Here is a 57,671-nt window from a genome sequence, read left to right on the forward strand (position 1 = left end):
AGCGGTGGGACCATCAAGCATCCACGCAATGACACCGTCTTCACCTTCATAGATAGGTGTGGGGCTGGTCTCGCCGCGCATCGCGCGGTCGACTGCCTCAACAGCCATCTTCCCGGCAAATGCGGGAGCGTGCGCCTTCCACGAGGAGATTTCGCCCTTACGTGACTGACGAGTAGCCGTAGTGGTGTGCAGTGCTTGACCGATGGCTTGATAGATGGTTTCAGTAGGAAGCTTCAGCATTGTTCCGATACCGGCGGCAGCAGAAGGGCCGAGGTGAGCTACGTGGTCAATCTTGTGCTTGTGCAAGCAGATAGCCTTCACGAGGTCGACCTGGATTTCGTAACCGGTTGCAATACCGCGAACAAGGTCTGCGCCTGAGACGCCGACATGCTGGGCGACAGCCAGAATGGGCGGAATGTTGTCACCCGGGTGCGAGTATTCAGCTGCCAGGAAGGTGTCGTGATAGTCGAGTTCACGCACAGCAACACCGTTAGCCCAGGCAGCCCACTCGGGAGATACACGCACATCCTGTGGCTCTCCAAACAGGTTGGCGCCATTGCCGCCGGTGGAAACGGGATGTGCGAGTGCTTGTGAACGTGCAGAAACAACAGGCTTCCGGGTAAGGGAAGCAACAGCAACTGAGGCGTTATCGATAATGCGGTTGATGACCATGTCAGTCACCTCTGCGGTTACTTCTATTGGATCAGAAGCTACCTCCGCGATTTTCCAGGCAAGTTGGTCTTTACGCTCAAGAGTTTCTTCGCTCTTATATACGCGGACTTTGTGCAGCTTCATGAGCTTCCCTTCGGGATGTTGATGCGGTTATGCCACGTCAACTGATTTGAGGTGCCCCTTCACGGAGGCGCGGATATTGGTCAAAGATTTGTGCAGGTGAACGTGGGTGGCATGAGCGGCCAATGCGGCATCACCATCGATGATGGCTTCGATAATCAGCATGGTTTCGATTGCGCTTTCGTGTAAACGTGCTGGATCACCCTTGGCAATGCGTCGAATCCGAGAAAGGTGAACGCGAGCATTTTGCAGCGCTGAAACTAAATAGGTGTTCTGGACGGCCTCGTCGACAGCTTCATCAAATTTTTCGTTGAGCTCGTAGTAGTGACGAACACCTTCAGCTCCTGATTCAATCAGTTCAGATGCATGAGCAAATTCTTCGGCAATCTTGATAAAGACTTTGGGATCACGACGTTGGGCAGCTAAACGAGCAGCTTGCTCCTCCAGCGCTTCACGAACTTCATAAAGTTCGGTGATGTTTTCTAGTGAAACTTCGGTGACAACAACACCACGGCCAGGAGCGGATTCAACCAGTCCGTCTGCCATGAGCCTGGAGAGTGCTTCACGAAGTGGTGTGCGCGATACTCCCAGGCGGGTGGATTGTTCGACCTCCGCCAAGACAGTTCCCGGCGCTAAATCGCCGTCGACAATTTCGTGGAGAAGCGTGCGATATGCCTTGTCGCTTGCTCTCATGTTGTCTCCCTTGACCAGCCCCAACAACTTCATTGTATACAGACTCACTCCCTCTATGTATACACACAGGGGTTTCAACACGCAATAGTTTGCGAAATATTGCACATTTAGACATTTTGTGTATACAGTCATCCCTAGCGTTTATTTCTGAGGTGTTTTTCAGCTTAAGAAATTGGCAGCACAACTCACGGAGTTCTCAACGAGGAGAACCCCAGACTCAAAGGGGAGGCGAGAGATGACTGCAGCACAGAACTACCTATCGGTGTATGAAGCCAGCGCCTCGAACCCTGAGAAGTTCTGGCTCGAGGCAGCCAAGGCCATCGACTGGATTACTCCCCCCACTGAAGCTCTCGATGACTCAGGTGCTCCTGTCTACCGCTGGTTTCCTGCAGCTGAGCTCAACACCTGTTTCAACGCCGTAGATCGACACGTTCTCGAAGGTCGCGGTGATCAAACCGCCGTCATTTATGACTCGGCCATGACCGGAGTCAAAGATCGCTTCACCTACTCTGAACTTCTTGAGGACATCAAAGCATTTGCTGGGGTATTGATTGCCCAGGGAGTCACCAAGGGTGATCGGGTCATTATCTATCTCCCCATGATCCCTCAGGCCATCATTGCGATGCTGGCCTGCGCACGAATCGGCGCTGTCCACTCAGTCGTGTTTGGCGGATTCGCCGCAAACGAATTAGCGGTTCGCATCGACGATGCGAAGCCAAAAGTACTGGTCACTGCCTCAGGTGGTCTTGAGCCTGGGCGAACTGTTGAATACCTACCCATGGTTGCTGAAGCTCTCGAGCTATCACAAGGTTCCATTCACACCGTGATTGTGAAAGAACGCCGCAACGTTCCTGGCACTATCAAGACCTACAACGGGGTCAATGGCGTGACGTGGTTGGACTGGGATGTCGCCACGGCGAAGGCAACGCCCGCTGACTGTGTTCCTGTTTTCGCAACCGACCCACTCTACGTTCTCTACACCTCTGGAACTACCGGAAACCCCAAGGGCATTATGAGAGACAATGGCGGTCACGCTGTTGCCCTGACATGGTCCATGGCCAACATTTACAACATCAAGCCCGGTGAAGTGATGTGGGCAGCATCCGATGTTGGCTGGGTCGTGGGCCACTCGTACATTGTCTACGCTCCCCTGCTAGCAGGGGCAACCACCGTCATTTATGAAGGTAAGCCAGTTGGAACTCCGGATGCGGGAGCTTTCTGGCGCATCGTGGATGAGTACAAGGTCCGTGCACTCTTCACTGCCCCCACTGCACTTCGTGCAATCCGACGAGTAGATCCTGAGCTCAAGGAACTGGCGCGGTACGACGTAAGCTCCATGCACACACTTTTTATGGCTGGAGAACGCCTAGACACAGAAACATTGGAATGGGCGAGTGAAGGCCTGGGCATTCCTGTGGTAGATCACTGGTGGCAGACTGAAACAGGCTGGGCGATAACGGCCAACCCTCGCGGTATTGAAACGCTACCAATCAAGCCTGGGTCCTCGACTGTTCCAGTTCCTGGATACAAAGTTGAAGTTGTTGACGGCAAAGGCAACCACGTAGCTGCCGGCGAAGAAGGAAACATCGTCATCAAGCTCCCCATGCCCCCGGGAACTCTAGCCGGATTATGGGGTCGACCAGACGGCTACCAGAAGGCATACCTGGATGCGTTTGATGGGTATTACGCAACTGGAGACTCCGGCTATATCGATGAAGATGGCTATGTATTCGTCATGGGCCGCACCGATGATGTCATCAACGTTGCCGGACATCGACTTTCAACCGGTCAGCTGGAAGAAGCACTCGCACACCACCCTGATGTTGCTGAATGTGCTGTTATCGGCGTGAAAGATGAACTTAAAGGTCAGCGTGCTAGTGGTTTTGTCACCCTCAAAGCAGGCGTTGACCGTAACCACGACGAGATTTGTTCCGAACTGGTGCAATTGGTCCGCGAGAAGGTAGGCCCCGTAGCTGCCTTCCGTGACGTGCTCGTACTCGAGCGCCTCCCCAAGACCCGTTCAGGAAAGATTCTGCGCAAAACAATGCGTCAGATAGTGGATGGCGAAGATTTCGTCGTCCCACCAACGATTGAGGACATCAGTGTCCTCGAAGATCTCACGGTTGCCCTCGTGGGCAACCCTGAACCGATGAAGCCGGCCTAAATCCGGCAGATTCACTGCACTACCCCAACACATGAGGCAAGGAGGCCGCGTGAGTAACGAAGAGACAGAGAAGGGTCATCACAGGATTGATTATCCTGCCTTCGAAGAAACACCTAAGTACAAGGAACTACGCAAACGTCAGCGTGGATTCGTAATCCCTGTACTCATTGCAGCAATGGCTTGGTACTTCCTATACGTAGTACTCGCTGTTTTTGCATCTAACTGGATGGCAACACCTGTATTTGGTGTTATCAACATTGGTCTGATTTTCGGACTCCTTCAGTTCGTCACGACATTCGGAATTACGATGTGGTACGTCAACTTTGCTAACAAGCGTCTTGACCCACTCGCATCTGAACTTCGTCAAGAGCTCGAAGCTAAGCAGAAGGCAGGTGTCGCATGAGCAACGTTCTGATTCACGCTGCAGAGGCTGTCACCACAACCGCTGCAGATAACAACCCAATCCTCAACATGAGCATCTTTGGTGCTTTTGTTATCGTGACGATGATCATCGTTATTCGCGCTGGTCGTAACAACAAGTCTGCAAACGACTTCTACGCAGGTGGTCGCTCCTTCAGTGGTACCCAAAACGGTATGGCTATCGCAGGTGACTACCTTTCAGCCGCATCCTTCCTCGGAATTACAGGTGCTATTGCACTTGCTGGATACGACGGATTCTTGTATTCCATCGGCTTCCTTGTTGCATGGCTCGTAGCTCTGCTCCTGGTTGCAGAACTTATGCGTAACACAGGTAAGTTCACCATGGCGGACGTACTTTCATTCCGCCTCCACCAGCGTCCAGTGCGCCTGGCTGCAGCAATCTCCACCTTGGTTGTTTGCTTCTTCTACCTTCTCGCACAGATGGCTGGTGCCGGTGGTCTTGTTTCACTGCTCCTCGGAGTTAACGACCAGCTCGGTCAATCACTCGTCGTCGCCGTCGTGGGTATCCTCATGGTTATCTACGTACTCGTCGGTGGTATGAAGGGTACGACCTGGGTTCAGATCATCAAGGCAGCTTTGCTGATTGCTGGTGCTGGAATCATGACCATTTGGGTGCTGGCGCTCAACGGTTTCAACCTGTCAACCCTGCTGGAAAAGGGTGTTGAGGTTTCTCAGGCTCTTGAGGCTCCCTTCGACCCACTTCAGCCTGGTCTGAAGTACGGCAAGAACCCTATTGACTTTATTTCGTTGTCAATGGCTCTCGTACTCGGTACCGCAGGTCTGCCACACGTACTCATGCGTTTCTACACGGTACCTACCGCGAAGGAAGCTCGTAAGTCCGTTGTATGGGCTATTTGGCTCATCGGTGCGTTCTACCTCTTCACTCTGGTTCTCGGCTTCGGCGCTATGGTCCTTGTTGGCCCCGCAACGATTGCTGCAGCTCCAGGTGCTGCTAACTCGGCTGCTCCACTGCTTGCTGCAGCACTCGGTGGCCCAGTTCTGCTAGGTATCGTTTCCGCTATCGCGTTCGCGACGATCTTGGCCGTGGTTGCTGGTTTGACCATCACCGCTGCTACCTCGTTCGCACACGACATCTACGCCAACGTAATCAAGCGTGGTGAGGTTCGCCCCAACGCTGAGGTCAAGATTGCTCGCATTACCATCGTGGTAATCGGTGCTCTCGCAATCCTCGGTGGTATCGGTGTACAAGGTCAGAACATTGCGTTCTTGGTTGCACTGGCATTCGCTGTCGCAGCTTCTGCAAACCTGCCCACCATCATTTACTCGCTCTACTGGCGCCGCTTCAACACTCGTGGTGCACTGTGGTCGATGTACGGTGGTCTGATTTCCTCCGTAGTTCTGATTGCATTCTCCCCTGTGGTTTCCGGAAAGCTTGACCCCAAGACTGGAGAGCTCACCGCCTCCATGATCAAGGGTATTGACTTCCACTGGTTCCCACTGGACAATCCAGGTATCGTTTCGATTCCTCTGGCATTCCTGCTCGGTATCCTCGGAACCTATGCAGGCGGTCGTAAGGAAAACTCCTGGCTTGCCGCAGAGATGGAAGTTCGTTCACTCACCGGTCACGGTGCAGAGAAAGAAGTTCACCACTAAGAACACCACTAGCGAGGGCCCCGGTTGCAATGCCGGGGCCCTCACTCGTTAATGCAATTAGTGAGGAAACAGTAATTCTCCACCAACCCAGAACAGAACAAACGAACTAATTAGACCACCTAGAACATAAAACAAGATGGAACGCTCGCCTCTAAACAACGCGATCACGTTGAGAACAACCCCCGCTATTCCCACCGCAAAAATGGCCATCGACGGAAGCGGGATAGGCACCACAACTTTGAGCACAAACAACACGACAAAAGCCAGGCTGAGGCCAAAGCCCCATTTGCCGCTGGCAGTTTTGGGCAAAAACGTCATCATCACTCCTAATTTCTGGACCAACTAGATTCGGCCACCTCGCCGATGAGGAAAAACAAACACAGGGCTGTGAGGATGGAGGCGAAAATAATCAACAACAATCCTCGGTCTTTGCCCTTGAGGATGGCGATCCATGAAAGAACAAGCGCAACTAGGCTCACAAGAATAAATACCGGCGCCAGAATGCCCAAAACGTTATAGGCCGTTCCGGCTGCAGGATTACTCAAGAAGAGCGCTGTGATCATCGACAGAGCAACAAGTCCTGCCGCTGTAATGATGAGCCCAAAACCCCATCGCCCCAGCTTGGTTGAGGGCATTACCGTCCTGTGAGCCATGATACGTGCCCCCTTCGCTGTGTTCTCACACTAACGCGAGGTAGTTAGAAAAGGTAGAGCTCCTCAGGGACCGTGAAACCAAAGATGGCCAAACCGCTATCCCAGATCACTTGGCACGCAGCTCGAAGAAGATCCAACTTGTCCTCTCCTCTGCTCACGATCACCAAATCCATGCCCTCTTTACGCACCGTGGCTCCACGAACCGTAACTGACCCGTCTTTGTTTGTTACCGGGGTGGGATACGGCAACTGAAGCTCGCGGAGGTCCCCAAGGATATAGGTCGGCCGTGACCCTGCAGGAGCTGCAAGTAATTGCTTGGGTTGATCAATCCCAGTGAGCACAAGAACTGTTTCCATCCCCGCACGATTACCACCCATGACATCAGTGTCGAGACGATCACCGATAAACAACGCAGTCTCTGGTGCTTCGGCAGTGCCGAAGCGACGGGCTGCCTCCTCGAAGATGGGAAGTTCAGGCTTCCCTGCAACCTGCGGTAAACGACCAACTGCGGTATGCACAGCAGAAACCAATGTCCCATTACCGGGGGCAACACCACGTGCAACAGGGATAGTCCAGTCCATGTTTGTGGCAACCCACGGAATGCCCTCGCCCTGTGCATCTGTGACGGTTCCGCCAAAGGCATCAGCACTTGGTCGAGCATTCAATGCAAAAGCTGCCTCTGCAAGATGTTTCCAACCAAGCTCGGGTGAAAACCCCTGAATGACAGCGGCTGGGTTATCTTCTGCCGAGAAAGTAACGGTGTAACCGTTCTTTTCCAGCTCGTAAGTCAAGCCTTCACCGCCGACAACCAAAATGGTCGACCCTGGCTCCACAACCTCAGCAAGCAGGTGCATTGCTGCTTGAGGGGACGTCACTACGTCCTCTTCTGCACAGTCCAAACCAAGCTCACGAAGGTGAAAGGCAACACTTGCTGCTGTGCGTGAGGCATTGTTCGTGATGTAACCAACCCGAGTGTGTTCTGCAACAGAGTTCAGTGACTCAACTGCATAATCAATAGCACCAGGACCTGCATAAACGACGCCATCGAGATCCGCCAGCACGACAGATTTCCCCTCCACAGGGCTTGGACCCAAAATTGGCTGTTTCTTAGAAAACAGACTCACGCCTATTTCCTCTCTTCATCCAGGTGAGCAGTCTCCATCAGGATTTGACGAACATCATCCTCAAGAAGATCATCTGGACCAATACCTTCAGCGATGAGAGCATCCTGTTCTGCGATGCTCAGTTCAGTGTCAGATAGCTCAACTTCAGCGCAGTCTGACTCCTCGAAGGCACCAGAGCTAATGACATCGGCCAGTGCGAGAGTCTCAACGTCAAGAGGTCCTTCGCTGACCAGATCAAACTGGTCTTCTTCTAACTCTTCTTCAAATACGACGATGTCTTGTTCGTCTTCATCTGTCGAAGCAATCAACTGAGCATCGATGAGCGCACGTTCAGCAACTTCAGCACACGTAGTCCACTCGGCAGCCTCTTGGTGACGGCCCAACTCTTCTAACACCTCAGCATATGCATGGAACAACGCTGGGCTGTATGTGAACGCTTTAGAAGGGTCTAGTTGAGGAATTTCTAGTTCAGCTAACGCTAGATCGACCTGATCTAGATCAAGACGTGCACCCGACATTGCTATAGCCAAGGCAACCTGTGTTGGTTCAGACAGTGTCGATTTATCAACTGAACGCCCCAGCTCCAATGCCTTATCGGGACGTCCAACACCACGCTCTGAATCAACCATCAGTGCAATCTGTTCGTTCGAACCAGAAATACGACGGTAAGTGCGCAATTCACGTAACGCCAGCGCAAAATCGCCTATTGCATATGCAGTAATTCCCAGCGTTTCTCGAACAATCGCAATACGTCCAGCACGACGAGCAGCAGAAAGAACGTGCTGGTGCGCCAGCTCAGGATTCTCATCCATCAGTCTCACTGCCATCACCAAATGCTTGGCAACGCGCTCTGCATTCTCTTTGGTGAGAGTTTTCAGCTCATTGCGTGCTGCCTTGTCGAGCATGTCATCAGTGACATCATCATCAATCCAAGGATCGTCGTGGTGGGGGCGAACCATACGAAGCTCGCGCGCCATCCTCTGTTCTTCAGTGAGCTCAGGCTCCTCAAAACGTTGACGACGCTCCTCACGATCACCAAAATTACGCCCTCCAGTGCGAGGAGCACCTGCACGATCTGGGCGACCACCGCGGTCTCCATAGCGAGGACGCTCTGGACGGTCTCCATATGAGCGGTCTTGAGACCGCTGAGGGCGATCACCGTAGGGGCGTTCACTGCGTTGTGGCCTGTCGCCATAGCTGCGCACATTCGACCGTTGTGGTTTATCTCCATAAGAACGCACCGTGCGCTCGGGGCGGGGTCCACGATCTCCGTAAGAGGGGCGGCCACCACGGTCATTACCTGTGCGTTCGCCACGGGGTGCACCTTGTGAACCACCGCGGCTATAACCGCCGCGTTCAGGACGGTCATTACGGTCAGGGCGTCCACCATAGGAAGAACGCTCCCCCGAAGGACGTTGTGGTCGGTCACCACGGGCAGCGCCATCACGATCACCATAGCGGGGACGATCACCACGTGGAGCGCTTTCACGATCGCCATAACGAGGACGCTCTCCCCGATCAGGGCGTGCTCCATAAGCAGGACGGTCACTGCGCTGAGGGCGGTCACCATAGCTTGGACGATCACCTCTGTGGGGGCGATCTCCATAGCGGGGTCGATCTTCACGATCTGGACGCGAGGCACGCTCACCATACGTGGGTCTTTCACCGCGTGACTGCGCTGGGCGACCATCACGCTGTGGACGTGAACCATCACGTGGAACACCGTAGCGGTTGGGGCGCTGTTCACGAGAACTCTCTGGGCGGTTGTTTCTGGGACCCTGGCCGTCTCGGCGGGGTCGATCAGCAAGTTCAGGCGTGCCGAAATCTTTATCTTCTTCGCTCATCAAAGAGTCCTCTGTGTAATTTGAACGCAGTTCACAAGAAATGTTGAGAACTACGTGGTCTAGCTTAACGCAAAAGAGCCACCCGTAAAAACGGGTGGCTCTTTTACAAAGAAGTCCGGCGGTGTCCTACTCTCCCACAGGGTCCCCCCTGCAGTACCATCGGCGCTGAGAGTCTTAGCTTCCGGGTTCGGAATGTAACCGGGCGTTTCCCTCTCGCTATGGCCGCCGAAACACTATTGATGTATATCAAAGTGAAACGTGCACATACGATGTATGCGCAGTTCTCGACCGTACATCGAGAACCACTCAGTGGACGCGAACATCAGGCCACAAAACCTAGCCTTACAACAGGTTATGTGTAGTGATTATCAAATTATTGGCTTATTAGTACCGGTCAGCTCCATGGGTCTTTAGTCCCCACTTCCACATCCGGCCTATCAACGCAGTAGTCTAGCTGCGAGCCTCTCCCCCGAAGGGATGGAAATCTCATCTTGAGGCCGGCTTCCCGCTTAGATGCTTTCAGCGGTTATCCATTCCCAACGTAGCTAATCAGCGGTGCTCCTGGCGGAACAACTGACACACCAGAGGTTGGTCCGTCCCGGTCCTCTCGTACTAAGGACAGATCCTCTCAAATTTCCTGCGCGCGCAGAGGATAGGGACCGAACTGTCTCACGACGTTCTAAACCCAGCTCGCGTACCGCTTTAATGGGCGAACAGCCCAACCCTTGGGACCTACTCCAGCCCCAGGATGCGACGAGCCGACATCGAGGTGCCAAACCATGCCGTCGATATGGACTCTTGGGCAAGATCAGCCTGTTATCCCCGAGGTACCTTTTATCCGTTGAGCGACAGCGCTTCCACAAGCCACTGCCGGATCACTAGTCCCGACTTTCGTCCCTGCTCGACCTGTCAGTCTCACAGTCAAGCTCCCTTGTGCACTTACACTCGCCACCTGATTGCCAACCAGGTTGAGGGAACCTTTGGGCGCCTCCGTTACTTTTTGGGAGGCAACCGCCCCAGTTAAACTACCCACCAGGCACTGTCCCAGAACCGGATTACGGTTCATGGTTAGATGTCCAGAGTGACCAGAGTGGTATTTCAACAATGACTCCACCGACACTAGCGTGCCAGCTTCAAAGTCTCCCACCTATCCTACACAAGTCACACCGAACACCAATACCAAGCTGTAGTAAAGGTCACGGGGTCTTTCCGTCCTTCTGCGCGTAACGAGCATCTTTACTCGTAGTGCAATTTCGCCGAGTTCGCGGTTGAGACAGCTGGGAAGTCGTTACGCCATTCGTGCAGGTCGGAACTTACCCGACAAGGAATTTCGCTACCTTAGGATGGTTATAGTTACCACCGCCGTTTACTGGGGCTTAAATTCGCAGCTTCGCTTACGCTAACCGCTCCTCTTAACCTTCCAGCACCGGGCAGGCGTCAGTCCGTATACATCGTCTTGCGACTTGGCACGGACCTGTGTTTTTAGTAAACAGTCGCTTCCCACTGGTCTCTGCGGCCTTCAAACGCTTCAGGAGTAAATCCCTACACGCCTCAGGCCCCCCTTCTCCCGAAGTTACGGGGGCATTTTGCCGAGTTCCTTAACCACGATTCTCTCGATCTCCTTAGTATTCTCTACCTGACCACCTGAGTCGGTTTGGGGTACGGGTGACTAAAACCTCGCGTCGATGCTTTTCTTGGCAGCATAGGATCATCAATTTCGCTCGTGAGAGCTACCCATCGGTTCTCAGGCTTAATGAGAGACGGATTTGCCTATCTCTCGCCCTACGGCCTTAGACCGGGACAACCATCGCCCGGCTTGACTACCTTCCTGCGTCACACCTGTTAATACGCTAACCGCACCAGCATAGGGTCGTGTGCTAGGCCCGCCCGTCGTTGACCGAAGTCTCAGATCAGGGGGATTCAGACACTTAGCATTACTGGATTAGTTTGGGCGGTTTTTCGTCAGTACGGGAATATCAACCCGTTGTCCATCGACTACGCCTGTCGGCCTCGCCTTAGGTCCCGACTTACCCAGGGAAGATTAGCTTGACCCTGGAACCCTTGGTCTTCCGGAGGGGGAGTTTCTCACTCCCCTTTCGCTACTCATGCCTGCATTCTCACTCGTGTAGCCTCCACGGCTGGTTTCCACCGCCGCTTCGCTGGCCACACGACGCTCTCCTACCCATCAATACGGCTGGACCACGAAGGCCTACCAATATATATCAATGCCACAACTTCGGTGGCGTGCTTGAGCCCCGTTACATTGTCGGCGCGGAATCACTTGACCAGTGAGCTATTACGCACTCTTTCAAGGGTGGCTGCTTCTAAGCCAACCTCCTGGTTGTCACTGCAACTCCACATCCTTTTCCACTTAGCACGCGCTTTGGGACCTTAGTTGGTGGTCTGGGTTGTTTCCCTCTCGACAATGAAGCTTATCCCCCACTGTCTCACTGCTGCGCTCTCACTTACCGGCATTCGGAGTTTGGCTGACGTCAGTAACCCGGTGGGGCCCATCGGCCATCCAGTAGCTCTACCTCCGGCAAGAAACACGCAACGCTGCACCTAAATGCATTTCGGAGAGAACCAGCTATCACGAAGTTTGATTGGCCTTTCACCCCTATCCACAGCTCATCCCCTCAGTTTTCAACCTAAGTGGGTTCGGTCCTCCACGGCGTCTTACCGCCGCTTCAACCTGGCCATGGATAGATCACTTCGCTTCGGGTCTAGAACATGCGACTGAAACGCCCTATTAAGACTCGCTTTCGCTACGGCTTCCCCTCACGGGTTAACCTCGCCACATATCACTAACTCGCAGGCTCATTCTTCAAAAGGCACGCTGTCACACCTACAAGGGTGCTCCAACGGTTTGTAAGCAAACGGTTTCAGGTACTATTTCACTCCCCTCCCGGGGTACTTTTCACCTTTCCCTCACGGTACTTGTCCGCTATCGGTCATCTGGGAGTATTTAGGCTTATCAGGTGGTCCTGACAGATTCACACGGGATTTCTCGGGCCCCGTGCTACTTGGGATACTTCTCGCGCCATTGCTGCATTTCGACTACGGGGTTGGCACCCTCTATGACTGGCCTTTCAAGACCATTCGTCTATACAACGTTGTAACGCTGACTGCTCGGTAGAACAGAATGAAAAGTCCCGCAACCCCGACCATGCAACTCCTACCGGATATCACACATGATCGGTTTAGCCTCTTCCGCGTTCGCTCGCCACTACTTACGGAATCACTTTTGTTTTCTCTTCCTGTGGGTACTGAGATGTTTCACTTCCCCACGTTCCCTCTACCCGCCCTATATATTCAGGCGGGAGTCACTGGGTCACCTTGCGGGCCCAGCGGGGTTTCCCCATTCGGAAATCCTCGGATCAAAGCTCGTTTATCAGCTCCCCGAGGCTTATCGCAGATTACTACGTCCTTCTTCGGCTCCAGATGCCAAGGCATCCACCGTTTGCTCTTAGAAATTTGAAATCACATGAGTTTGAATCGATTTTTCGTTATAGAAAAATTGACCAATGATCTATCGGAACGTAAATAAATTTACGCTCAATATGATCTTTGTGATTCAGAGATAAATCTCTGAATCTAAGATGCTCGCGTCCACTGTGTAGTTCTCAAAGTACGGGCGGTACCTCTCTTGTTTACGAGTGATGTAAACGAAGAAAGGTCCAGAGGTTCGTTTCACCAAGTAAAACCTGGTGTCCCGGTCCCTCAGGACCCAACAGCGTGCGTATTCAGACCCTCCTGGAGCACTGCGTTCCAAGTCCGAAGACCGTACTAACTGTGAACCATCTGGTTCTGAATCAATGTCAATGTTCCACCCATGAGCTAACCTCCTCAGAACATTCGTCTGAGTAGAGGCTCTGGAAGACCGAAGTCTCCAAATGCTCCTTAGAAAGGAGGTGATCCAGCCGCACCTTCCGGTACGGCTACCTTGTTACGACTTAGTCCTAATCACCGATCCCACCTTCGACAGCTCCTTCCTTGCGGTTAGGCCACTGGCTTCGGGTGTTACCGACTTTCATGACTTGACGGGCGGTGTGTACAAGGCCCGGGAACGTATTCACCGCAGCGTTGCTGATCTGCGATTACTAGCGACTCCGACTTCATGAGGTCGAGTTGCAGACCTCAATCCGAACTGAGACCGACTTTTTGGGATTCGCTCCACCTTGCGGTATTGCAGCCCTCTGTATCGGCCATTGTAGCATGCGTGAAGCCCAAGACATAAGGGGCATGATGATTTGACGTCATCCCCACCTTCCTCCGAGTTGACCCCGGCAGTCTCCCATGAGTTCCCACCATTACGTGCTGGCAACATAGGACGAGGGTTGCGCTCGTTGCGGGACTTAACCCAACATCTCACGACACGAGCTGACGACAACCATGCACCACCTGTATACCGACCTTACGGGGAGCGTATTTCTACGCTTTTCCGGTATATGTCAAGCCTTGGTAAGGTTCTTCGCGTTGCATCGAATTAATCCGCATGCTCCGCCGCTTGTGCGGGCCCCCGTCAATTCCTTTGAGTTTTAGCCTTGCGGCCGTACTCCCCAGGCGGGGAACTTAATGCGTTAGCTGCGACACAGAATCCGTGGAATGGACCCTACATCTAGTTCCCAACGTTTACGGCGTGGACTACCAGGGTATCTAATCCTGTTCGCTCCCCACGCTTTCGCTCCTCAGCGTCAGTAATGGCCCAGAGATCTGCCTTCGCCATCGGTGTTCTTCCTGATATCTGCGCATTCCACCGCTACACCAGGAGTTCCAATCTCCCCTACCACACTCTAGTTTGCCCGTACCCACTGCAGGCCCGAGGTTGAGCCTCGGGATTTCACAGCAGACGCGACAAACCGCCTACGAGCTCTTTACGCCCAATAATTCCGGACAACGCTTGCACCCTACGTATTACCGCGGCTGCTGGCACGTAGTTAGCCGGTGCTTTTTCTGCAGGTACCGTCACTTTCGCTTCTTCCCTACTAAAAGAGGTTTACAACCCGAAGGCCGTCATCCCTCACGCGGCGTTGCTGCATCAGGCTTGCGCCCATTGTGCAATATTCCCCACTGCTGCCTCCCGTAGGAGTCTGGGCCGTGTCTCAGTCCCAGTGTGGCCGGTCACCCTCTCAGGCCGGCTACCCGTCGTCGCCTTGGTGAGCCGTTACCTCACCAACTAGCTGATAGGCCGCGAGTCCATCCTTGACCGAAATTCTTTCCACCCCCTGGCGATGCCGCCGAGGGTCGTATCCGGTATTAGCTACAGTTTCCCGCAGTTATCCCAGAGTCAAGGGCAGGTTACTCACGTGTTACTCACCCGTTCGCCACTAATCCACCGGAGCAAGCTCCGGGTTCATCGTTCGACTTGCATGTGTTAAGCACGCCGCCAGCGTTCGTCCTGAGCCAGGATCAAACTCTCCGTAAAAGATTGATAGCCACCGGCTAAAAGCTGGTGGCAAATCTATTTATGTGACATTCCCCGGAATAAGGGCGAATGTCACGAGTTTGAAACTGACAAAACAGAACAGTCATTGCTGACATGTTTTGTTGTCTAATTTTTTTCCAAAGGAATCCGTACATCAACAAAAGTTGATGCCGGGTTTTGGCATTTGACATTGTGCACGCTGTTGAGTTCTCAAGGATCGGGCGCTCCTACTCCAATTCTTTTCAGAACCGGTTTAGGGCAACTGTCCTAACTTACCATCAAAAACGATTTTGTCAAACTCATCACCGGAGAGTCATGGACTCTCAGGCTGCCGTTCGCAACATCGCGTTACATGATGGATTTTCATCCAGATAGTTACCAAGTGTTCGCCGTGGCGTTTTCTCAAAGTAACTGAGATGGTCCCGCTTGAGGTCTGACGCTCTGAGGCAATCAGCACCTTTGGGGTGACAAGTGACAACATTACGGGTTTATTACGATCCCAGCAAATCTCTGTGGCATCCCGGGCGTGTCGCACCTCAAGTGAGCTACAGGGCAGGTTTCAGCTGCTTTCCTGCCGCGACTACTGTGGCACGGGCAAGGGCGACGAGAGCATCCAGTGTGGGGTAATCATGCTCAATCTGACGCTCAGGTACGGAAAGTTCCGTACAGGCCAAAATAAGGGCATCTGCGCCAGAGGCCATTCCCTCAGCAAGCATGTCGCTATACAACGAATGCTCAGTTGGAATACCTGCTTTGACACGGTCAAAGATGACGGTATCCACGAGCTTCTGGCCTTCCTCACTCACATCCACCAGAGTCAGCCCTGCCTTTTCGACAGCGGGGGCATAAACACCAGTTTGAGCGGTTCCTCGTGTTCCCAGAACACAAACATTTCGCGCCTGAGGGTAGCGTTCGCGCAGGCTATCAACAGCCAACTCCAGCATGTTGAGCACAGGAACAGGTGAGGCGGCCTGTAATTCTTCAAAAAAGTAGTGTGCGGTGTTGCACGGAATTGCGATTGCTGTGGCCCCACGCTCCCCCAGTGTCTGTATGTCCTGAATGAGGTCAGGTAGAGGCGAGGGCTGAGAGCGGTCCAAGATGTATGCGGTGCGGTCGGGAATCGAACAATGCATTACACAATCCAGGTCAACATGTTCTTGATCAGTTGAGGCCTGTGTGTTTTCGACCACCATAGACAAGTAGGTAATTGTTGCATCGGGACCCATGCCCCCAAGCACACCAATGAGGTTGGTCATTTCTAAACCCCTTCGGTGTTAGCTGAGCGTGCCGTGAAGTAACGGCGGTAACTCTGAAAATACCGCATGTCCATCCGCAACAGGATCAGCCAGCGCATGAGATTCATATCCTTGGCATATCGCAGCGTTGTTCCCCACTTGCCAGTGCGGATTAACGCTTGTGCACGTTTTTTCTCATCGGCAGATTGCACGTACTTCAAAAACACTCGCTTGGGGATTTGCATCCATAAACTCTCGTGATCTCCATAGACAGTCGTTGATTGTCGACCAAATACTCGATCCTCGACAAGGTAGCGAGCCAGGTTATAGCCAGCCAGGGTAACAAAAAAGCTGCTGCGCCCTTGGCGAGGGTTCAACTCAAATAGCTTGCAGCTTCCATCCCGCGCGTCAAATTTCATGTCGAAGTTCGCGAAACCGACATACCCGATGCCCTGCAGGAACTTCTGAATCTGAGCGTAAACCTCGTGATTGGAGCTACTGCGGATGACGGTGTAGTTTCCCACCATGTCTGGGGCATGATCTTCCAGCAGAGGATTTCCCAAACACATCATGCGCACCGTGGAGGTGGCATCGACATACGCGTTAAGAACACGCATATGAGAATCATCTCCGGGTATGTATTCCTGGAGAACGAGGGTGTCTGAGTATCCGTGCGCATAGATCTCTCGCACAATGTGACGAACTTCATCTGCGCTATCGAGAATGTACGCCTTCTTGCGACCCTCAAACTTCACGTCAAGATAGGACACCGAATCTGACGGCTTGAGAGCAACAGGGAAACTAAACGGAATCTCAAGGGCATCAACATCTCGCGCGTCCTGGGCAGTAATGATGCGCGTGGCTGGGTGGGCAATGCCGTGTGCGGCACACAGCTCATAAAAGCGAGCTTTATTCACCAGTGACTCAAGAAGATCGTGTGGTGGCGTTGCAACGATAAAGAATTCGCTGAGTTCTTTCTGGAAGCGGGAAACCAACTCTGCATAGCTATCCCCGCAGGGAACAAGCACAAGCTTGTCGTGTTTCGTTGAAAGTTCTTTGCCCTGTTCGAGGACGATGGCCAAAAAAGCTTCTTGATCAGCTAGTGATTCATGCACCTGCACGGTGACAATCTTGCTGTAGCGGGTGGGCGCCAAAGGAAAGGACGCCAAGGCAAGAGACTTCACGCCATATTCCTCATGGAAGGAGCGAGCCATACCATATGCATTGATATCGCTGCCGAGGAGCACAGGCAGAAAGGTGTGCTGTTCCATGAGTTAGGCAGCCTTCTGTGCTGCGTGTGCTCCTTCAGCGAAGTACTGGTCAAACCAGAGCACGAAGCAGTAGATGGACCAAATCTTTTGCATGTTGGAAACCTTGCCTGAGACGTGGTCGGCAAGCATCTTCTGCAAGAAATCATTGTTGAAGAAATGACGAGCCGTTGTTGAGTCAAAGACAGCGGAAATCTTCGCTGCATATTCCGGTTGCCGCATCCATTCGAACAGTGGCGACGGGAATCCAATCTTGGGGCGGTTTGAAACTTGTGGTGGCAGCACAGATGCTGCCGCTCTGCGCAGAGCAATTTTGCCTTGGTGGGGAACAACGCGAGTGTTCTCCGGCAGGGTCATGGCTAGTTCCAGCATTTTTTTGTCCAAGAAGGGAACACGCAATTCAAGAGAGTTAGCCATAGACATGCGGTCTGCTTTGAGCAGAATGTCGTAGATCAACCAGGTGTACATATCTACGTATTGCATCTGGGTTACATCATCGAGTTCACTGACGTGATCAAAGAGCGACTTTGACAGCGTTGCAGTATCAAAGTTCAAACTGGGATCGAGAAGCAACTGCGAGCGCTCTGCTTCATTGAAGACATAGTCGATACGGAAGTAACGCTTATACAGTGGCTGCCCGCCGCGAACCAGAAAGCGGCGGCCTTTAACCTTGGGAAACTTTGCCGCGAACTTTGACAGACCTGAGCGTATAAAGAACGGCAGCTTAAGATAAGCGCGCATTGAGCCAGGCTCGTTGTAATGGTTGTAGCCACCAAAGAGTTCATCTGCTCCTTCGCCAGAGAGCACAACCTTGACATCTTTGCTGGCTTCTTTGGCGACGAAATACAGGGGCACAGCACTGGGGTTCGACAGGGGCTCATCCATGAACCACTGAATATCTGCAGCAGCACCAAAGAAGTCCTCAGGACCCATCGTGGAGGCTTTGTTTTTTATCCCTGTTTGCTCAGCAAAGGATGTGGAATAGGGCAGTTCACTCCACTGGGAGTTTTCATACCCCACGGAATAGGTGCGCAAGGGAGTCAACAGGTTGGCCTGATATGCCACGTAGCTGGAGTCCACACCTGAAGATAGGAAGCTTCCCACCTCGACGTCGGCAATCATGTGTGCCTGAACGGATTCGACGAACTGTTCACGAATACGCGTCGTCGCCTGTTCGAGAGTGATGTTCGAATCTATGTTGAAATCGATTTCGTGATACCTGCGAATTGTGAGGTCTCCGTCGGCATAACGGAATGAGTGCCCCGGCAACAGTTTGTAAACGTTGTCAAAGAATGTGCGGTGATCTGGGATGTACTCAAAGCTCAAATACGCCGGAAGAAGCTCAGCATTGAATCGTTTGGTGAAGTCTGGGTGTTTGAGAAATGACTTAATCTCACTTCCAAAGAGGAACGTTGAGCCCTCTTTGAAGTAGTAGAAGGGTTTGATGCCGAAGATATCCCGTGCACCAAAAAGCTCACCGGTGACGTGGTCAAAAATAACGAAAGCAAACATTCCGCGCAGGTGTGTGGGTAGTTCATTACCCCATTCGACGTATCCGTGCAATAACGTCTCGGTGTCAGAGTTGGTGGCAAAAACATAGCCTTTAGCCTCAAGCTCAGCACGTAATTCTTGGTAGTTGTAAATCTCGCCGTTGAAGACGACGGTGTAGTCACTTTGTGCCCTAGTCATGGGCTGGTGACCACCTTCGAGGTCGATAATGGACAGTCGGCGGAATCCGAGTGCAATGCGGTCGTTGACAAAGTAGCCGTCGTCATCTGGTCCGCGGTGCACGATCTGATCAGACATGTCACGGATTACAGCCGCGTTGTCGCGTGTGGTGTTTGTCACCACAAAGCCGTTAAATCCACACATGTTTCAACCCTACCCAGCTACCGTCGGCAGATACCGGAGGCAAACCGAGAATGAAATTACTCAGCAAAGACTCCAGCTAGGGTCTTTTTTCCACGGCGCAATACTGCCATTCCGTTAGGGAGGACGTGTCCTTCCAGCAGTTCATCCTCTGCCTCGATTTTGTTGTTATTGAGGTAGACGCCACCTTCAGAGATGGAGCGACGAGCAGCGCCCAAGCTCTGCGACAAACCTGTGTCAACTAATAACTGTGCAACGGGAGTGTTCTTTGGTGTGGTGGTGTGTGGAAGTTCACGCAGTGCCGCCTCGAGGGTTTGCGCATCAAGTTCGGCTAAATCACCTTGCCCGAACAAAGCTGCAGCAGCAGCAATTGCTGCCTGAGTAGCCTCTTCGCCGTGAACGAGGGTGGTTACTTCTAGAGCAAGACGACGCTGAGCTGCACGCTTGAAAGGCTCTTGCTCAACTTGCTGGGCAAGCTCCTCAATTTCTGCGCGGGTGAGGAAAGTAAAGACCTTGATGCGGTCAATCACATCCGCATCATCGGTGTTCAGCCAGAACTGGTAAAACGCATAGGGCGATGTCATTGACGCATCGAGCCAGACGGCGTTGCCCTCGCTCTTTCCGAACTTCGTTCCATCGCTGTTGGTAATCAGCGGCGTACCAATAGCGTGCACGCTCTTTCCTTCAGCACGGTGAATCAGGTCAGTGCCACTGGTGAGGTTTCCCCACTGGTCACTACCACCGGTCTGCAGAACACAGTCATAGTTTCGGTAGAGCTCAAGGAAATCCATTCCTTGCAAGATCTGGTAACTGAATTCGGTGTAGCTAATGCCTGCTTCAGAATTGAGGCGTGCCGAAACAGCATCCTTCTTGAGCATGGTTCCCACGCGGTAGTACTTACCAATATCACGCAGGAAATCAATTGCAGAAAGTGGTGCTGTCCAGTCGAGGTTGTTCACCATGCGAGCAGCATTTGCTCCCTCAAAACTCAGGAACTTAGAAATCTGCGAGGTGAGATAACCAACCCACTCATTGACGGTTTCTTTGGTGTTGAGTGTGCGCTCTGCCGTAGGGCGTGGATCTCCCACTAAGCCTGTTGAACCGCCAACAAGACCCAGAGGCTTATGTCCGGCTAGCTGAATGCGACGGAGCAGCAACAGTTGCACCAGGTTACCTAAGTGCAGTGATGGCGCAGTGGGATCAAAACCGCAGTAGTAGGTAATGGGAGGACCCTGGAAAAGTTTCTTCAGCTCGTCTGCATCGGTAGAGACGTGAATGAGTCCACGCCACACAAGCTCATCCCAGAGGGTATCGAAGCTGGAATCATTTCTTTGAGTTTCGAGTGACAATTACAGCCCTAACGCCTTGTTGAGATCTTTCACACGCTCGGTAAGCGTCCCCAGCTGGATGGCTACTTGTGCTGGAGCAGTTCCGCCCACGCCGTTACGGCTGTTCACAGAGCCTTCGATGGTCAACACCGAGCGGACTTCAGGAGTGAGATGTGGGCTCACACTCTGGTAGTCAGCATCAGTGGGTTCGTGAAGTTCGAGGCCTCGACTTTCACAAAATTGAACAAGTTCGCCGGAGATTTCATGAGCATCACGGAAAGCAACACCCTGTTTCACGAGCCACTCAGCAACATCTGTTGCCAGCGAGAATCCTTGCGGTGCAAGTTCTGCCATCCGGTCAGTATTGAAGGTGAGGGTTGCCACCATTCCCGTGAAGGCAGGAAGCAACACTTCGAGTGTTTCCACCGAATCAAAAACAGGTTCCTTGTCTTCTTGCAAGTCCCGGTTGTAGGCCAAGGGCAAGCCTTTGAGTGTGGCAAGCAGGCCGGTGAGGTTCCCGATCAATCGGCCTGATTTCCCTCGCGCCAATTCGGCAATGTCCGGGTTCTTCTTCTGAGGCATGATGGACGACCCTGTTGAGTAGCCATCGTGCAGCTTCACAAAGTCGAACTCACGGGTATTCCAGATGATGATCTCTTCGGACAGTCGTGAAAGGTTTATCCCAATCAACGAGGTGATGAAAGCAAACTCAGCAACGACATCACGGCTTGCTGTGGCATCAATCGAGTTTTCAGTTGGACCAGATAACCCCAGTTCAGTGGCCACAAGTTGAGGATCCAGCCCTAATGAACCGCCAGCAAGCGCTCCGGAACCGTAGGGCGATTGTGAAGCGCGTGCGCTCCAATCGGCCAGACGTTCAAGATCACGCACAAGTGGCCAGGCGTGCGCCAGGAGTTGGTGCGCCAACAAAACTGGCTGTGCATGCTGAAGATGAGTGCGACCTGGCATGATGGCCGCAGGATGCGCAGCGGCCTGCCCCGCAATCGCATCTATGAGCTGTGTGAGCTCATGTGCAATCGTGCGTGAGTGATCGAGCAAATACAAACGAACTAGGGTTGCGATTTGGTCATTGCGGCTTCGGCCCGCACGAAGCTTGCCACCGACCTCAATTCCAGCGATGTCAATGAGGCCGCGCTCGAGCGCCGAATGAACATCCTCATCACTTTCCAGTGAGACAAAATCCCCAGATGCAACCTCAGCACGAAGCTGTTCGAGAGAGTCAATCATGACCCGAAGTTCATCAGCGGTGAGGTAGCCCGCAGCATTAAGCGCTTTTGCGTGTGCAACAGAACCGCTGATGTCGTAATCGGCCAAAGCCCAGTCAAAGTGTGTTGATTTGCTCAACTTTTGTAGTTCAGGTGAGGGACCAGAGGCGAAACGACCACCCCAAAGCGCTCCGGCTTCCCCAGCTCGGTTTGCGGCGTTATGTGAGGCAGTCATGTTCTCAATTCTATGGGAGCGAAACTAGTGCATTGCAGAGACAAGAGTGTGGGTGAGCGCTTCAATCAGAAGTGCAATAGAAATAACCACGACAAAAGCTAAACCAATAAGCACTCGCCACCACCACACGCGACCTCGAGCCCAACCAACGAGATATCCGAGTACGCCAGCAAGAATCTGAATTGCACGTGAAGTCCACTCCACCGCTTGGGTATACGTGATGACTTCAAAGCTGTAAATCAGCGAAGGAATCAGCGCAGGAACAACCCACATTGCCATCCACATCATTGCCTTGAGTTCAGACCGCACCACATACCCGAATGAATGGTCTTTCGCGCTGAGAACATGTTGTCCCAAGAACAGCTCTGCCAGAAAGTGAACAATCAAAATAGTGATCGTTGTAGCAAGAACACTAATGAACATTCCTTCTGGCTCAACCGATTCAGGAAAGACAAGGACTAAGGCGCCAATGAGCACCCAGGCAACAGCGACCCCCGGGACCACCGGAAGCTTAAATCTTTGGTGTGTTTCTGTTTGGGTCATTTGCTGTGTCGAAGTAACCAGGTCAGCAACGCTTTTTGAGCATGTAGGCGGTTTTCTGCCTCATCCCAAATAACACTCTGTGAGCCATCAATAACCTCTGGGGCAACTTCGTAACCTCGGTATGCAGGCAAGCAGTGCAGGAAGATAGCGGAAGCATCCGCCTGCGCCATCAAAGCAGAGTCAACCTGGTACGCACCGAAATCTTTCACGCGCTGAGCTTTTTGATCTTCTTGCCCCATGGACACCCAGGTGTCCGTCACAACAACATCAGCGCCAGAAACGGCGACCTGTGCATCTTCGGTAACCAGAACTGTTGCACCGGTTGTCGCAGCGATAGCTTCCGCGTCTGTAACAACCTGAGCATCAGGCAGGTAACCTTCTGGGGCACCAATGCGAATATGCATTCCTGCGGTTGCGCACGCCAGCAAGTAGGAGTGTGCCATGTTGCTACTTCCATCACCAACGAAAGCAACGGTCAGACCCTGAAGAGCCCCTTTGTGCTCACGAATAGTGAGCAGATCAGCCAATAACTGGCAGGGGTGAAATTCATCACTGAGCGCATTGACCACGGGAACAGTTGTTCCGGCAGCCATTTCTTCTAAACCTTTTTGAGAGAACGTACGCCACACAATTGCAGAAACCATTCGCTCGAGAACGCGAGCAGTGTCAGAAATAGATTCTTTAGCACCAAGCTGGCTCGAACCTGAATCCATGATGAGAGGAACGCCACCTAAGTCGGCAATGCCCACCGCAAAAGAAACCCTGGTGCGCGTCGAGGTCTTATCAAAAATCACTGCCACGGTCTGCGGTCCCTCCAGTGGGCGTTCACTGTAGGGGCTGTGCTTGAGGGCAGCAGCTAGATCAAGAATCTCTGCTTGCTGAGCCGGGGTCACATCATCATCGCGAAGGAAATGTTTGGTCATGAGGCCACTACTTCCGTTCCAGAACCAGTCTGGGTAAAGATTTCGAGCAAAATCGAGTGCGGGTTGCGCCCATCAATGATGGCTGCTTTGGGAACTCCCCCATCAACGGCTTCTAAACAGGCAGCCATCTTAGGAATCATGCCTGATTCAAGCGTTGGTAGAAGAGCTCTTAGCTCATCCGCGGTGATTTCCGACACCAAGGAATCAGTGTTAGGCCAGTCGCTATACAGTCCGGCTACATCGGTCAGAATGACCAATTTTGCGGCACCGAGGGCGACAGCCAGCGATGCAGCGGCCGCGTCAGCATTTACGTTGAGTGACTGACCAGGGGTGTCCTTATCGGGGGCGATGGAAGAAACAACAGGGATACGGCCAGCATCAATGAGCGCATGAACTGCCTCTGGATCCACATCAACCACGTCTCCTACAAGACCGAGGTCAACCATTTCGCCGTCGATTTCAACACCTCGACGCTCGCCGACAAACAGACCCGCATCTTCACCAGAGATTGATGCAGCAAGCGGACCGTGTTCGTTCATGTGGCCAACTAAATCACGCGACACTTGACCAGTAAGCACCATGCGCACAACATCCATTGCTTCAGGACTGGTCACACGATATCCACCACGAAATTCGCTTTCGATGCCCAAACGCTCGAGCATCTTGGTGATCTGGGGGCCGCCACCGTGCACAACGACAGGCTTAATTCCAACGGTGCGCAGGTACACCATGTCTTCGGCAAAAGCCCGTGTGAGCTCTTCACTCACCATGGCGTTGCCACCAAACTTCACGACAATGATTTGATCATTGAACTTCTTGAGCCACGGCAGTGACTCAATGAGCGTGGCAGCTTTGATGGTTGCTGCGGCGTCTTCTTCACGCATTTGGGTCATAACAAAATCCTTGAATTCTTTAGCTCGCGTAGGCGCTGTTTTCGTGCACGTAATCGTGGGTGAGATCATTCGTCCAAATTGTGGCGGTGGCAGGACCACTGTGGAGTTCAATGCGAATATCTACTTCACGAGGTGTGAGATCTACTAATTCACGTGACTGATCAGGCTCACCAGCGGTGCACACCTGCACCCCATTGAAGCTGACATCGATGTTGTAGGGGTCAAAGACTGCCGAGGTAGTTCCCACCGCAGCTAGAACTCGTCCCCAGTTAGGGTCGTTACCGAAAATCGCTGCCTTGAACAGGTTGGAACGGCTGACTGCACGTGCGACATCTACAGCATCCTCTTCCGAGACCGCGCCAGAAACCGTGATGTGAATGTCGTGACTGGCGCCTTCTGCATCGCGTTGGAGTTGTAGGGCCAAATCACGACAGAGTTCGGTCAGACGTGCCGTAAATTCCGAGATTTCAGGTTCAACACCCGATGCTCCCGAAGCAAGCAACGTTACTTGGTCATTGGTGGACATACATCCGTCTGAGTCCAGACGGTCAAAGGTGACACGTGTTGATGCACGCAGTGCAGTGTCGAGTTGTTCGCTAGTCAAGACCGCGTCTGTCGTAATGACCACCAGCATGGTGGCCAAGCCCGGGGCCAACATGCCGGCACCTTTGGCCATACCGCCGATGGTATAGCCCGCACCGGTTGAAACCGAGAGCTTTGGAACAGAATCAGTGGTCATGATGGCTTCGGCAGCATCGATTCCGGCCTGCTCGGTTGTTCCGGCATCTGAGAGCACAGCGAGCCCAGCATCCCAGACCCCGGTCTTGAGCTTGTCAAGATCAAGCTGTTCTCCGATGAGACCGGTAGAACACACGAGAACATCTCCTGCGGAAACTTCCAGCCGTTCAGCGACAGCCTCTGCGGTCTCATGAGTAGTCTGGAAGCCGCGCGCACCGGTGTAGCAGTTCGCCCCGCCAGAGTTCAAGACAATCGCTTCCACTACAGGGTCAGCCATAACCTGCTGGCTCCACAAAATAGGGTTGGCTTTGCAGCGGTTGGAGGTAAACACAGCAGCTGCAGATTTCAGTGGTCCAAGATTGCGCACCATGGCGAAATCTTTCTTCCTGGTGGACTTTAACCCACACACCACACCTGCGGCGCTAAAGCCTGCTGCAGCGGTTACGCTCACGGGGCTACTCCATTCATGGTTAAACCGGTGGTTTCTTCAATACCTAAAGCAATATTTGCCGACTGGATGGCTGCTCCGGCTGTTCCCTTGGTGAGGTTATCCAGGGCACTAATGACGACGACACGGCCCGCATTTTCATCCAGGGCCAGTCCCATCAAACAGGTGTTGGCGCCCAGGGTGTCTGCAGTGCGAGGGAATTCACCCAGAGGGAGAACCTGGACAAATGGTTCATTGGCATACGCTGCACTCCATGCTGCATGCAACTTCTCAAGTGTGACGCCTGGTTTCACACGCGCAGTTGTTGTGGCCAAGATGCCGCGAGCCATAGGGACGAGCACTGGTGTCATGGACACGGATGCTTCAACAGCACCTGCCTTGCGCAGATTTTGTTCAATTTCAGGGGTGTGACGGTGGGTGCCGCCGACGGAATATGCCGACGCCGATCCCATAATTTCGCTGGCAAGCAAGTTCACTTTCAAAGATTTACCTGCACCAGAGGGCCCCACAGACAAGACGGAGACAATGTCCACCGCTTCAATGAGATCTGCCTTCACACCGGGGGCAATAGCCAAGGAGATGGCGGACGCATTACACCCTGGCGCAGCAATGCGCTTGGTTCCTACCAAATAGTCACGCTGTGATCCAGAAGACAGCGGTAGCTCAGGAATGCCATAAGTCCAGGCAGAGTTGAACTCTCCCCCATAAAATGCATCCCAGTCTTCTTTGTCTTCAAGACGGTGATCAGCACCACAGTCAATGACCAGAGTCTCAGCACTGAGCTGTGTGGCCAGGGCACCAGAGGAGCCGTGAGGCAGTGCAAGAAAAACAACATCGTGGCCGGAAAGAATTTCCGCGGTGGTGTCCTGCAAGACGAGATTGCCATAGCTGCGTAGATGAGGCTGCACATCAACCAGACGCTGGCCAGCATTGGAGTGAGCTGTAACCGTGCGCACCTCAAACTCGGGGTGGTCTGCGAGCAAACGTAGTACCTCGCCACCGGCATAACCGCTGGCTCCAGCAATGGCAACCGAGTATGTCATTAGATAACTCTATCTAAAACCTTCAACCAGTTATTGAACTTTGGGCCGAACGGTCCAAGAACTACTCACGAATAGTCGCGCCAAAGCGCGATGCTGCGAGCGCAACACCCGCCTCTTTAGACGAGGTTGCCTCAGCAGCAGTGAGTGTGCGGTCAAGAGCCCTGAAACGCAAGGCAAAGGTCAAGGAGCGCTGCCCTTCAGGAATTCCTGTGCCTTGGTAGACATCCACAAGTGTGGCGCTCTCAAGAAGTTCTCCCGCACCCTCGATAACGGCAGCACGAACATCTGCAGCTGGAATACTCTCGTCGACGACGAGCGACAAGTCTTGAGTAGCAGCAGGCATTGTCTTCACGTCAACAGCCGTGTGTGGTACACCTGCTGCCGCAGAAACTGCATCCAGGTTCAGTTCGAACGCTGCCACAGTCCGAGGAAGATGTGCTTCTTCAGCGATTGAGGGCAGGAGTTCACCGGCATACCCAATAACTTCGCCGCCGAGGAGGAGTTCAGCAGTGCGGCCAGGATGGAAGGCCTTGTGACTTCCTTGGCGGACGGAGATTTGAACACCTGCACCTAGAGCAATTTGTTGAACTGCAGTGAGAGCATCTTGCCAACTGTAGGCAACAGCTTTTTGCCCAACTTGCTTGGTCAGCGCATCTCCAACATAAAGGCCAGAGATGTAGCGAGGTTGTGGTGGAATTCCTGCGTAGAGGGCAGCTTCAACTTCCGGCGCAGGTCGTACGCCTCCGGCAACAACCTCTTGACCGTAGGTTTTTCCAGGTTCGGGTAGGAATACCAAGCCTGTTTCAAACAGAGCTAAATCGTTAAGTCCACGTGAGCGATTGCGGGCTGCAGTAGCGATGAGACCCGGTAACAAGGAGGTCCGCATCCACCCCTGAGTAGCATCCAAAGCGTTTGCCAAACGAACCTGAGGAACACTCGCCTCCACAGCAGAACCAAAGAGGTTATTTGTTTCTTCATCGAAGAATGGGTAGCTCAAAACTTCAGTGTGTCCTGTTGCCGCCAGGGTGTTGGAGACGCGACGACGCACATCCTGGGCAACGGTGTATCCGCGGCCTGGAGGAGCAACAGGAAGTTCAGCAGGAATCAGGTGGTATCCGATTATGCGTGCAACTTCTTCTGCCAGAGTCCACTTATCGGTCAGATCGGGGCGCCAGGTTGGCGGGGTAACAATGAAACCGCTACCTTCCTTGACAACTTCACACCCGATTTCTGTCAACGAGGATTCAATCTGGGCATCGGTGTATTCCAACCCGATGAGGTTGGTGACGAAACCTGCGGGAAGTTCAATAGCAACAGGCGCTGCAAAGTGGTTGAAGTAGGAACCTTCATCCACGATCTCCCCACCGGCAAACTCCACGAGCAGTTGAGCAACTCGTCCAGCTGCCACGGCAGCAATCTCCGGGTCAACACCGCGCTCAAAACGCTTAGATGCCTCCGAAGATAGCTTGTGTCGACGTGCAGATCGAGCGATAGAAACGGGGTCGAAGTTTGCTGCCTCAATCAGGACGTTGGTGGTTTCGTCTGAGATTTCGGTGTTTGCACCACCCATCACGCCAGCAAGACCAACAGGTTTACCACCTGAGGTAATCAGGAGGTCTTCCACATCGAGAGTGCGCTCTGCTTCATCGAGGGTAATGATTTTCTCTCCCGGAGCTGCACGGCGAACAAGGATGTCACCAGAAAGCTTGTCGAGATCGTAGGCATGGTTGGGCTGACCAGTCTCGATCATGACGTAGTTAGAGATATCGACTGGAAGGGAGATGGAACGAATACCGGCAAGTTTCAGACGAGAAACCATCCACGATGGCGTGGGAGCTGTGGCATCGATACCGCGCACAATACGGGTAGCGAAGACATTGCAGCCCACGCGACCACGAATAGGTGCCGTGTCATCGACGGAAACCGGAAATTCGGTTGCAAAAGTCTTGACTTCGGTCACACCGCGAGCAGTGATGACCTCAGTTGCAGGATCGCGGAAAGCAGCACCAGTTGAGTGTGCGTATTCGCGAGCAACACCACGAATTGAGAAAGCATATCCGCGGTCTGGGGTGACATTGATCTCTACGGCAGCTTCTGAGAGGCCCAAGAGCTCAAGAGCATCGGTGCCCACCTCGGGGTCGAGACCCATCTCGGATAAACGAATGATGCCATCGTGACCTTCGCCGAGACCCAGTTCCTTTGCCGAGGCCATCATGCCGTCAGAGACGTGACCATAGGTCTTGCGCGCGGCAATGGGGAATGGCCCAGGGAGAACAGCACCTGGCAGGGTCACAACAACCTTGTCTCCGACAAAGAAATTGCTTGCTCCACAAACAATGCCGTGGATGGCATCGCCGCCATCGGCTGCAAGCTGCCCATCTGGTGCAACACGAACCTGGCACCAGCGAATTGTCTTGCCGTTGTTTTGTTCTTCGGGAGTGAATTCAAGAACTTCACCCACAACGATGGGACCAGAAATGTCTCCGCCGTGAATGTCTTCTTCTTCGAAACCAACCTTGACCAGATCTGCTTGAACCTGCTCAGGTGTGATGTCAGAAGCAAGGTCAACATATTCAGCTAACCAATTCAGTGGGACGCGCATCAGACCACCATTCCAAACTGCTGACTGAAGCGAACATCGCCTTCGACCATGTCATGCATGTCACTGACGTCATTGCGGAACATGAGGGTGCGCTCAACACCAACACCGAAAGCAAAACCGGAATACACCTCAGGATCAATGCCGGCAGAGCGTAATACGTTGGGGTTGACCATACCGCAGCCACCCCACTCGATCCAGCGGGCACCACCAGCAAAAGTGGGGTGCCAAACATCTAGCTCAGCGGAGGGCTCCGTAAAGGGGAAGTAATTGGGGCGCAGGCGAATCTTGGCGCCCTCACCGAACATGATGCGTGCAGCATGCTCCAGGGTCCCACGCAGGTGAGCCATGGTCAAACCCTTATCCACGGCCAATCCTTCAACCTGAGTAAACACAGGAGTGTGGGTGGCATCAAGTTCGTCGGTGCGATAAACACGACCAGGAGCCAGCACATAGATAGGAACTTCGCGCTCGAGCATGGAGCGCACCTGTACTGGAGAGGTGTGGGTGCGCAGGACGAGATGAGAATCAACAGGTTCGACAAAGAAGGTGTCTTGCATTGCACGTGCAGGGTGATCTGCGTCAAAGTTCAAGGCATCAAAGTTGAACCATTCACCTTCAAGCTCAGGGCCTTCGGCGATTTCCCAGCCCATACCCACAAATGCATCACAGATACTTTGCTGCAAAAGCATGAGTGGGTGACGGCCCCCAGCGCTCCATCGTGATGCGGCAGCGGTAACATCGACCTTTTCAGCAGCAAGCTGGGCAGTCTGCTCTTCACGAACAATGGCCTCTTCGCGAGCGGTAAATGCTTGGTTCACTTCAGCACGTGCCTGCCCAACGAGTTTTCCTGCTGCAGCTTTCTGATCAGCTGGAACATCCTTCATCAGGGCATTGAGCTGAGCGAGAGTCGAAGACTCCCCAAGATGTGCAGTGCGGACAGCTTTGAGGGCTGCGGAATCGACGGCAGCACTGATAGCTGTCAGGGCGTCGTTGACCGCAGCCGCGACAGCGGCTTCAGTGATTTCAGTAGGTGCAGACACAGTTCTCAATTTTATGTTGGGAGCGAGCTCTTACTCACTCGACAGGCCTAGGCCTTGTTGTGAGCAAACGCGCTCTCGTAGATCAGCACAGCAGCTGCTGTAGCTAAATTCATGGATTCAGCATCACCGTAGATAGGAACGGTGATGGCTTTTTCTGCCAGGGCAAAGTGTTCGTCGCTCAAACCACGGGCCTCATTGCCAAATAACCACGCAGTGGGAGCATCTAATACCCCGTGTGAGCGAGCAAGGACAAGATCCTCTCCCTTGATGTCGGCAGCAAGAAGTTGCAGGCCGGCTTCACGAACATAAGGAAGCACGTTCTCTAGCTCCACGTCCACCGTGATGGGCAGGTGGAAGAGAGAACCCGTGGTGGAACGCACAACTTTGGGGTTGTACAGGTCCACTGAACGGCCAGTCAAAATCACTCCGTCAGCACCGGCAGCATCTGCCACTCGAATAATGGTGCCCAAGTTACCTGGATCACGAACTTCTTCAAGAATGACGATCAGCTTGGGATCTTCAGCAAAAATGTCTTTCAGCGCTGTGGGGAACTGGTGCACAACCGCAATGAATCCTTGCGGTGTGACTGTATCCGCCATCGTGGCGAGGACCTCTTCAGAGACGAACTCAACGTCAACCCCCGCATCCACAGCAGTTGCTGCGATGTCTTGGTAACGCTCTAACGCGGTGGGCGTGGCATAGAGCTCCACAATCAGTTGCGGGCGGTATGCCAACGCCTCGGCGACGGCTTGCGGGCCTTCCAAGAGGAAGAGCCCGGTCTCGGACCGGGCTCCCCTCGTGGCTAGCTTCGCAACCGCCTTCACGCGAGGAGCGCGGGGGTTGTCGAGCATGATGTTTCCTTAGGCCTTTGCCTTTGGTGCAGAAGTATCTGCAGGAAGTGCCTTGCGTGCTGCTTCAACCAACTTGGTGAAAGTTGCAGGATCAGACACTGCAATCTCCGCAAGCATGCGACGGTCAACCTGGATGTCAGCCAGAGCGAGGCCCTGGATGAAACGGTTGTAGGTCAGTCCGTTTGCACGGCTTGCTGCGTTGATGCGCTGAATCCACAGGCGACGGAAGTCACCCTTGCGGGCACGACGGTCACGGTAGCTGTAAACGAGCGAGTGGATGACCTGCTCTTTAGCCTTGCGGTACAGGCGTGAACGCTGTCCACGGTAACCGGAGGCGCGCTCGAGGATGACGCGACGCTTCTTGTGAGCGTTGACGGCTCTTTTTACTCTTGCCATGTTCTTATCCTTTTAGTTTTCGCTCAGCCGATTACAGACCGAGAAGCTTCTTGATTACCTTGGAGTCAGCTGGAGAAAGAACCTCGTCGTGGTTGAGGCTGCGCTTACGCTTTCCGGACTTAACTTCGAGGTTGTGACGCATGCCGGCCTGCTGCTTCTTGAGCTTGCCGGTACCGGTTACCTTGAAGCGCTTTTTGGACCCGGAGTGGGTCTTCATCTTTGGCATTGGATCTCCTTGGGGGTTTCACTTATCCCAGTTGTGGGAAAGCGGGTCTATTAGTCGTCGAGCTCGTCTGAGACCGACTTGGTGGACTTCTTGGGGGCTGCCTTCGCAGCGGGGGCCTTCTTGGCTGGGGCAAGAACCTCAGCCTCAACGACCTTGACGGCGTTTGCCTTGTCATCTTCAACAGCGAGAACAGATTCACCAGATTTGGCCTCTGAACGCTTGTCAGCACGCTTGTTCGCATCACGCTTCGCGTTCTGCTCTGCTTTGGCTTCTGACTTGCTACGCAGCGGGCCAATAACCATGACCATGTTGCGGCCATCGATGGTTGGGCTAGATTCAACGGTTCCGTATTCGGCAACTTCTTCAGCGAACTTCTGAAGCAAACGAACTCCCTGCTCTGGACGTGACTGCTCACGACCGCGGAAAAGAATCATGGCTTTGACTTTGTCACCGTCGTTGAGGAAGCCAATCGCGCGCTTCTTCTTGGTTTCATAGTCGTGAACGTCGATCTTCAGGCGGAAACGAACCTCTTTGAGGATGGTGTTGGCCTGGTTACGACGGGCTTCCTTGAGCTTCTGCGCAGCTTCGTACTTGAACTTTCCGTAGTCCATGATCTTGGCCACTGGCGGCTTAGCTTCGGGAGCAACCTCAACGAGATCGAGGTCAGCCTCCTGCGCAAGTCGAAGGGCAACATCGATCGCCACGACACCTACCTGCTCGCCGTTGGGACCAACGAGGCGAACTTCTGGGACGCGGATACGGTCGTTTGTACGTGGATCGCTAATGCGGTGCTCCTTGTTATTTCTCAAAACCCTTATTCGGGGAGAAAGAGGAGTCTTACGCGCAAAGCAGATTGACATCCGCATAAACACGACGCAAAGAATGTTCCTTGCGGCACCCTAACCTACTTGCTCAGCGAGCTGAACGAAGCGGAGTGCAAGAACCCAGTAACCTGATGTTGCGGGTTACGGGTGGGAGTTATCTCCTCTTTCAATTTCTTGGCGTGAGCTAAGAAACCTGCATAAGCCTAGCAGAGGAATACATTGTGAGCGAAAGCGACCAGAACGACGCCCTTCGTAAGGCCGTTCTTGACATTGCCGAAGTCCCCGCAATCGAGGTGATTGTGGAGGTTGCCGTCAACCTGATGAGTGCAGCTGCCATCAAGTGCGGCCTGGCCGAAGGTCCAGATGCCAAGTCACTGACTGATCTCGACGAAGCTCGCAAACTCATCAATGCTCTCGCCGGTCTGGTAACTGCAGCGGCTCCTGACATCAGTGATTCTCATGCTCGTCCCCTCCGCGACGGTCTGCGTTCGTTGCAGCTTGCCTTCCGCGAGGCTTCCCCCATCCCTGATGAAATTGGCAAGGGCCCTGGGGAAAAGTGGACCGGGCCCGTTAACTAGCTAGCTAGTTGACTAATCAGGCCAAGCATGCGTTGCATGAACAGCTCATGCGCACGTTCTTGAACCTTGTCTCCGCCTGCCATGATGGCCTCTTGCAGTGACGCCTCATAGGTGTTCATCAGCACGATGGCAAGTTCTACAGACTCTATGGCTGGCGTGATGCCTACCGCGGTAAATGCTGCGGCGATGATGTTTCCAAATTCTTGATCGGCAGCATGCTTTTGCTGGAGAAAAAGCTTCCCTACCTCTGGATCTCGCATCGCGAGCAGTCTCAACTCGGACTGGAAGAGGAACCATAACCGGTTATCCCCCTGCTGTTCCAGGAAGCTTGCCACGATGGGTCCGAGCTCGGTTGCAGTGAGTGATCCAGGATTTTGTTCAAGCAGCGTAGGCATGATGACATCGATGTTTGCCACGCTGGCTCGCAGAAGTTCAAGCCGTTCGTTGTAGCCGCGTTCGGCAAGCGCGAGGAACAGTTCTTCCTTCGTGTCGAAATTGGAGTAAAAAGCTCCGCGGGTGAAATCTGCTCGTTCGGTGATCATTTCGACAGTAGCGGCGTGAATGCCCACTTCTGAGAAGACTTCAAAGGCAGCATCCATCAGGCGTTCGCGCGTTTTTTGTCGCCGCGCAGACTCTGCAGGTTTGTTCTCTGCTTCGGTTGTGGTCCCCATGAAATTAAGGATACACTGATGTATCGGATACACCGGTGTATCGAAGTGTATTTCTTCCGCGCGGCACCGGCTGATCACCGGCAGTCGCCTGACAACAAGGGCAGTCATGTCATCTTTGCTGTATTCGCTGGGACGTTGGGCCTATCGTTCACGCCGCCTCGTTCTCGTTTCCTGGCTGGTCATACTTGTTGCCATTGGTGGTGCCGCCGCGGTCTTCAACAAAGGGCTCGATAACAGCATCAGCATTCCCGGAACCGAGTCACAAGCTGCTTTGGATTCCTTGAGCACCACATTCCCCCAAGTCAGTGGTGCCTCGGCACAAATCATCGTGGTGGCAGCTGACGGGCAGTTCATCACTGACCCAACCTATGAAGACGCACTCAATGCTGCTGCCGACAACATGGCAACTCTCCCCCAGATTGATAACGCAACCTCTCCCTTTAATGAGCGCATCAACGGGGCGATTAGCAACAATGACAAAGCTGGCCTGATCAGCATCCAATTTTCTGGACCCACGGCAGAAATAACCGACGCGTCACTTGCAGAGTTAGAAAAAGCAACTGAGCAACTCAAAGCTGATCTGCCGGAGGGAAGCACCGTTTCTCTCGGTGGTCAGATATACAGCCAGAGTATGCCCACCGTGACAGCCACCGAACTCATTGGGGTGGGCGTGGCCCTGGTTGTCTTGGTATTCACCTTTGGCTCGTTCTTAGCTGCTGGAATGCCCCTGATTACTGCGCTTTTAGGTGTGGGAATCTCTATTGCCCTGATCTTCTTGGCAACCGCCTTCGCTAAGGTCACTTCCACAACCCCCATGCTTGCGCTCATGCTGGGCCTGGCTGTGGGTATCGACTACGCCTTATTCATTATTTCCCGGCATCAAGACGAACTTCGTAAGGGTGACACCCCCGAAGAAGCAGCTGCTCGGGCCACAGGAACTGCTGGCTCAGCGGTGATCTTTGCCGGTTTGACTGTGATGATTGCCCTGGTTGGTCTGGGAATTGCAGGCATACCATTCCTCACCACGATGGGTGTGGCCGCTGCCGTCGGGGTCGGTGTAGCTGTCGTGATTTCCATCACACTTATTCCTGCACTGTTGGGCTTTGCCGGCGAGCGCTTGCGCCCCAAGCCAAAGAAAACGAAAAAGGCCGAAGCCAAGGCCCACACGCCCAACCGCTTCTTCCTGGGCTGGGTTACTGGCGTCACACGTTTCCCTGTTGTGACAATTCTGGCCGTTGTTGCCGTGATTACAGTCGTCGCACTCCCTGCCCTGAATCTTCGCCTAGCTTTACCGGATGCGGGGTCAAATGCCCCCACTGACCGGTCTCGAATCACCTACGACCTTGTTGCCGAAAACTTTGGGGAAGGATACAACGGACCCCTACTCGTCACCGGAACCATCGTTACCAGCACTGACCCACTGGGATTAATGGATGATCTCAAGACAGAACTGGAAAAGATTCCTGGTGTTGCTGCCGTTCCACTTGCAACCCCCAACATGACCGCCGACACAGGCATTATTCAAGTCATCCCCGAGGGGGCTCCTGCTTCTGAAGAGACGAAAGCGCTCGTTCAGGCCATTCGTGACAAACACAATTACTTCCAGGACAAATATGGTGTTGACCTGGCTGTGACAGGCTTCACCGCAAGTGGTATCGATGTGTCGGAACGCCTCGGTAACGCACTGCTCCCATTTGGAATTGTGGTGGTGGGTCTGTCGCTGATTTTGCTCACGATGGTCTTCCGCTCCATCTGGGTGCCCATCAAAGCAGCTGTGGGCTACCTGTTTAGTGTTGTTGCCGCCTTTGGTGTTGTCACGCTTGTGATGCAAGAAGGCGTGGGAGCGAGCCTCATCCATATCGACCGCCCAGGTCCAATTTTGAGCTTTATGCCGATTATTGTGATGGGTATTTTGTTCGGTCTGGCCATGGACTACGAAGTGTTCTTGGTTGCTCGCATGCGTGAGGACTACGTCCACTCAGGTAAAGCTCGCAAGTCGATTGTGACTGGATTCGTGGGCTCCGCAAAGGTTGTCACTGCTGCTGCCGTGATTATGTTTGCTGTCTTTGCCGCCTTCGTCCCCGAGGGAGATGTCAACATGAAAGGCATCTCGTTAGCTCTGGCAGTGGGTATCTTCGTTGATGCCTTTATCGTGCGCATGACGTTTGTTCCTGCCGTGATGCAGCTATTGGGCGATAAAGCCTGGTATATGCCCAAGTGGCTTGATCGCGTGCTCCCCCACTTTGATGTGGAGGGTGAGGGCGTTCAGCACGAACTTGAGCTGGCTAACTGGCCAGGCGATAAGAACCTCGCTATTGCTGCAGAAGATATTGGCCTGACCAATGCAGAAGGTTCCCGCTCCTACTTCCGCAAACTTTCATTTACCCTTCCTGCAGGAACAACCCTGTTTGTGACCGGGAGTGACAAGATTGCCACCTCGGCACTTCTGTTGGCACTCAGCGGACGTTTGGATATCGAAACCGGAAAGCTCAAAGTTGCCAACATGGTCCTGCCAGTTCGTTCTGGAGCAGTGCGTTCGCGCGTTGCACTGATTGATGTATCCACTCACGCCAACCGCAACACCGTCGAAGCCATCGAAGATGCCTCCTCGGAAAAACCACAGATCATCATCTTGGACAACATCGACTTCCTCACCGCTGAAAGCGAACGTTACGCGGTGGCAGATGCTCTCGCAGCCGCTCGCGAAACTGCAGCACAGTCGGGCCGGCCCCTCACAGTCTTGGTTGGCACCACCGATGACATGCCCGTTGAAACTTGGGGTAGCTTCCTCAGTGCTCGCGTAGATGCTCAGGTACTTGATCTCGACAATGCGTCGTCCCCACGCAAGAAAGTGCAGGCATAAACATGGCTTCGTTATTCACCAGACTCAGCGGTCAAACCGAAAGCAAGCCCAAACTTCTTGTCGTGATCGGGTTGATCTTTGTTCCCCTCATTGTCGTTGGTGGGTTGATGTGGGGACTGTGGAACCCCACAGAACGCCTCGACCGAGTCAAGGCAGCCATCGTCAATAACGATGAGCCCGTCACCGTCAATGGCCAGATCACACCACTGGGACGCCTCTTGACTGCGGGGTTGGTTGAAGGAGACGGCTCAGACACCAACTATGACTGGGTCATCACAAATGAATCAGGCGCTAAGAAAGGCCTTGAGAACGGAACCTATGTTGCTGCGGTAACCATCCCCGAGAACTTCTCCAAGGTTGCCACCTCGGCGATGGGTAATGCCACAGATGCCACCCAGGCGTTGATTGAGGTGACAACCAGCAACAAGAGCCGACTCGTAGATGACGCAATCACTACAGCAATTACCTCAACGGCTGTGAACCTCATGAACCAGCAACTCACCTCACTCTATTTGGAGCGTGTATTACTTGGCTTCAGTGACCTGAGCACTGGTTTATCTGAAGCAGCAAATGGTTCAGATGAACTGACCAAGGGAATTTATGCCCTCGCAGATGGTGCAAACCAGTTAGCAACCGGAGCCTCCACTTTCTCATCAGGAATGTGGGCACTGAACGCTCAGACCTCTCAGCTTCCTTCACAAACGCAACAGCTTGCCAACGGAGCAGCAACAACAGATGGCTATGCGCAGCAGTTGTCTGGAGCACTAGGCCAAACCGCCGGGGGTCTGGCTGCACTTTCAGGGAACACCTGTCTTGCTGTTACCAGCAACAATCAGCAATATTGTGGCGGACTAGACACGATTAGTGGAACTCTGTCACAACAGCTAGTTCCTCTAGCTGCGGGCGTTGCTCAAGGAACTTCGGGCCTCTCAACTGGAACCTCGGCACTAGCTGGTGGAATGCCTGCGCTTTCAACAGGCATTAGTGACCTTGCTGCAGGTAGCTCAGGTATCGCTACCGGAGTGAGCGGCATCGCTTCTGGTGCGAGTGCGCTGGGCGATGGTTCTCAGAAGCTTGCAGACGGACTCGATGAGGCTATTTCCAACATCCCGACCTACACCGAGGATCAAGTCAGCACTCTGGCTGATCTTGTTACTGCCCCGGTAGGAATCAAGAACGGTGGCGGGCTCACCTTCGGCGCTAACAGCACTCCCCTGTATGTGGTGTTTTCACTCTGGCTGGGCGCACTTGCCATCTTCATTGTGCTTAGAGCCATTCCGCTGCGTGTACTTGAATCAACTCGATCCTCACTCTCGCTAGCAACCCGTGCCTACGGAATCCCTGCCGTGGCAGCGATTTTGCAAGCGGTTGCGGTAGCAACCGTGATTGCTTTCGCGCAAGGCTACGACGTTGCGGAATGGGTCTCGATCACACTGGTATCAGCGCTCATCAGCCTGGCATTTACAGCAACCAACCAAGCTCTAGTTGCCGTATTGGGCGGTTTTGGCCGCCTGGTCTCACTTGCGGTTGGAATTCTTATCCTAGTCACAGGCGTAATCTCAACGGTGCCACAGATACTCGATAGCATCCTGGGCTATACACCAGCTACAGAAGCGGTAACTGCGTTGCAGGCCATCATCAGTGATGGGCAGGTGTCTGGATTCGCAGGTGCCATCACTGCAATGGTGTTGTGGACACTCGGAGCAATTGCGGTAACGGCTGTTGCGATCTCGCGAAAGCGCCACGTTTCCATCACTACACTTACCAGAGAAACTCAGCCTGTATAGGGCCGGGTTCCTTTGGTAATCATTTAGTTCACTGGAGTGAGCTGAAGCTTCATTGAGTCGACCCGCAATGCAATGGTTTCATCCTGAGCCCAGCGCGTGGACAAAAGCGAAACTACGTCTTGAATCTGCTCAGAACTCAGCAGTGGTGGCAATCCAATCTGAACGATGAGGTCTTCACTCATTCCGCGAGCGTCAGGGTCTCCCGCCAACAACGTGATGGTTTTGACGACGTCTTGTCCCGCTAGAGATGCGTTGAATGCCTGCTGAACTTCAAGATCCAGATATGCAGGTTGCCACGATAAATCCTGAGCGATAGCAGCAATGACCGGTCTGCGCAGAATGAGTTCTGTTGGAGATTGTGGGTCAATGACAATCCACTGCGCACCATCAGCGGCTGCAGCCAATGCGGCACGTCTGGCTTCTACGGGCACAGGTCTAGCTTGAGGATTCCACAGCTGTAAAGCGGCAACGCTCGTAAATACGGGCAATACTCGTTGCCCCTGAGGCCCTTCCACGGTGACAATCGCAAGCTCTTGAGTCTTATCAACTACAAGACCAACAGCGTTGACGCCAACATCTCCAGCCTCAGCAAGCAAAGGGATTAGGAAACGTGTGGAACGGATCGCATCAATAACTCCAATAAGAGCCTCAGCGCGAAGAGGGTCTTCCAAGCCAAGAGAACGAAAAGTGTTCAGCGCTCCAGCTAATTCCTCAGAGATTTCACCATTGTCATCAGCGAAAGGGTTGGCTTCAAATTCACGCCCTTCCCAGGGCTGCCCCGCAGAGTCTGCGTGATCGGTTGAACCGAACATGTGACTGTCGTGGGAATGGGACATCAACTTACCTAGGAGAGCTACTTGTACGCAACAGTGATTGCTTGTTCAAGTGTGAACTTGTGAGCATAAAGCGCTTTACCTACAATCGCACCTTCAACGCCCAGTGGAACCAGTGAACGCAGAGCAACAAGATCATCAAGGCTGGCAATTCCACCAGAGGCCACAACGGGCTTACCCGTCTTCTGCGTGATGGCAGTGAGTAACTCGAGGTTGGGGCCGTTGAGCATGCCATCGCGTGTGACATCGGTAACAACGTAGCGAGCACAGCCGGCGTCTTCTAAGCGGGCAAGAACATCCCAGAGGTTTCCACCTTCTTGAGTCCAGCCACGGGCTGCTAACGTCTCACCGCGAACATCCAAACCCACTGCGATCTGGTCACCATAGCGCGCTATTGCTGAAGCGGCCCATTCTGGGTTTTCCAGTGCTGCAGTTCCGAGGTTGACACGGGTCGCTCCACTTTCAAGGGCAGATTCCAAAGATGCATCATCGCGAATGCCACCGGAGAGTTCAATCTTCACTCCGGGGACTTCGACGATCACACGACGGAGCAAGGCGCGGTTTTCACCACGTCCAAAAGCTGCGTCGAGATCGACGAGGTGAATCCATTCAGCTCCCTGCTGAGCCCAATCGGAGGCAGCATCAACGGGGTCACCAAAGTCCGTTTCGGTTCCCAGCGCACCCTGAGTGAGTCTGACAGCTTTGCCTTCGGCAACATCAACAGCAGGCAGAAGTTCAAGAATTGGCGCAGTCATGAGATGTTCCTTATGTCAGTGTTAGAGAGTTTCGAGCCAGTTGCGCAACAGCTGAATACCTGCTTCGCCGGACTTTTCTGGATGGAATTGGGTTGCAACGAGTGGACCATTTTCAACCGCAGCAATAAAGCGTTGGCCATGCTCGGCCCAGGTGACCGATGGTTGTGGGAAGGGCGGAATGACGTCCAGGTTCCATTCCGTGACACCGTAGGAGTGCACAAAGTAGAAGCGCTCATTCTCGATACCCTTGAAGAGTTTCGAGTTTTGGCCTACCTCAACCGTGTTCCACCCCATGTGGGGAAGAATCGGCGCATCAAGCTTGTGGACTGTCTCATCCCACTCACCGAGGCCAGGCGTATCAACGCCACCTTCAAGACCATTGGCAAACATAATCTGCATACCCACACAGATGCCCATCACTGGACGGCCCCCTGCAAGGCGACGTTCAATGATTTCTCCGCCGTCAACTGTGTTGAGTGCTTCCATCACGGCAGCAAAAGCCCCAACACCGGGAACGAGAAGACCATCTGCCTCAGCACATTTGGTTTTATCGCGCGTCAGTTCGACCTTTGCTCCTGCAAGCTCTACCGCTTTGATTGCGGAGTGAATGTTTCCCGTGCCGTAGTCGAAAACAACGACGGATTTTTGGGTCACAGAGCACCCTTCGTGCTGGGAATTCCCTGCACGAGTGGGTCAAGTGCTTTGGCCTGACGGAATGCACGAGCAAACGCCTTGAACTCTGCCTCAGCAATGTGGTGAGGGTCACGACCGTTCAAAACTGTGATGTGAGTAGTAAGACCCGCGTTGAAGGTAATTGCTTCGAAAACGTGACGAACCATGGAACCGGTGAAGTGGCCACCAATGAGGTGGAATTCAAATCCTGCAGGTTCACCAGAGTGCACCAGGAATGGGCGTCCAGAGATGTCAACAACCGCCTGAACGAGGGATTCGTCTAACGGAACGAGTGCGTCACCAAAGCGAGAAATACCGGCTTTATCCCCCAGCGCTTCACGAATCGCCAGACCCAGAGAAATACCGATGTCTTCAACGGTGTGGTGAACATCAATGTGAGTGTCACCAGAAGCCTTGACAGTTAGATCTGAGAGAGAGTGCTTTGCAAACGCCGTGAGCATGTGGTCAAAGAAAGGAACAGTGGTCTCGATGTTGCTCACACCACTGCCATCAAGATTGATGGTGAGTTCAATGCTTGACTCGCTCGTGGTGCGAGAAATGCTCGCAATGCGCGGTGCCTGTGTCATAGCTCCAGTTTAGTGGAGCTTAAAGAGCGCCATTAATCGAGCCGTCAATGGCTGCTAGGGCATCCAGGAATTCGGTGGTTTCTGCTTCCGTACCTGCCGTCACACGTAGGTGGTGGGGCATACCGATGTCACGGATGATGATTCCTTGAGCTAGGAGTTTCTCAAACACATCCTGAGGATGACGAACTCCACCAAAGAGAACGAAGTTCGCACTTGAGGGATATGGCGTGTATCCGAGGGCAGTGAGCTCAGTGACGAGGCGGTCTCGTTGAGAACGAATGTCATCGACCATCGCCAGCATTGCTGGAGTGTGTGCCAGTGCTCCTTCCGCAGCTGCCTGCGTCAGTGCAGAGAGATGGTAGGGCAAACGCACCAAGCGAAGAGCATCGGTCACAGCAGGATCAGCAGCGAGATACCCCAAGCGAGCACCAGCAAAGGCAAAAGCTTTACTCATGGTGCGGGAGATGACCAGGCGTGGACGACCAGCCAACAATGTCAACGCAGTGGGCTCACCTTCAGGCGCAAACTCGGCATAAGCCTCATCGACGAAAACAATGCCATCTGTTGCGTCATAGGCCGCAGCAATAGTTTCTAGCGAGACAGGGGTTCCTGTGGGGTTGTTGGGGGTGCAGAAGAACACGATGTCAGGCTTGTGTTCCTTGATGGCTGCAACCGCCGTTGCGGGGGAAATCTCAAAGTCAGCATCACGCTGGGCGGGAATCCACTGCGTACCTGTTCCTGAGGCAATGATGGAATGCATGGAGTAAGTGGGAGGAAATGCCAGCAACGAGCGGCCAGGACCACCAAATGCTTGGAGTAACTGCTGAATGACCTCATTGGATCCGTTTGCCGCCCAGATGTTCTCTGCAGTCAGCCCGTGACCCAAATATGTGGCTAGTGCCTTGCGCAGTTCGGTGAATTCACGATCTGGGTATCGGTTGATTCGCCCCAGAGCTATATGAATTCGCCCCATGATGTCTTCAACAACCTGCGGTGGTACGGGGTGTGTGTTTTCGTTGACGTTGAGCTCCACGCGCACGTGCTCTTGAGGAGCGCCATAAGGCTTGAGGCCCCGAAGGTCGTCGCGAATGGGGAGGTCGTCAAGAGAAGTCACCTCTTCAGTTTAAGCCGTGAAAGAAAGGAAGAACGCCGACCCCCTTCTAGGAGCCGGCGTTCGAAAAGAAGAATGCAGGAATATGTGACTTAGTAACCTGCAGGTAAAGCGATCTTCTGTCCTGCCTGTACAGGACCTTCTAGGTTGTTCAGCGAGACAATCTCTGCCACAACGTCACGTGGGTCAGCGTTGGGTGCAATTTCAGCAGCGAGGTGCCACAGGGTCTCCCCCGAGGACAAGGTCACATATGTGAAGTCTTGTGATGCACCTTCAGCAGTCGCCACAGCACCACCACTGTTGAGTGCCGCGACGAGGGCGCCGATCACGAGAGGAAGCGCAACAAGGGCTGTGAGAACTCGACGACCACGCTTGGTGATTCGAAGACGAGTGGTGGGGGTAGCTGCAGGAAGAAAGTTTACGTAAGTCACGTTGTTAGTGTGACCGGAGCTACGGACACTGCCAGTTTCGCTGCATGGCTCGTCAATGTAGTCAGGTTCGACGGGGCGGTGAATTGGTGCGGTGAATGCGAGTACTGCGCTCATGAGATTCTCCTTTTCCTGTTTTATCTCGAATCGGGCTCTCGGCCGGGAGAACCCGATTCGAAGATATATTTCGAAGATATATTCGTATTCATTCAATGTCAAGTAGATATTGAAGGTTTTTGGGACATTACTTGCGGAATTTTCGAATATGTGTTTGTTTTCTTCCCATATTTCGAATACTCTTTCGGTAATGGAGATAGTTCATCACCAACCACGGACATTCCGGTTTGTGGATTGGAACACTCCCAGACAGATCGGAATAAGCCATGACTGAGACAGCAGCTGGCACAAGCAAACGTCGCAAAGGGCTGAGTGCAAAGCAGCAACTTATCCTCGACGTCATCACCGCGTACATTGACCAAAACAGCTACCCCCCTTCCATGCAAGAAATCGGGGATGCAGTTGGTCTGTCCTCATTGGCGAGTGTGACCTATCAGCTTCAACAGCTAGAACTCGGTGGCTACATTCGCCGTGACCCCAAACTTCCTCGCGCCCTTGAGGTTCTCGGCCAGGGATCAACTCCTCGTCAGGTCGCTCCTGTGGCAGACAACATCATCCCTCTAGGTGAAGCGGTTCAGGTCCCACTGGTGGGTCAAATTGCCGCAGGTGGCCCCATCACTGCTGAGCAGAACACGGAAGACACGATGGCGCTGCCTCGCCAGCTTGTTGGCGATGGTGAGCTCTTCATGCTCAAGGTCAAAGGTGAGTCGATGATTGACGCAGCAATCTGCGATGGTGACTTCGTCGTCGTGCGCCGTCAACAGACAGCAGAGAACGGTGACATGGTTGCTGCTCTTCTTGATGATGAAGCAACTGTCAAAGTTTTCCGTCAACGTGATGGCCACACCTGGTTGCTTCCTCGCAACAGCAACTACGAACCAATCCTGGGAGACCACGCCACCATCATGGGCAAGGTCGTCACGGTTCTTCGTTCGGTCTAAACCTCCACAAACTAAAGGCCCGCATGCTGAATACAGCGTGCGGGCCTTTTATTTATCTCAATCTTCAGGCTTCGAGCCTACGCAGAACATCCAATACCGGTCCGCTTTGGTTGAAGGCATACAAGTGAATACCGGGCGCTCCCCCGGCCATGAGCTCTCGAGCTAAGTTCGCTGCGTGCTCAACACCAATCTCCCGCTGACCTTCAACTGTGGGCTCAATTTCAAGAGCAATCTCCAAATCACTGGGCATATCTTCCCCAGAGATCTCAATCATGCGACGCAAACGTCCTGGGCTAATCACCGGCATGATGCCCGGAATGATAGGCATGCTCAGGCCTGCCTCCTTCGCCTTCTGAGCGAAGGAGAGGTAGTCATCAGCGTGGAAGAACAACTGGGTGATGGCCAGGTTTGCTCCTGCAGCTTCTTTGGCCAGCAGAACATCAATGTCTTGGGTCTTCGAGCGTGACTGAGGATGCCCATTAGGGAATGCAGCAACACCAATACGAACAAACTCACGCTTTTGGCTCAGACGTGTTGCACCGGCATGCCATCTGGGTTCTTCCACGAACACGAATGGTTCACGTTCTGCTTGAACACGGTGAATGAGCTGGGTAAGTTCCGCTGCACTACCTAAGTCTCCGAGGAAGTCCTCGCCTTCCTGCGTTCCCTGTGGTGGGTCTCCACGCAAGGCGAGGAAAGAACGGACACCAGCGTCAAGAAATGTCCGCACGAGCTCATTGGCACCCTGATAGGACTCAGCAACACAGGTGAGGTGAGCCATCGGCTCAACATCAGTGTTTTCCAGAATGAATTTCACGCAATCCAAGGTGGCATCACGAGAAGAGCCACCTGCACCATAGGTGACGGAGATGAAATCTGGACCAGATGCGGCAAGTTCCAGGATGGTTTCGTGCAGTGCATCTCGGAGTTCAGGGTTGCGTGGTGGGTAAACCTCAAAAGAAAAGGGCACGCCAATATTCAATTCAAGAGAACTGGACGGTGATGCGTTGCTCATATTTTCCTCGGGACACTTTCGCGAAAAAGACAACACCTAGTTGTCCGCGAAGCGTGGGCCGGGCTCGGCAGTCGCTTACACCTGAATAAATCAGGTTAGAAGAATGTTATCAGGCAGTGCGTTCTTCTGGCTCAATCACAGCTGAGCTCAAGCGGGGAACTACGGTCGGCGCAGCATTTTCGGTGACGCACTCTGCCGTGATGATGACCTTATGAATCTGGTCTGTTGAGGGAACTTCGAACATGATGGGCCCGAGGACGTTCTCCAAGATGGCCCGCAAACCACGTGCCCCCGTCTGGCGCACTACGGCCAAGTCAGCGATGGCATCCAGTGCTGCAGGTTCAAATTCAAGCTCAACGTCATCGAGAGCAAACATGCGCTGGTATTGCTTGACCAGTGCGTTCTTGGGCTCAGTGAGAATGTCAATCAGTGCAATGCGATCTAGTGGCGACACTGTTGCGATCACGGGAAGACGACCAATGAACTCAGGAATCAGACCAAACTTGTGCAGGTCTTCCGGGAGTACCTCTGCGAAGAAGTCACGTGCTTCATCCTTGCTCTGCAACGGAGCACCAAAACCGATACCGGTCTTACCTGCACGGGACTGAATGATGTCTTCCAGCCCTGCGAATGCACCGGCAACGATGAAGAGCACGTTGGTGGTGTCCAGCTGGATAAATTCCTGGTTGGGGTGCTTACGACCACCCTGTGGCGGAACGGAGGCTACGGTGCCTTCCAAAATCTTCAGCAGTGCTTGCTGAACACCTTCACCAGATACGTCACGCGTAATCGAGGGGTTCTCTGCCTTGCGTGAGATCTTGTCGATTTCATCGATGTAAATGATGCCCTGCTCTGCACGCTTCACATCAAAGTCAGCTGCCTGCAGGAGCTTGAGAAGAATGTTTTCGACGTCTTCACCGACATAGCCGGCTTCCGTCAGCGATGTTGCGTCAGCAACAGCGAACGGAACATTCAGACGGCGAGCAAGAGTTTGTGCAAGATAGGTCTTTCCACATCCGGTGGGACCAATGAGGAGGATGTTGCTCTTGGCAATCTCAACTTCGTTTGCTTTTTCTTCGGCGGTCTTAACACCCTCACCAGCGCGCACGCGCTTGTAGTGGTTGTAAACCGCAACGGAGAGGGCTTTCTTGGCTGGTTCTTGACCAATGACGTATTCCTCAAGGAATGCAAAAATTTCGCGGGGCTTGGGCAGATCGAAATCTGCAATAACGCCCTCTTCGTTGGCTTCTGCGAGACGTTCTTCAATAATCTCGTTGCACAGTTCAACGCACTCATCGCAGATGTAAACGCCGGGGCCCGCAATGAGCTGAGCTACCTGCTTCTGGCTTTTGCCACAGAAGGAACACTTGAGCAGGTCAGCGCTTTCGCCGATACGTGCCATGGTCAACTCCTTCTCATCTGGAAATACGAGACATTCGAGCCTAACCCGAACCACAGACGTTGCTGTTCACCTGTGAATGCGTGGCGTCGGCGTGCCGAAAAAGCGAAAACCCCGACCGAAGCCGGGGTTTTCGTGAAATGTACTGAACTTAGGCGCCGATAGCAGCGTTCTTACGCGAGGTCAACACCTGGTCAATCAGTCCATACTCGAGTGCTTCTGCAGCCGAGAGGATCTTGTCGCGGTCGATGTCCTTGTTGACCTGTTCAACAGAACGGTTCGAGTGCTTGGACAGAGTCTCTTCCAGCCATTCACGCATACGCATGATTTCCTTGGCCTGGATTTCGATATCTGATGCCTGACCACGACCTGCGTCACCAGTTGCAGGCTGGTGAATGAGAACACGTGCGTTGGGCAGAGCAAGACGCTTACCGGGAGCACCTGCTGCCAACAGCACAGCCGCAGCTGATGCTGCTTGGCCGAGGCATACTGTCTGGACCTGGGGGCGGATGTACTGCATGGTGTCGTAGATTGCCGTCATTGCGGTGAAAGATCCACCGGGAGAGTTGATGTACATCACGATGTCACGGTCTGGGTCCTGACTTTCAAGCACCAGAAGCTGAGCCATCACGTCATCTGCCGAAGCATCGTCAACCTGGACACCCAAGAATATGATGCGGTCTTCGAACAGCTTGGCGTAGGGGTCCTGGCGCTTGTAACCGTATGCGGTGCGCTCTTCAAAAGTAGGAAGAACATAGCGGCTGGAAGGAGCTTCCTGTCTATTGAATGCGGTTCCGCCAAAGTTTGGGATAGTCATGTGTAGTCCTCGAATCTGTCTCTGGCGCTTACGCAGTCTTGGTTCCGCCACCACCGGTGACATCGCTTGCTGAGGCACGAACATGGTCAACAAAGCCATACTCGAGAGCTTCCTGAGCGGTGAACCAGCGGTCACGGTCACCATCAGCGTTGATTTGCTCAACAGTCTTACCCGTCTGAGCTGCTGTGATCTCAGCCAAGCTCTGCTTCATGGAGTTGATCAGCTGTGCTTGGGTCTGGATGTCAGAAGCAGTACCACCGAAGCCACCGTGAGGCTGGTGCAGAAGAACACGAGCGTTAGGAGTGATGTAACGCTTACCCTTGGTGCCCGAGGTCAGCAGCAGCTGTCCCATCGAGGCAGCCATACCAATACCCACGGTCACAATGTCATTGGGAACAAACTGCATGGTGTCGTAAATCGCCATACCTGCAGTGATCGAACCACCGGGAGAGTTGATGTAAAGGTAGATGTCTTTCTCTGCATCCTCAGCGGCCAGCAGAAGCATCTTGGCGCAAATCTCATTCGCGTTATCGTCACGCACATCCGAACCCAACCAAATGATGCGGTCCTTTAACAGACGCTCAAAGACGTTGTTCGGCATTACCAAGTCGGCCATGTCAACTCCATTTCAACAACCGCAAGAGATTTCGCTTGCGATGTTTTTCAATCTACTGGAGCAAACACTCTCAACACGGCAGTGTTCGCCTCAGGCGGAGTGCCGTTCGCCCCAGGCGCACGAATTAAAAAAAGTCGGGCCTCCCGAGACGAAGGAGGCCCGACTACCCAATGAGGAGTGGGGTCTAATCAAAAATTTCTGTCAGCCAGTTGTGCGGCTTTTTCTTGTAGCCATTTTGCGGATACGAGTTGTACTGAGGTGGAGCGTTGTATTGGGGCGGTGCAGCAGCTGCGGCGGGGGCAGGAGCGGGTGCTGAAACCGAGCGTTCAAGAATCTTGTCAAGCTCACCACGATCGAGCCAGACACCTCTGCATTCAGGGCAGTAGTCAATCTCTACTCCTGAGCGATCAGACATAACCAGTGTTGCTCCGTCAGTTGGACACTTCATTGCTCACTCCAAGAGGTTGGTGGGATTGGTATAAGTCAATCTGTTCTGTCTGAGAAAAGACTTAGAGAATGTGTGAGGTGTGCTGAGAAGTACACTGAAGTCATGACTCCCACTCTTGCTGCCGCATTAGCCGGCCTCGGGTTCGGACTCTCCCTCATCGTGGCTATTGGTGCACAAAACGCCTATGTTCTGCGACAGGGTCTTCGTAAAGAACACGTTTTTGTCATTGTTGCCATTTGTGCCCTCTCAGACGCACTCCTGATTGCAGTTGGTGTTGCCGGGCTGGGCGCCATCATTCAACAGCTGGAATGGCTGCTTCTACTCATTGAACTCGTTGGTGGTGTTTTCCTGTGTACCTACGGAGTGATGGCGGCAAAGCGCGCCTGGAAGCCCGAAGTTCTCAACACAGACACCGGTGGAAAAAGAGTCAGCCTCAAGGTTGCTGTGGGAACAGCACTGGCACTGACCTATCTGAACCCTCACGTGTATCTCGACACAGTACTTCTACTCGGTTCTGTTGCCGGTACCTACGAAGAAAACAGGTGGTGGTTTGCCACGGGCGCAATGCTTGGCAGCATTATCTGGTTTAGCACTCTGGGCTTTGGCGCTCGCGTGCTTGATCCTGTCTTCAAGAAGCCCACAGCATGGCGTGTACTCGATGCCATTATTGCTCTCGTGATGTTCGCCTTGGGAACGAGCTTGTTAGTGAGCTTTGTTCAGCACCTCATGGCGAGCTTGGGCGCTTAGCGACAACGAAAACCCCCGCAGTTTCCTGCGGGGGTTATTAATTCGTTCGAAGAACTAGTCCTTCTTTGCTGCGGGCTTCTTCGTAGCAGGCTTCTTTGCTGGCTTCTCAGCAGCATCAGCCTTCTCGGCCTTAGCGGGCTTGTCAGCCTTCTTGTCTTCAACGAGAGCGAATGCACTCATGTCGACAGCCTTACCCTTGGTGTCAACAACCTTGGCCTTGCCCAAGATGATGCTGACTGCCTTGTTGCGGGCAACCTCAGCAACCATGGAAGGAATCTGGTTGTTGTCGGTGAGGATCTTGGCAAACTCTGAAGGATCCATCTGGTACTGCATGGCACCCTGAATGATGTACTGAGTGAGCTCATCCTGGCTCACCTGAACATCTTCAGCTTCGGCAATGGTGTCCAGAAGAATCTGGGTTGCGAAAAGCTTCTGAGTCTCTTCGATAACTTCAGCGCGGTGCTTGTCATCTTCAAGACGACCCTCACCCTCAAGGTGACGGTGTACTTCGTCATCAATCAGCGCCTGAGGAACGTCAATCTTGGCTTCGGAGACGAGCTTGTCAACAAGCTTCTCGCGAGCTTCACGAGCCTGAACGGCAACCTTGCGCTGCTCTGCCTGAGCCTTGAGGCTCTCGGTCAGTTCAGCGATGGTGTCGAATTCAGACGCAATCTGAGCAAAGTCGTCATCTGCCTTAGGAAGCTCGCGCTCCTTGACAGCGGTGACTGTTACAGCAATCTGTGCCTTCTCGCCCTCGTGGTCTCCGCCGAGCAGGTTGGATTCGAAGGTGGTGGACTCACCAGCGGTGAGAGATTCAATAGCCTCGTCGATACCTTCGATGAGCTCGCCAGAACCAACCTCGTAGGAGATGGACTGTGCGGTGTCTACTTCCTGACCACCAATGGTGGCAACCAGGTCAAGCTGAGCGAAGTCGCCCTTCTTTGCTGGACGGTCAACGGTGACGAGGGTGCCGAAACGGCTACGCAGGTCGTCAAGTTCCTTCTGAACGTCTTCCTTGGATACTGCTGCTGCCTCAACCTCTACGGAGAGACCGTCAAGCTTAGGAAGCTTGATCTCGGGACGAACGTCAACCTCGATGGTGACAACCAGATCGCCAGAGAAGTCCTTCTCAGCTGGCCAGGTAACGATGTCTGCTTCGGGGCGCCCCATGGGGCGCACCTTCTCGTCAACGACGGCCTTGCGGTAGTAACCTTCGAGGCCTTCGTTGACAGCGTGCTCGAGCACAGCCATACGACCTACGCGCTGGTCGATCAAAGCTGCCGGTGCCTTGCCCTTGCGGAAACCAGGAACATTGAGCGACTCAGAGATGTGCTCATACGCGTGCTTGATAGCTGGCTTGAGCTCTTCTGGGGTCACCGTGATGGTGAGCTTGGCACGGGTGTTACTTACTTTTTCGACCGTAGTCTTCACGAAGGGGTACTCCTGCTTGTGATGGTGTGGATCTGGATATGGTCGGGGCGACAGGATTCGAACCTGCGACCTCCCGCTCCCAAAGCGGGCGCTCTAGCCAAGCTGAGCTACGCCCCGGTCCTGCCCTCACGTTACGCAGAAGGTAACTTCAAGCAAGTCCGGCATTCGCCGAGGCGAAATGACCGAGTACTACTCTAACGTATAAGATGAGATGGCTGGCCCACGCTAAACTGGTGCCAACCCTTCTGGGGATGTAGCTCAATGGTAGAGCCTCAGTCTTCCAAACTGATTACGCGGGTTCGATTCCCGTCATCCCCTCCACATAGAGAAAATCCCCCGGAATTCCGGGGGATTTCTTGTTTTGCTCCTACCTCACTTCAGGACTAGACAACACCCAGTGTCCGTGGGATATGCTCAACTATTCGAAGATATATTCGAATACACAGAGGGGCTTACCATGGCACAAACTGCACCATCTGCAGTGGTCAGACCACTGCGCGGAGAATCCATTCCGGCTATTTTGGCCGCATCAACCGCCGTTTCAGCAGGGTGGCCCTCCCCTGCCCAAGATTATTTTGACGGTCGTGTAGATCTGAACACTCACCTCATCAAAGACGTGAACTCCACGTTTATTGTTCGCGTCTCTGGCGACAGCATGAAAAATGCAGGTATTAGCGACGGTGATGAGGTCATCGTGGATCGAGCCCTGACACCTCGCGACGGTGACGTCGTGGTGGCAGTGCTCGATGGCGAACTGACCCTCAAGCGCCTGCACATTCGTTCTGAGAACGTGCTGCTCAAAGCAGAGAATCCCAAGTATCCAGATATTTCCGTGGCGTCCTTGAGTGAACTGATTATCTGGGGTGTTGTGACCAGGTGTTTGCATCATGTCTGATTCATCACAGCGCCGCATCGCACTCGTGGACGTCAATAGTTTCTTCGCCTCCTGCGAGCGCGTCTTTGATCCGAAACTGATGGGTAAGCCCGTTGTAGTGCTCTCAAACAATGACGGTTGTGTTGTTGCCCGCAGTAGTGAAGCGAAAGCTTTAGGTGTTGCGATGGGTGTTCCCTGGTTCAAGATTTCTGCGTGGGCACCGAGTGTGGGCTTGGTCGCACGCTCATCCAACTATGAGCTGTATGGGGATCTGTCTGCCCGAGTAATGAGTATTTTGCAGGAGTTCTCCGCCGCCGTGGAGGTGTACAGCATCGATGAGGCGTTCTTGGAGCTCACCGGAACACCAGAAGAGCTACTTGCAACAGGTCACCGCATCAAAGAAGCTATCCAGACCCGGTTAGGGTTGCCCGTCTGCGTCGGCATTGGCCGCTCGAAGACGCAAGCAAAGCTGGCTAATGCCGGTGCCAAGAAATCTGCGGGAATGAACGGGGTCTGCAATCTAGATATGTTCTCTGCAGAAAAACTCGATTTCATCATGGCCGCGCTGCCCGTAGACAATCTGTGGGGCATTGCCAGGCGTTTGAGTAAACGGCTGGCGGCACAAGGGATTCACACCATCAAAGACCTGAGAGATGCGGACCCGGTTCGCATCAAGAAAAAGTTTGGCGTGGTGGTGCAACGCTCTGTTTACGAACTGCGTGGAATTGACTGCATCAAACTCGAGGGTGAACGCCTGGTCAAGAACCAGGTGATGTATTCACGTAGTTTTGCCACCCCGGTGACCACCCGCAAACAGATGGAAGAAGTCTTGGCTGTCTATGCCCAGCGGGTCAGTAAACGTCTGCGCAAACAAGGCTCTGTGGCAGGGGCATTGACCTGTTTTGCTGGCACCTCACGCTTTGCCAATGAACCATTCCACTCCCCCTATGTCAACGCTGTCTTTTCTATCCCCACCAACGATCCGGTGGAAATTCTCAAAGCCTCCAGTTCAGTGCTGCTAAACCGGATTGAAGAAGGGCGCAAATACGTCCGCGCGGGAATCCTGCTGCATGATGTCAGCCCTAAGGAGTCCCACCAATACTTAGATCTGTTCACCCCTGTTCATGAACGCAGGCAATTAGGGGAAACCTTAGACAAAGTGATGGAAAAGCACGGTGCATTCAGCATCGGGTTGGGTGCGGCAGGTTTCAAGAGTGCACGCGAGTGGGAAATGAAGCGAGAAATGCTCTCGCTTCGTGCCACCACCAGATGGGACGAACTGGCAACGGTTTATGCGCGCTAGCGAAAGAAGTTACTCAAAAAATTCACAATTCCAGAGAAAAATGAGCCAAGGATTCCCTGTGGATCTGGACCCGGATCATCTTCGAACTCACGCATGACATCACCATCAAGCTCGTCGTTCTTCTCAAGATTTCCCACTAGTTCAGCCTCAGGTCAATGAGCTGTGAGTGACACGCCCACCATTGAGGGTGAGCGCAACGGGCATCGTGCGCAATTGGTCAACGGATGCATACAACGGATCAATATCAACCAGGCACAAGTCCGCAGGCTGCCCCACAGCAATACGCGTGCGAGCCGAGGCATCAAGTGCCGCCTGCGGCTCGATGCGTTGCTCGGGGTGCCAGGGCTCACGGGTATCGCGTGTGCGCTCAACAGCAGAAGCAATAGCTAGCCAGGGATCCAAAGGCGCAACAGGAGCGTCAGAACCCATAGAGAGCTTCACACCTGCTTTGAGCATGGAGGCAAAGGGGAAGCAGCGGTCGGTGCGACCTTCCCACAGCACGTCAGCAACATCTCGGTCATCCATGGCATGTTCTGGTTGGACTGATGCGATCACACCTAGCTGAGCAAATCGCTCAATGTCTTCCCATGCCAACAGCTGGGCGTGTTCAATGGTTCCTTCACAGCCCACTTCTTCGAAAGCGTTGAGGGCAAAGGTGTTGGCGTCATCACCAATGGCGTGAATAGATGGGTTGATGCCGGCAGAGCTTGCTTTGGTCATCAAGGAAACCAGTTCGTCATAGGGGACGTTGAGAATGCCGCGGGCATTCTTTCCTGTTAGACCAGGATAGGGGTCGTGACAGAACGCTGTGCGGGTGTTGAGCGAGCCATCAGAGATGACTTTGTAATTTCCCATACGAAGCAGGCCATCTGTGGAGGCGATGACATCGCCAGTGCGCAAACCAGTCTCAATGGCACGGTCCAAGTACTCGGTGTAGACGCTAAATTCAACCTGCAGGAGGTCGTTTCCGTTGCTGATGCGACGGCGCCAGTCCGGCAGAATCCATCCCATTTCGAAATCAACAATGCCCACAATTCCTCGTGCAGCAGCTGCATGTGAAGCATCAAGAACTGCCTTATCGAGCTGTTCAGGAGTTTGATCAGAGAGTGAACCCCAGATAGCAAAACAGTCGTCTTCAACGAGAAGCCCTGTGGGGTGCCCCGCATGGCCACGAACCTCGAGCGCTTTCGAGTTGAGCCACACACTGTGACCATCGCCACTGAAGAGATACACCTCTTCATCAGCACAGGCTTCATCAAGGATGCTGAAGTGTGGCTCTTCTGCCCACAAGCTGCCACGCCACCCGAAACCCACCATGGTTCCTGGATGTGTGCGGTGACGTTCTTTCACACGCTGACCCACCTCACGGGCAGATTCAACACCTTCTAAATTCAGTCGCTGCAACATCAAAGACCACGAGGTGAAGTGGGTGTGCGTGTCCCACATTCCCGGGATGAGGTAGCGCCCACCAACATCGATACTCTCGCCGTCGAGAACCTGTGTCAGATCTATCGCACCGGTGGCGCCCACAAATTCAATGTCACTAATCACCCCATCGGTAATGACCACATTGATAAGGCTGCCCATCAGGCCGCGTTCACCGGGGATACGTGCGTTAGTGAGAGTGAGCTGCATGGCTCAAGTTTGGCACGAAGGACACCAATAGAGCTTGCGATTAGCCATCTCATCGAGGCGAATATGTGTTCCGCATTTCAGACAGGGCAAACCTTCACGTTTGTAAACCCAGTGCCGATCGGCTCGGTTAGCCATTGCTTGACGCCAGGCTTCCCCCTCAAGCCCATCAATGGTCATCATTTGTCCGGTCTGAACACCGATTTCCAGAAGGTATACCCAGTCTCGCCACAATCCCCAGGCTTCATCCGAGGTGACCTTCTTACCAGGGCGATAGGGGTCTATGTGTGCCCGAAATAACATTTCTGCCCGGTAAACGTTGCCAATTCCGGCAACCACAGACTGATCCATGAGGAGCAACCCTATGGGTGTGTTCTTTTTCACAACAGCGTCGACAAACTTCTGGCCTGCCTCATCGCTGGAGTCACGCTGCGGATCAGGGCCTAAGCGACTGAGTACGGCATCAACTTGTTCCGAGGTCAGTACTTCACACGCGGTTGGTCCGCGAAGATCTGCACAGACCGTCTCGGTCAGCAGTCGAACGCGGACAGCTCCGATGGGCTCGGGTGGAAATTGGGTTGTCTGCTCGAGTTCACGTTCGTGCTGTTCCTCGGCCATGCGCATGCGTGTTTTGCGGGGTGCACCGATAGAACTGAGTGAGTTTTCTCCTGCAGCATCAAAGACAGTGCCGCGCTGATTGGTTTGCCCCATCCGGCCATTCGCTGAGGCAATCGTGGCATCAGCGTGGATGGTGCCAGAAAAATCCCATGCGCCATAAATCCCTAAGTGAACACGCAACCAGTGATCACCAGAAAAACGCATAAAAAGTTGTTTGCCTACCGCCCAGGCTTCTTCCAACTCGAGGTTGTTCAGTACTGCCGCACCGTCAGAAAAACGTCCCTGCGGGGAGGTGACAACAACGCGCTGCCCGACAAAGTTTCTCTCGAACTGTCGCGCAATGCGATGAACGGAATGTCCCTCAGGCATGGCGTATTAATTCGTCGTTAATACTTGTCTAGGCCTTTGCCCAGAATGTCGCCGGTTTGTTCGTATTCAGCCAGCTGGGCAATACGGCGAACGTGACGTTCATCACCAGGGAAAGGTTCCGCAATAAAGGTGTCAATAAAACTCACTGCCTCTTCCAAGCTGTGCTGACGCGCACCAATAGAAATCACGTTCGCGTTGTTGTGTTCACGAGCGAGCTGTGCAGTAGCCAGGCTCCACACCAGCGCGGCGCGAATACCTTTGACCTTGTTGGCGGCAATTTGTTCACCGTTTCCAGAACCGCCAAAAACTACACCGAGTGCCTCAACACCTGCGGCCTGATCTGCAGCTACAGCCGCAGCCGCATTAATGCAGAAAGCGGGATAGTCATCTAATGCGTCATATTCGGTGGGACCGTGATCGATAACCTCGTGGCCTGCCTCAGTGAGGTGATTTTGCAAGAACTGGCTGAATTCGAGGCCAGCGTGGTCTGTGGCGATATGTATGCGCATTCCTCGATTTTAGAGGGACACGGTCCGGGTTAGGCTCTTAACCAAACCGCTGGAAGGAAAAGTAGTGTCCGGAGAAAACCTCACCCGCCAAGAAGCCATTGAACGCGCAGAGCACATTGCCGTGGACAGCTACAAGGTTGATCTTGATCTGTTGCGCGGTGAGCAGGTTTTTGGCACCACCACAACTGTCGAGTTTTCTGCGACTGCGGGTTATTCCAGCTTTATCGACGCCATTACAGAGAAGGTTCACTCAGTCACGCTCAACGGTGTTGAGCTGGATCCCGCCCAGGTCAGTAACGGTGTTCGCATCCAGCTAGATAACTTGCAAGCACACAACACGTTGACCGTTGTTGCTGATGCGAAATACACCAACACCGGTGAAGGCTTGCACCGCTTTGTTGATCCTGTCGACAACGAGGTCTATCTCTACACACAATTCGAGGTTCCTGACTCGAGGCGCATGTTCGCTGTCTTCGAACAGCCAGACCTCAAAGCAACATTCCAATTCACCGTGACAGCTCCCAACTACTGGGTGGTCACCAGCAACCAACCCACTCCTGCGCCGGTACAGCACAGCAATGGCTCAGCTACCTGGAATTTTGACCCCACTCCCCGCATCTCCAGCTACATCACCGCACTCGTTGCAGGCCCCTATGACGTGGTGCGAAGTGAGCTCACCAGCGCGGATGGTCGCGTCATTCCTTTGGGTGTGTTTTGCCGCAAGTCACTATCGGAATACATGGATGCCGATTACGTTTTCGAAAAAACCCGCCAAGGTTTTGCCTACTTTGAAAGCAAATTCGACTACCCCTACCCCTTCGACAAATACGACCAGCTTTTCGTACCCGAATTCAACGCCGGTGCCATGGAAAATGCGGGATGTGTCACTTTCACCGAGGCTTACGTTTTCCGCTCCAAAGTAACTGACGCCATCCGTGAGCGTCGCGTAGTGACCATCCTGCACGAGCTTGCCCACATGTGGTTTGGTGACCTTGTCACTATGCGCTGGTGGAATGACCTGTGGCTCAACGAAAGCTTCGCAGAGTATGCCTCCACCTTGGCCACTGCAGAGGCAACGGAATGGCATGAAGCCTGGACAACCTTTGCTGTCATGGAAAAGAGTTGGGCCTATCGCCAGGACCAACTCCCCTCCACACACCCCATCGTGGCGGATATCCCCGACCTTGATGCCGTGCGCGTGAACTTTGATGGCATCACCTACGCAAAGGGTGGCTCCGTGCTTAAGCAACTTGGTGCCTGGGTCGGTCAGGAACAGTTCCTCGCAGGTGTTGGTCAGTATTTCAAGAAGCACGCCTACGGCAATACTGAGCTGAAAGATCTCCTGGTTGAGTTAGAAGCTACTTCCGGTCGACACCTGACCACGTGGTCCAAGCTCTGGTTGGAAACGGCAGGCGTGAACACGTTGCGCCCAGCCCTGACCACAGATTCCGGGGGCACCATCACAGCGTTCTCCATTGAACAATCTGCTCCGGCTGATTGGCCCACGATCCGTCCACACCGCATGGCGATAGGTTTCTACAACCTGCGCTCAGGCAAGCTCGTCCGTGAACACCGTGTGGAGCTCGATGTTGATGGAGTGAGCACAGAGGTGTCAGAACTCGTTGGCCTCACGCGCCCCGATCTGATCCTCATCAATGATGATGATCTTGCCTACGCCAAGATTCGTCTTGATGAGGCGTCCCTGCGAGTGGCAATTGCCAACTTGAAAGGCATTGAGGACCCTCTGGCTCGCTCACTGGTCTGGGGATCTGTGTGGGATTCCACGCGCGATGCAGAGACTGCTGGTCGCGACTTCATTGACCTCGTTTTGGGCAACATTGCAACCGAAACAGAGTCCACAGTTGTGCGCACAGTTCTCGGGCAGCTTCTGCTTGTTGCCTCCAGCTATGTCGATCCTGCGACTCGTGATGCGCAGACTGTCCGTGTCGCCGATGCTCTGTGGGAGCTTGCTAACCAAGCTGAACCAGGTAGCGACAACCAGTTCCAGTTCTTACGAAACTTTGCCGCTATCGCAACGACGGAAGAACACCTCAACAACGTCAAGTCGTTGCGTGAGGGAAAGATTTCTCTCGGTGAACTAGATATCGATAC

Annotated in this window: 49 protein-coding genes, 2 tRNA genes, 3 rRNA genes and 1 pseudogene (2 of these 55 only partly in view); 12 read left to right on the forward strand and 43 right to left on the reverse strand. The window is 53.5% G+C overall.

What is annotated here, in order from left to right:
• Positions 1-795, reverse strand: the 5' portion of a protein-coding gene (locus tag AUMI_RS03650; protein WP_096381433.1) for an MmgE/PrpD family protein. 729 nt of this gene lie to the left of the window's left edge; the window shows 795 of its 1,524 coding nt (coding positions 1-795); the start codon lies at positions 793-795; its stop codon lies off the left edge, out of view.
• 27 nt (positions 796-822) lie between these two features.
• Positions 823-1,485 carry a GntR family transcriptional regulator gene (locus AUMI_RS03655; RefSeq protein WP_096383442.1) on the reverse strand — a complete coding sequence of 221 codons (663 nt, stop codon included), beginning with the start codon at positions 1,483-1,485 and terminating at the stop codon, positions 823-825.
• A 235-nt stretch (positions 1,486-1,720) separates the two neighbouring features.
• On the opposite strand from AUMI_RS03655, the gene AUMI_RS03660 reads away from it, so the two are divergent.
• From AUMI_RS03660 to AUMI_RS03670, 3 genes are read left to right on the forward strand one after another with little or no spacing between them, the layout of a single operon-like run.
• Entirely contained in the window at positions 1,721-3,649 is a 1,929-nt protein-coding gene (locus AUMI_RS03660; protein ID WP_096381435.1) for a propionyl-CoA synthetase, read from the forward strand.
• 49 nt (positions 3,650-3,698) lie between these two features.
• On the forward strand, positions 3,699-4,052 hold the full coding sequence (locus AUMI_RS03665; RefSeq protein ID WP_231951833.1) for a DUF485 domain-containing protein: 354 nt from the start codon (positions 3,699-3,701) through the stop codon (positions 4,050-4,052).
• Positions 4,049-5,704 (forward strand): solute symporter family protein, encoded by a 1,656-nt coding sequence (locus tag AUMI_RS03670; RefSeq protein ID WP_096381439.1) that lies wholly within the window; start codon positions 4,049-4,051, stop codon positions 5,702-5,704. The genes AUMI_RS03665 and AUMI_RS03670 overlap by 4 nt, the downstream gene beginning before the upstream one ends.
• 57 nt (positions 5,705-5,761) lie before the next feature.
• Here the strand turns inward: AUMI_RS03670 and AUMI_RS03675 are convergent, their stop codons facing one another.
• The 23 genes and pseudogenes from AUMI_RS03675 to infC all read right to left on the reverse strand — a co-directional run.
• The gene (locus AUMI_RS03675) at positions 5,762-6,025 is read right to left on the reverse strand and encodes a hypothetical protein (protein WP_148664047.1); all 264 of its coding nucleotides are present in this window, start codon (positions 6,023-6,025) and stop codon (positions 5,762-5,764) included.
• A 5-nt stretch (positions 6,026-6,030) separates the two neighbouring features.
• Positions 6,031-6,339 carry a hypothetical protein gene (locus AUMI_RS03680; RefSeq protein ID WP_096381444.1) on the reverse strand — a complete coding sequence of 103 codons (309 nt, stop codon included), beginning with the start codon at positions 6,337-6,339 and terminating at the stop codon, positions 6,031-6,033.
• Positions 6,340-6,401: 62 nt separating this feature from the next.
• A complete protein-coding gene (locus tag AUMI_RS03685) occupies positions 6,402-7,481 on the reverse strand; it encodes an HAD-IIA family hydrolase (RefSeq protein ID WP_096381447.1) in 1,080 nt (359 codons plus the stop codon).
• Between the two features lie 2 nt (positions 7,482-7,483).
• Entirely contained in the window at positions 7,484-9,325 is a 1,842-nt protein-coding gene (locus AUMI_RS08245; protein ID WP_231951835.1) for a hypothetical protein, read from the reverse strand.
• Positions 9,326-9,438: 113 nt separating this feature from the next.
• Positions 9,439-9,555: ribosomal RNA gene (rrf, locus tag AUMI_RS03695) — 5S ribosomal RNA — on the reverse strand.
• Positions 9,556-9,689: 134 nt separating this feature from the next.
• A 23S ribosomal RNA gene (locus AUMI_RS03700) occupies positions 9,690-12,805 on the reverse strand.
• Positions 12,806-13,229: 424 nt separating this feature from the next.
• A 16S ribosomal RNA gene (locus tag AUMI_RS03705) occupies positions 13,230-14,750 on the reverse strand.
• The 16S, 23S and 5S rRNA genes sit together here, the layout of an rRNA operon.
• Before the next feature lie 545 nt (positions 14,751-15,295).
• Positions 15,296-16,006 carry a cysteate racemase gene (cuyB, locus tag AUMI_RS03710; RefSeq protein WP_096381449.1) on the reverse strand — a complete coding sequence of 237 codons (711 nt, stop codon included), beginning with the start codon at positions 16,004-16,006 and terminating at the stop codon, positions 15,296-15,298.
• 2 nt (positions 16,007-16,008) lie between these two features.
• The gene (locus AUMI_RS03715; protein ID WP_096381452.1) at positions 16,009-17,256 is read right to left on the reverse strand and encodes a carboxylate--amine ligase; all 1,248 of its coding nucleotides are present in this window, start codon (positions 17,254-17,256) and stop codon (positions 16,009-16,011) included.
• Positions 17,257-17,259: 3 nt separating this feature from the next.
• A complete protein-coding gene (gene asnB / locus AUMI_RS03720) occupies positions 17,260-19,125 on the reverse strand; it encodes an asparagine synthase (glutamine-hydrolyzing) (protein WP_096381453.1) in 1,866 nt (621 codons plus the stop codon).
• A 56-nt stretch (positions 19,126-19,181) separates the two neighbouring features.
• Positions 19,182-20,471 (reverse strand): tyrosine--tRNA ligase, encoded by a 1,290-nt coding sequence (tyrS, locus tag AUMI_RS03725; RefSeq protein WP_096381456.1) that lies wholly within the window; start codon positions 20,469-20,471, stop codon positions 19,182-19,184.
• Entirely contained in the window at positions 20,472-21,911 is a 1,440-nt protein-coding gene (gene argH / locus AUMI_RS03730) for an argininosuccinate lyase (protein WP_096381458.1), read from the reverse strand.
• 24 nt (positions 21,912-21,935) lie between these two features.
• Positions 21,936-22,454 carry a hypothetical protein gene (locus AUMI_RS03735; RefSeq protein WP_096381460.1) on the reverse strand — a complete coding sequence of 173 codons (519 nt, stop codon included), beginning with the start codon at positions 22,452-22,454 and terminating at the stop codon, positions 21,936-21,938.
• Positions 22,451-23,377, reverse strand: a complete 927-nt coding sequence (gene argF / locus AUMI_RS03740) for an ornithine carbamoyltransferase (RefSeq protein ID WP_096381462.1) — start codon at positions 23,375-23,377, stop codon at positions 22,451-22,453. The genes AUMI_RS03735 and argF overlap by 4 nt, the downstream gene beginning before the upstream one ends.
• Positions 23,374-24,270 carry an acetylglutamate kinase gene (gene argB / locus AUMI_RS03745; RefSeq protein WP_096381464.1) on the reverse strand — a complete coding sequence of 299 codons (897 nt, stop codon included), beginning with the start codon at positions 24,268-24,270 and terminating at the stop codon, positions 23,374-23,376. The genes argF and argB overlap by 4 nt, the downstream gene beginning before the upstream one ends.
• A gap of 19 nt (positions 24,271-24,289) precedes the next feature.
• Positions 24,290-25,459, reverse strand: a complete 1,170-nt coding sequence (argJ, locus tag AUMI_RS03750) for a bifunctional glutamate N-acetyltransferase/amino-acid acetyltransferase ArgJ (RefSeq protein ID WP_096381466.1) — start codon at positions 25,457-25,459, stop codon at positions 24,290-24,292.
• The gene (gene argC / locus AUMI_RS03755; RefSeq protein WP_096381469.1) at positions 25,456-26,499 is read right to left on the reverse strand and encodes an N-acetyl-gamma-glutamyl-phosphate reductase; all 1,044 of its coding nucleotides are present in this window, start codon (positions 26,497-26,499) and stop codon (positions 25,456-25,458) included. Before argC ends, argJ begins: the two co-directional genes overlap by 4 nt.
• Before the next feature lie 61 nt (positions 26,500-26,560).
• The gene (gene pheT / locus AUMI_RS03760; RefSeq protein WP_096381471.1) at positions 26,561-29,101 is read right to left on the reverse strand and encodes a phenylalanine--tRNA ligase subunit beta; all 2,541 of its coding nucleotides are present in this window, start codon (positions 29,099-29,101) and stop codon (positions 26,561-26,563) included.
• Positions 29,101-30,141 carry a phenylalanine--tRNA ligase subunit alpha gene (pheS, locus tag AUMI_RS03765; RefSeq protein WP_096381473.1) on the reverse strand — a complete coding sequence of 347 codons (1,041 nt, stop codon included), beginning with the start codon at positions 30,139-30,141 and terminating at the stop codon, positions 29,101-29,103. The genes pheT and pheS overlap by 1 nt, the downstream gene beginning before the upstream one ends.
• 47 nt (positions 30,142-30,188) lie before the next feature.
• The gene (locus tag AUMI_RS03770) at positions 30,189-30,992 is read right to left on the reverse strand and encodes a TrmH family RNA methyltransferase (protein WP_096381475.1); all 804 of its coding nucleotides are present in this window, start codon (positions 30,990-30,992) and stop codon (positions 30,189-30,191) included.
• Positions 30,993-31,001: 9 nt separating this feature from the next.
• Positions 31,002-31,388 (reverse strand): 50S ribosomal protein L20, encoded by a 387-nt coding sequence (rplT, locus tag AUMI_RS03775; protein ID WP_096381478.1) that lies wholly within the window; start codon positions 31,386-31,388, stop codon positions 31,002-31,004.
• Between the two features lie 31 nt (positions 31,389-31,419).
• Positions 31,420-31,614 (reverse strand): 50S ribosomal protein L35, encoded by a 195-nt coding sequence (gene rpmI, locus AUMI_RS03780; protein ID WP_096381479.1) that lies wholly within the window; start codon positions 31,612-31,614, stop codon positions 31,420-31,422.
• Between the two features lie 200 nt (positions 31,615-31,814).
• A pseudogene (infC, locus tag AUMI_RS03785) lies at positions 31,815-32,474 on the reverse strand (translation initiation factor IF-3); the annotation flags it as partial.
• 185 nt (positions 32,475-32,659) lie between these two features.
• On the opposite strand from infC, the gene AUMI_RS03790 reads away from it, so the two are divergent.
• Positions 32,660-33,016: a DUF1844 domain-containing protein gene (locus tag AUMI_RS03790; RefSeq protein ID WP_231951839.1), complete on the forward strand. Its 357-nt coding sequence runs from the start codon at positions 32,660-32,662 to the stop codon at positions 33,014-33,016.
• Here the strand turns inward: AUMI_RS03790 and AUMI_RS03795 are convergent.
• Positions 33,013-33,687 carry a TetR/AcrR family transcriptional regulator gene (locus tag AUMI_RS03795; protein WP_172418249.1) on the reverse strand — a complete coding sequence of 225 codons (675 nt, stop codon included), beginning with the start codon at positions 33,685-33,687 and terminating at the stop codon, positions 33,013-33,015. The genes AUMI_RS03790 and AUMI_RS03795 overlap by 4 nt on opposite strands.
• Before the next feature lie 106 nt (positions 33,688-33,793).
• On the opposite strand from AUMI_RS03795, the gene AUMI_RS03800 reads away from it, so the two are divergent.
• Together AUMI_RS03800 and AUMI_RS03805 are read left to right on the forward strand one after the other, a co-directional pair.
• Positions 33,794-36,550, forward strand: a complete 2,757-nt coding sequence (locus AUMI_RS03800; protein ID WP_096381489.1) for an MMPL family transporter — start codon at positions 33,794-33,796, stop codon at positions 36,548-36,550.
• Positions 36,551-36,552: 2 nt separating this feature from the next.
• A complete protein-coding gene (locus tag AUMI_RS03805) occupies positions 36,553-38,337 on the forward strand; it encodes a YhgE/Pip domain-containing protein (protein ID WP_096381491.1) in 1,785 nt (594 codons plus the stop codon).
• 23 nt (positions 38,338-38,360) lie between these two features.
• Here the strand turns inward: AUMI_RS03805 and AUMI_RS03810 are convergent, their stop codons facing one another.
• From AUMI_RS03810 to AUMI_RS03835, 6 genes are all read right to left on the reverse strand, one after another.
• Complete coding sequence (locus tag AUMI_RS03810; protein WP_096381494.1) at positions 38,361-39,173, reverse strand: SseB family protein; 813 nt, start codon at positions 39,171-39,173, stop codon at positions 38,361-38,363.
• Positions 39,174-39,190: 17 nt separating this feature from the next.
• Positions 39,191-39,925, reverse strand: a complete 735-nt coding sequence (priA, locus tag AUMI_RS03815) for a bifunctional 1-(5-phosphoribosyl)-5-((5-phosphoribosylamino)methylideneamino)imidazole-4-carboxamide isomerase/phosphoribosylanthranilate isomerase PriA (RefSeq protein ID WP_096381496.1) — start codon at positions 39,923-39,925, stop codon at positions 39,191-39,193.
• Positions 39,926-39,946: 21 nt separating this feature from the next.
• On the reverse strand, positions 39,947-40,579 hold the full coding sequence (gene hisH, locus AUMI_RS03820; RefSeq protein WP_096381499.1) for an imidazole glycerol phosphate synthase subunit HisH: 633 nt from the start codon (positions 40,577-40,579) through the stop codon (positions 39,947-39,949).
• Complete coding sequence (gene hisB, locus AUMI_RS03825; RefSeq protein ID WP_096381502.1) at positions 40,576-41,184, reverse strand: imidazoleglycerol-phosphate dehydratase HisB; 609 nt, start codon at positions 41,182-41,184, stop codon at positions 40,576-40,578. Before hisB ends, hisH begins: the two co-directional genes overlap by 4 nt.
• Before the next feature lie 19 nt (positions 41,185-41,203).
• Positions 41,204-42,298 (reverse strand): histidinol-phosphate transaminase, encoded by a 1,095-nt coding sequence (locus tag AUMI_RS03830; protein WP_096381504.1) that lies wholly within the window; start codon positions 42,296-42,298, stop codon positions 41,204-41,206.
• An 89-nt stretch (positions 42,299-42,387) separates the two neighbouring features.
• The gene (locus AUMI_RS03835) at positions 42,388-42,840 is read right to left on the reverse strand and encodes a hypothetical protein (RefSeq protein WP_342411732.1); all 453 of its coding nucleotides are present in this window, start codon (positions 42,838-42,840) and stop codon (positions 42,388-42,390) included.
• Positions 42,841-43,106: 266 nt separating this feature from the next.
• Here AUMI_RS03835 and lexA point away from each other — a divergent pair, with 266 nt between their 5' ends.
• The gene (lexA, locus tag AUMI_RS03840; RefSeq protein ID WP_096381507.1) at positions 43,107-43,781 is read left to right on the forward strand and encodes a transcriptional repressor LexA; all 675 of its coding nucleotides are present in this window, start codon (positions 43,107-43,109) and stop codon (positions 43,779-43,781) included.
• 64 nt (positions 43,782-43,845) lie between these two features.
• On the opposite strand, the gene AUMI_RS03845 is transcribed toward lexA, so the two are convergent.
• From AUMI_RS03845 to AUMI_RS03865, 5 genes are all read right to left on the reverse strand, one after another.
• Positions 43,846-44,796, reverse strand: a complete 951-nt coding sequence (locus AUMI_RS03845; RefSeq protein ID WP_096381509.1) for a methylenetetrahydrofolate reductase — start codon at positions 44,794-44,796, stop codon at positions 43,846-43,848.
• A 109-nt stretch (positions 44,797-44,905) separates the two neighbouring features.
• Entirely contained in the window at positions 44,906-46,198 is a 1,293-nt protein-coding gene (gene clpX, locus AUMI_RS03850; RefSeq protein ID WP_096381511.1) for an ATP-dependent Clp protease ATP-binding subunit ClpX, read from the reverse strand.
• Positions 46,199-46,346: 148 nt separating this feature from the next.
• A complete protein-coding gene (locus tag AUMI_RS03855; protein ID WP_096381512.1) occupies positions 46,347-47,012 on the reverse strand; it encodes an ATP-dependent Clp protease proteolytic subunit in 666 nt (221 codons plus the stop codon).
• Positions 47,013-47,040: 28 nt separating this feature from the next.
• Positions 47,041-47,628, reverse strand: coding sequence for an ATP-dependent Clp protease proteolytic subunit (locus AUMI_RS03860; protein ID WP_172418250.1), 588 nt, complete (start codon positions 47,626-47,628; stop codon positions 47,041-47,043).
• A gap of 184 nt (positions 47,629-47,812) precedes the next feature.
• Positions 47,813-48,076 (reverse strand): TFIIB-type zinc ribbon-containing protein, encoded by a 264-nt coding sequence (locus AUMI_RS03865; RefSeq protein ID WP_096381515.1) that lies wholly within the window; start codon positions 48,074-48,076, stop codon positions 47,813-47,815.
• Positions 48,077-48,178: 102 nt separating this feature from the next.
• Here AUMI_RS03865 and AUMI_RS03870 point away from each other — a divergent pair, with 102 nt between their 5' ends.
• A complete protein-coding gene (locus AUMI_RS03870; protein WP_096381517.1) occupies positions 48,179-48,823 on the forward strand; it encodes a LysE/ArgO family amino acid transporter in 645 nt (214 codons plus the stop codon).
• A 54-nt stretch (positions 48,824-48,877) separates the two neighbouring features.
• Here AUMI_RS03870 and tig read toward each other — a convergent pair whose 3' ends face one another.
• Both tig and AUMI_RS03880 read right to left on the reverse strand, forming a co-directional pair.
• Positions 48,878-50,254 (reverse strand): trigger factor, encoded by a 1,377-nt coding sequence (gene tig, locus AUMI_RS03875; protein ID WP_096381520.1) that lies wholly within the window; start codon positions 50,252-50,254, stop codon positions 48,878-48,880.
• A 39-nt stretch (positions 50,255-50,293) separates the two neighbouring features.
• Positions 50,294-50,371, reverse strand: a tRNA-Pro gene (locus AUMI_RS03880).
• 130 nt (positions 50,372-50,501) lie between these two features.
• Here AUMI_RS03880 and AUMI_RS03885 point away from each other — a divergent pair.
• The 3 genes from AUMI_RS03885 (at position 50,502) to AUMI_RS03895 (ending at position 52,431) form a co-directional block, all read left to right on the forward strand.
• Positions 50,502-50,575, forward strand: a tRNA-Gly gene (locus AUMI_RS03885).
• Positions 50,576-50,711: 136 nt separating this feature from the next.
• Entirely contained in the window at positions 50,712-51,149 is a 438-nt protein-coding gene (locus AUMI_RS03890; RefSeq protein WP_096381523.1) for a LexA family protein, read from the forward strand.
• A complete protein-coding gene (locus tag AUMI_RS03895) occupies positions 51,142-52,431 on the forward strand; it encodes a Y-family DNA polymerase (RefSeq protein WP_096381525.1) in 1,290 nt (429 codons plus the stop codon). Before AUMI_RS03890 ends, AUMI_RS03895 begins: the two co-directional genes overlap by 8 nt.
• On the opposite strand, the gene AUMI_RS08155 is transcribed toward AUMI_RS03895, so the two are convergent.
• Genes AUMI_RS08155 through AUMI_RS03910 form a run of 4 tightly spaced genes read right to left on the reverse strand, consistent with a single transcriptional unit; the run spans position 52,428 to position 55,559 of the window.
• The gene (locus tag AUMI_RS08155; RefSeq protein WP_172418251.1) at positions 52,428-52,568 is read right to left on the reverse strand and encodes a hypothetical protein; all 141 of its coding nucleotides are present in this window, start codon (positions 52,566-52,568) and stop codon (positions 52,428-52,430) included. The genes AUMI_RS03895 and AUMI_RS08155 overlap by 4 nt on opposite strands.
• 10 nt (positions 52,569-52,578) lie before the next feature.
• The gene (locus AUMI_RS03900) at positions 52,579-54,066 is read right to left on the reverse strand and encodes an amidohydrolase (RefSeq protein ID WP_096381527.1); all 1,488 of its coding nucleotides are present in this window, start codon (positions 54,064-54,066) and stop codon (positions 52,579-52,581) included.
• Positions 54,067-54,069: 3 nt separating this feature from the next.
• Positions 54,070-55,050 carry an Fpg/Nei family DNA glycosylase gene (locus AUMI_RS03905; protein WP_096381529.1) on the reverse strand — a complete coding sequence of 327 codons (981 nt, stop codon included), beginning with the start codon at positions 55,048-55,050 and terminating at the stop codon, positions 54,070-54,072.
• 17 nt (positions 55,051-55,067) lie between these two features.
• Positions 55,068-55,559, reverse strand: coding sequence for a ribose-5-phosphate isomerase (locus AUMI_RS03910; protein ID WP_096381531.1), 492 nt, complete (start codon positions 55,557-55,559; stop codon positions 55,068-55,070).
• A gap of 64 nt (positions 55,560-55,623) precedes the next feature.
• Here AUMI_RS03910 and pepN point away from each other — a divergent pair, with 64 nt between their 5' ends.
• Positions 55,624-57,671 carry the 5' portion of an aminopeptidase N gene (gene pepN, locus AUMI_RS03915; protein WP_096381533.1) on the forward strand. 505 nt of this gene lie beyond the right edge of the window, so only the first 2,048 of its 2,553 coding nucleotides appear in the window; its start codon is at positions 55,624-55,626; its stop codon lies off the right edge, out of view.

The organism is Aurantimicrobium minutum, from assembly GCF_002355535.1.
GTDB classification, from domain to species: Bacteria; Actinomycetota; Actinomycetes; order Actinomycetales; family Microbacteriaceae; genus Aurantimicrobium; species Aurantimicrobium minutum.

Excerpts from the sequence above, each read along its gene's own strand:
- argC (WP_096381469.1), bottom strand. The coding sequence starts at position 26,499 with ATGACATACTCGGTTGCCATTGCTGGAGCCAGCGGTTATGCCGGTGGC.
- AUMI_RS03670 (WP_096381439.1), top strand. The coding sequence starts at position 4,049 with ATGAGCAACGTTCTGATTCACGCTGCAGAGGCTGTCACCACAACCGCT.
- AUMI_RS03865 (WP_096381515.1), bottom strand. The coding sequence starts at position 48,076 with ATGAAGTGTCCAACTGACGGAGCAACACTGGTTATGTCTGATCGCTCA.
- AUMI_RS03770 (WP_096381475.1), bottom strand. The coding sequence starts at position 30,992 with ATGCTCGACAACCCCCGCGCTCCTCGCGTGAAGGCGGTTGCGAAGCTA.
- pheT (WP_096381471.1), bottom strand. The coding sequence starts at position 29,101 with ATGCGCGTCCCACTGAATTGGTTAGCTGAATATGTTGACCTTGCTTCT.
- priA (WP_096381496.1), bottom strand. The coding sequence starts at position 39,925 with ATGACTGCGCCAATTCTTGAACTTCTGCCTGCTGTTGATGTTGCCGAA.
- lexA (WP_096381507.1), top strand. The coding sequence starts at position 43,107 with ATGACTGAGACAGCAGCTGGCACAAGCAAACGTCGCAAAGGGCTGAGT.
- AUMI_RS03655 (WP_096383442.1), bottom strand. The coding sequence starts at position 1,485 with ATGAGAGCAAGCGACAAGGCATATCGCACGCTTCTCCACGAAATTGTC.
- AUMI_RS03855 (WP_096381512.1), bottom strand. The coding sequence starts at position 47,012 with ATGACTATCCCAAACTTTGGCGGAACCGCATTCAATAGACAGGAAGCT.
- AUMI_RS03870 (WP_096381517.1), top strand. The coding sequence starts at position 48,179 with ATGACTCCCACTCTTGCTGCCGCATTAGCCGGCCTCGGGTTCGGACTC.
- hisB (WP_096381502.1), bottom strand. The coding sequence starts at position 41,184 with ATGACACAGGCACCGCGCATTGCGAGCATTTCTCGCACCACGAGCGAG.
- rplT (WP_096381478.1), bottom strand. The coding sequence starts at position 31,388 with ATGGCAAGAGTAAAAAGAGCCGTCAACGCTCACAAGAAGCGTCGCGTC.
- AUMI_RS03905 (WP_096381529.1), bottom strand. The coding sequence starts at position 55,050 with ATGCCTGAGGGACATTCCGTTCATCGCATTGCGCGACAGTTCGAGAGA.
- AUMI_RS03895 (WP_096381525.1), top strand. The coding sequence starts at position 51,142 with ATGTCTGATTCATCACAGCGCCGCATCGCACTCGTGGACGTCAATAGT.
- AUMI_RS03660 (WP_096381435.1), top strand. The coding sequence starts at position 1,721 with ATGACTGCAGCACAGAACTACCTATCGGTGTATGAAGCCAGCGCCTCG.
- AUMI_RS03800 (WP_096381489.1), top strand. The coding sequence starts at position 33,794 with ATGTCATCTTTGCTGTATTCGCTGGGACGTTGGGCCTATCGTTCACGC.
- cuyB (WP_096381449.1), bottom strand. The coding sequence starts at position 16,006 with ATGACCAACCTCATTGGTGTGCTTGGGGGCATGGGTCCCGATGCAACA.
- AUMI_RS03795 (WP_172418249.1), bottom strand. The coding sequence starts at position 33,687 with ATGGGGACCACAACCGAAGCAGAGAACAAACCTGCAGAGTCTGCGCGG.
- argB (WP_096381464.1), bottom strand. The coding sequence starts at position 24,270 with ATGACCCAAATGCGTGAAGAAGACGCCGCAGCAACCATCAAAGCTGCC.
- argF (WP_096381462.1), bottom strand. The coding sequence starts at position 23,377 with ATGACCAAACATTTCCTTCGCGATGATGATGTGACCCCGGCTCAGCAA.
- AUMI_RS08245 (WP_231951835.1), bottom strand. The coding sequence starts at position 9,325 with ATGAGCGAAGAAGATAAAGATTTCGGCACGCCTGAACTTGCTGATCGA.
- AUMI_RS03910 (WP_096381531.1), bottom strand. The coding sequence starts at position 55,559 with ATGCGCATACATATCGCCACAGACCACGCTGGCCTCGAATTCAGCCAG.
- AUMI_RS03845 (WP_096381509.1), bottom strand. The coding sequence starts at position 44,796 with ATGAGCAACGCATCACCGTCCAGTTCTCTTGAATTGAATATTGGCGTG.
- AUMI_RS03810 (WP_096381494.1), bottom strand. The coding sequence starts at position 39,173 with ATGTCCCATTCCCACGACAGTCACATGTTCGGTTCAACCGATCACGCA.
- rpmI (WP_096381479.1), bottom strand. The coding sequence starts at position 31,614 with ATGCCAAAGATGAAGACCCACTCCGGGTCCAAAAAGCGCTTCAAGGTA.
- AUMI_RS03735 (WP_096381460.1), bottom strand. The coding sequence starts at position 22,454 with ATGACCCAAACAGAAACACACCAAAGATTTAAGCTTCCGGTGGTCCCG.
- AUMI_RS03835 (WP_342411732.1), bottom strand. The coding sequence starts at position 42,840 with ATGAGCGCAGTACTCGCATTCACCGCACCAATTCACCGCCCCGTCGAA.
- AUMI_RS03900 (WP_096381527.1), bottom strand. The coding sequence starts at position 54,066 with ATGCAGCTCACTCTCACTAACGCACGTATCCCCGGTGAACGCGGCCTG.
- AUMI_RS03675 (WP_148664047.1), bottom strand. The coding sequence starts at position 6,025 with ATGATGACGTTTTTGCCCAAAACTGCCAGCGGCAAATGGGGCTTTGGC.
- AUMI_RS03860 (WP_172418250.1), bottom strand. The coding sequence starts at position 47,628 with ATGGCCGACTTGGTAATGCCGAACAACGTCTTTGAGCGTCTGTTAAAG.
- clpX (WP_096381511.1), bottom strand. The coding sequence starts at position 46,198 with ATGGCACGTATCGGCGAAAGCGCTGACCTGCTCAAGTGTTCCTTCTGT.
- AUMI_RS03715 (WP_096381452.1), bottom strand. The coding sequence starts at position 17,256 with ATGGAACAGCACACCTTTCTGCCTGTGCTCCTCGGCAGCGATATCAAT.
- asnB (WP_096381453.1), bottom strand. The coding sequence starts at position 19,125 with ATGTGTGGATTTAACGGCTTTGTGGTGACAAACACCACACGCGACAAC.
- argH (WP_096381458.1), bottom strand. The coding sequence starts at position 21,911 with ATGACTGCCTCACATAACGCCGCAAACCGAGCTGGGGAAGCCGGAGCG.
- AUMI_RS03805 (WP_096381491.1), top strand. The coding sequence starts at position 36,553 with ATGGCTTCGTTATTCACCAGACTCAGCGGTCAAACCGAAAGCAAGCCC.
- AUMI_RS03890 (WP_096381523.1), top strand. The coding sequence starts at position 50,712 with ATGGCACAAACTGCACCATCTGCAGTGGTCAGACCACTGCGCGGAGAA.
- AUMI_RS03680 (WP_096381444.1), bottom strand. The coding sequence starts at position 6,339 with ATGCCCTCAACCAAGCTGGGGCGATGGGGTTTTGGGCTCATCATTACA.